Consider the following 57,149-nt stretch of genomic DNA (forward strand, 5'->3'; position numbering starts at 1 on the left):
GCGGGGGGGGCCGGGGGCCTCGGGGGCCCCCCCCCCCCCCCCCCCCCCCCGCCCCCCCCCCCCCCCCCCGCGCGGGGGGGGGGGGGGGCCGCCCCCCGCCCCCCCCCCCCCCACTCTCGTCGGCAGGGCTTTTACGCCTCGGGGCCCCCGGGTAAAGTTAGGTTAGCCTCACCGAAACGAAGATCGGGAAGGCGCACCGAACATCCTTCCGGGAGGTGAACCGCGTGTACGTCTGCTCTTGCTTCGGCATCACCGACAAGCAGGTCAAGGACCACGCGGCGAACGGCGCCTGCACCCCCCGCCAGATCGCCTCGGTGACCAAGGCCGGCACCGACTGCGGCTCCTGCGTCCGCACCATCCAGGGCCTCCTCGGCCGTGGCGCCTGCCCGCGCCGCGAGCTCGTGGAGAAGGGCGAGAAGAAGGCCGTGCTGGCGGCCGACCCGGTGCTCGCCGAGTCCCGCCCCGCCCTCGCCGAGTCCCGCCCGGCCCTCACCGAGTCCCGCCCGGCGCCCTCCGTGGCCCCGCTGGCCGAGGGTGTGCCCGAGGCCGAGCTGGCCGAGGCGGCCTGACCGGCCCGACGGGTCCGACGGGGCAGAGGGTCCCACCGGCCTCGCGGCCCGTCCGGGATGGTCAGCTCTCCGGCTGCTCGATCAGCTGTGCGATGTACAGCGGCTCGCCGAGGGACTCGATCAGCTCCAGCTGGGTGTCGAGGTAGTCGATGTGGTGCTCCTCGTCCGCCAGGATGTCCTCGAAGAGCCGCGCCGAGGTGATGTCCCCCTTCCCGCGCATGACCTCGATGCCCCGCTTGAGCCGGTCGATCGCCTCGACCTCGACCTGGCGGTCGGCCTGGAACATCTCCGTGACCGTCTGGCCGACGCGCACGTGGAAGAGCCTCTGGTAGTTCGGCAGGCCGTCCAGCATCAGGATGCGCTCGGTCAGCTTGTCCGCGTGCTTCATCTCATCGATGGACTCTTCACGCGTGTACTTGGCGAGTTTCGTCCAGCCCTTGTTGTCCTGGATGCGATAGTGCAGCCAGTACTGGTTGATGGCGGTCAGCTCGCCGGTCAGCTGCTCGTTGAGAAATTCGAGGACCTCGGGGTCGCCCTGCATCGCAGAGGCTCCTTCCAACGCGTGTGGCTGGGCTCGGGCCCCGCCCAGGCTTGCCTGGGGGAGTTGGGCGCATCCTTGCACCGCCACCGGGGGCCGTCCAGTAAGTGCCTCCTTAGTAGGAGTTGCCCGAATAGGCCTTCGCTGGTCATGACCACCCCGTCCCGTCTGTCACCATGGAGTTATGGGTCAGCCGGAACGCCGGGAATCTCCGGGAGCAGAGCACCTGGAGCTTCCTCCGGGGCAGCGCTTGCAGCGTGGCTGGCCGGTCACCCACTACGGTCCCGTGCCCAAGTTCAAGCCGGACCGCTGGGAATTCAGGGTCTTCGGGGCCACCGCGGACGGCGAGAAGCACTGCTGGAACCACGAGGAGTTCTCGGCCCTGCCGTTCGCCTCGGTCGTCGCGGACCTGCACTGCGTCACGAAGTTCAGCATGCAGGGGGCCGAATGGGGTGGGGTGCTCGCGCGCACCGTCCTGGAACTCGCCCCGCCCGCGCCCAACGTCACGCACGTGATGGTGTGGGCCGAGTACGGCTTCAGCTCCAACATGCGCCTCTCGGACTTCGCTTCGGAGCGCACGGTCTTCGCCACGCACCAGGGCGGTGAGCCCCTCACCGCCGAGCACGGCTTCCCGCTGCGGCTCGTCGTCCCGCACCTGTACGCCTGGAAGGGCCCCAAGTGGGTGCGCGGCGTGGAGTACATGACGGCGGACCGCCGCGGCTTCTGGGAGGAGCGCGGCTACCACAACATCGGCGATCCCTGGCGCGAGCAGCGGTACTCGTACCAGGAGGAACCAGGGGACGGCCCGGAGCTGTAGCTCCGGGCCGGCCGTTCCCCGGGCGGTGCGTGCCGCCCTCCGGTGTGGCGGTGCGTCAGTGGTGGTACTGGTGCACCACCGCGTGGCCCTTGCCGCGGCCGATCATCCACTTGTTGACCGGAGTGGTGACGACGAAGGCGATCAGCAGCGAGATCGCCAGGACGAACCAGAACAGCGGGTCGGCCAGGTGCGCGTCCATCGCGCCGGGCCACAGGGCGATCACGCTGTTGTCGATCAGCTCCATCACGGCGATCGAGAGGGTGTCGGCGGCCAGGGCCACCCGGACCGCGGCGCGGAAGCCGACGCCGGCCTTGAGGATGCCGCGCAGGGTGAGCGCGTACCCGAAGAAGAAGGCCAGGATGATCGCCAGGATCATCGTCGAAACGTTTCCCCAGCCCAGTGCGGTGCCGATCACCATGCCGAGGACCTCGCCGATGGCGCAGCCGGTGAGGCAGTGCAGGGTGGCCTTCGCTGCCATGGCCCAGCTGACCTTGCCGTGACCGGCGTGGTCCATGTGGCCGTGGCCGGCATGCTCCGCGTGTCCGGTGTGGTCCATGTGTCCAGCGTGACCCATGTGCTCGGTGTCGTGGTGCGCGTGCTCCATCGGAAACCCCCAAAGCCAGGTATACGGTCCTGCCGATGTGCAGAACCGTATACCCCCCGGGGGTATTCCTCAACCGGTCAGTGGATCTCGCGGAGCTCCTTCAGCCGGGCGACGTCCGCCGCGTGCCCCTCCTTGCCGCCCGGCGTCTCGATGACGAGCGGCACGCCCTCCGTCGCGGGGTGCGAGAACAGCTCGCGGAACGCGTCCTCCCCGATGTGGCCCGCGCCGATGTTCGCGTGCCGGTCCCGGTGCGCGCCCACGCCCTCCTTGGAGTCGTTGGCGTGGATCAGCTTCAGGCGGCCCTCGCCGACCGTGTCCACCAGCAGGTCCAGGGTCTCCTTCGTCCCGCCCGGCGCGGCCAGGTCGTGCCCGGCCGCGAAGATGTGGCAGGTGTCCAGGCAGACGCCCAGCTTCGGATGGGCGTCCAGCGCCTCGAAGTACGGGCCGAAGTCCCAGGTCCGCGAGCACAGCGAGAAGCCCTGCCCGGCCGTGGACTCCAGCAGCAGGAACGGGTCGTCGTCGTGGGTCAGCTCGTCGAGCAGCGGCAGCATGTGCTCCCTGACCTGTGCGAACGCCTCCTCCCGAGGCCGTCCGCCGGTCGCCGAGCCGGTGTGCACCACCACGCCGAGCGCGCCGATCTCCCGGCCGCGCCGGAGCGAGTGGCGCAGCGACTCCACGGACCGCTCGACCGTCGCGGGGGTGTGCGAGCCGAAGTTGATCAGGTACGGGGCGTGCACGTACGCCGGGATCCCCTCGTCGGCGCAGGCGGCGCGGAACGCCTCGTCCTGGGCCGGGTTGCCCGTGGGGGTGGCCCAGCCGCGCGGGTTGGCGACGAAGACCTGTACGGTCTCGGCCCCCATCTCCCGCGCGTAGGTCAGCCCGACGCGGTCGAGCCCGCCGGCGACGGGCACGTGCCCGCCCACTGGGTTGCGCAGTGCTGTCGTCACAGTCCCTTGATCCTGATGGTGATCGTGCTGCCCTCGGGTGCCGTCGTGCCGCCCTTGACCGACTGGCTCGCCACGTCGTCGCTGAAGGAGATGAACGGCTTCTCCACCTTCACCTCGAAGCCGGCCTCCTTCAGGGCCCGCTTGGCGTCCTCCACGTTCCGGCCCGTGACGTCCGGCACCGGGACCATCCGCGGCCCCTTCGAGACGGTCAGCACCACGGTGTCGCCGGTGGCGGCCTTGGCGCCCGCGGCCACCGACTGGTTGGCCACCGTGCCCTGCGGCTGCGGGGAGTTGATCTGCTCCGTGGCGACCTGCACCTTGAGGCCCAGGTCCTCCAGCGCGGAGCGGGCGTCGTCCAGCGGGGAGCCGACCACACCGGGCACGTCCACCGGGGCGCCCTTGCTGACGACGATCGCGACGGCCGTGTCCGGGGCCCGCTTCTCGCCGGCCTCGGGGTCGGTGCCGATGACCGAACCGCGCGGGATCGCCCCGCTGAACGCCTGGCTGACCATGCCGGGGGCCAGTCCCACCTTGGCCAGCTCGGCCTTGGCCCGCTCCAGCGGGAGGCCCTTCACCTTGGGCACGGTGACGATCTCCGGGCCGCGGGACAGCACGAGTGCCACCGAGCCGTTCCCCCGGATCTGCGCGCCGGGCGCGGGGTCGGTGCCGATCACCTTGCCGCGCTCGACGGTCTCGCTGAACTGCTGGCGTACGTCGCCCACGTCGAGCCCCGCCTCGGCGAGCCGGTCCCGGGCCTCCGCCTCGGTCTTGCCGAGCAGGCTGGGTACGCGGGTGAACTGCCCGGCGCCGATGTACCAGACGCCGGCGCCGAGTGCGAGCACCAACAGCGCCCCCACCAGGGCGATCAGCGTGCCGCGTGCGGGCCGCCGCGGGGACGGGCGGGACGGCGCCCCCGGCGGCAGGGGCGGCACCGGCGGGTGTTCGAAGCGGGTGGTGTGGCTCACGTCGTCCGCGGGTGCGGACGCGGCGACCGGCCGGGGGACGACGCCAGTGCGGTCCTCGGAGGTGCTGTGGGCCTCGGCGCGCGACTGCGGCGGCACCGCGTCGAGCTGCGCGTCGCTGAGGGCGGCGCGGGCCTCGCGCACCTGCGAGAGGAGCATCACGGCGTCGTACGGGCGCAGGTCGGGGTTGCGCGCGGTGGCGGTGGCGACCAGCTCGTCCAGTTCCACCGGCATGCCGGCCACCGCGGCCGAGGGCGGCGGCACGTCCTCGTTCAGGTGGCGGTACAGGACCTGGGCCGGGGTGTCGCCGGAGTGCGGCTTGCCGCCGGTGAGCATCTCGTACAGCACGACGCCGCAGGCGTAGACGTCCACGCGGGTGTCGGTGGTGCCGTTCTCGATCTGCTCGGGCGCGAGGTAGGAGACGGTGCCGAGCACCGCGCCGGTGGTGCTGGTGACCGAGTCCACGGCCCTGACCAGGCCGAAGTCGGCGACCTTGACCCGCCCGTCGTCGCCGATGAGGACGTTCTCCGGCTTCATGTCCCGGTGGACGAACCCGGCCCGGTGGGCGGCGCCGAGCGCGGCGAGCACCGGCTCCAGGACGTCCAGCGCGGCGCGCGGCTGGAGGGCGCCGCGCTCGCGCAGCAGGTCGCGCAGGGTGCAGCCGCTGACGTACTCCATGGCGAGGTAGACGTAGGGCCCGTCGGTGCCCTGGTCGAACACGGCCACCACGTTCGGGTGCGCCAGCCGGGCCACGGACTTCGCCTCGCGGATGAACCGCTCGACGAAGGCGCCGTCGGCGGCGAGCGCCGGGTGCATCACCTTGAGCGCGAGGACGCGGTCGAGCCGGGTGTCGACGGCCCGGTAGACGGTGGCCATGCCGCCGACGGCGATGCGGGCATCGACGCGGTAGCGGCCGTCGATCACGCGCCCGACGAGCGGGTCTTCCAGGGTCGTATCCACCAGGGAATTCTACGAGTGGCCCCTCGCCTCCCGGCCCGGGTCCCCGTGGCTTGCGGCACACCTGTGACGTGCCGTTGCCTGCCGGGGGCGCGGTACCGGTCCCGTGCCGTTGCCTGCCGGGGGCGCGGTGCCGGTCCCGTGCCGGGCGCGGTGCGGCTGCGCTCCGTTGCCGCTGCGCGGAGCCGTTCCCCCACCCCGCCCCTTCCCGAAACTGGGGGCGCTGCCCCCAGACCCCCGCGCCTCAAACGCCGGCGAGGCTGATTTCCAGCCCCTCCGGCGTTTGAGGAGCGGGGTCCGGGGCGGAGCCCCGGGAAACGGAGAAAGGGCGGGGCGGGGAGAAAGCCCCGCAGGGCAACGACCCGCACCCGCACACGGCCCGCACCGCACCCGGCACGGGACCCGCACCCGGCACGGGACCGGCACGGGACCCGCACCCGGCACGGGACCCGCACCGGGGCGGGGGCGGTCAGAAGGCCGGGCGTTCCGGGTCGAGGGCGGCGCGGCCCTCCACGGGGGACGACGCCTCGGCGAAGTGCCGGCGAGGGATCCGCCCCGCCCGGTACGCCAGCCGCCCGGCGGACACGGCGTCCCGCATCGCCCCGGCCATCAGCACCGGCTCCTGGGCCCGCGTCACGGCCGAGGCCAGCATCACCGCGGAGCACCCCAGCTCCATCGCCAGCGCCGCGTCCGACGCCGTGCCCGCCCCCGCGTCGAGGATCACGGGCACGCCGGCCCGCTCGGTGATCAGCTGGAAGTTGTGCGGGTTGCGGATGCCGAGCCCGGAGCCGATCGGCGAGCCCAGCGGCATGATCGCCGCGCACCCCGCGTCCTCCAGCTTCCGCGCGAGCACCGGGTCGTCGTTCGTGTACGGCAGGACGGTGAACCCGTCGTCCACCAGCACCTCGGCGGCGTCCAGCAGCTCGACCGGATCCGGCAGCAGGGTCCGCTCGTCGGCGACCACCTCCAGCTTGATCCAGTCGGTGCCCAGCGCCTCCCGGGCCAGCCGCGCGGTCAGCACCGCCTCGCCGGCCGTGAAGCACCCGGCGGTGTTCGGCAGCACCCGGATGCCCAGCTTGGACAGCACGGAGAGCACCGAGCCCTGCACCGTGGGGTCCAGGCGGCGCATCGCCACCGTGGTCAGCTCGGTGCCGGAGGCGACCAGGGCCCGCTCCAGTACGTCCAGGCTGGGTGCCCCGCCGGTGCCCATGATCAGGCGGGAGGAGAAGGTCCGGCCGCCGAGGGTGAAGAGGTCCGACATGCTCAGCCTCCCTGCACCGCGGTCAGCACCTCGACCCGGTCGCCGTCGCCCAGGGCCGTCGCCGGCCACTGGCCGCGCGGCACCACGGTCTCGTTGACGGCGGCGGCCACACCGGAGGGGGCCGAGGTCAGGGTGGCGACCAGCGCGTCCAGCGTGGTCCCGGCGGCGACCTCGCGGGGTTCGCCGTTCACGGACACGGTCATCGGGACTCCTTCGTGGATACCCCGGCCGTCAGGCCGGGGAGGAAGTGAAGCTCCCGCGGAGCGGGGCAGGGAAAGCCGGTTCGCCCCTTGGGCGGAGCGGAGTTGTCAGTGGCGGCCGGTAGGTTGCGCGCGTGCATCTGCGGTACTCCTTCCGGATCGAGCCGACCGCGGTTCAGCGTCTTGCGCTGGCCCGTACGTTCGGCTGCGCCCGGGTGGTCTTCAACGATGCGCTCGCCGCCCGAAAGGCCGCCTGGCAGGCGGACCGGTCGAAGATCCCGACCGGGGTTCTGGCGCGTCGGGTGATCACCGAGGCGAAGCGCACGCCCGAGCGGGCATGGCTGGCGGAGGTGTCCGTGGACGCGCTCCAGTCCGCCCTCCGTGACCTGGATGCGGCGTACGCGAACTTCTTCGCGTCGGTGTCGGGGAAGCGCCGCGGGCGTCGTGTGGGTCTGCCGGTGTTCAAGGCGAAGAAGGAGACGCGGCAGTCGGTCCGGTTCTCGGAGAACGGGTTCCGGCTGTGGGAGAACGGTCGGCTGAACCTCGCGAAGATCGGTGACGTTCGGGTCCGCTGGTCCCGGCCCCTGCCTTCCTCCCCGTCGTCGGTGACGGTGGTCAAGGACGGGGCGGGCCGGTACTACGCCAGCTTCGTCGTGGACGTCGACCCGCAGGAGCTGCCGCCGGTCGACGCCGAGGTCGGCATCGACCTGGGACTGACCCACTACGCCGTGCTCTCCGACGGGCACGTGATCGACAACCCGCGCTTCCTGCGCCGCGCCGAACGGCGCCTGCGCAAGGCCCAGCAGACCCTGAGCCGCAAGGCGAAGGGTTCGAAGAACCGGGCCAAGGCCCGGATCAAGGTCGCCCGCGCTCACGCGAGGGTGGCCGATGCGCGCAGGGACTGGTGCCACCAGACCGCTTCGAGGCTGCTCCGCGACAACCAAGCGGTCTACCTCGAAGACCTGGCGGTCTCCGCCCTGGCACGCACCCGCCTCGCCAAGTCCGTCCACGACGCCGCGTGGGGCATGTTCCGGCGCGTGCTGGAGGAGAAAGCCGCCCGCTGCGGCCGGCACGTGGGTGCGGTGGCGCGCTGGCTGCCCTCCTCCCAGACGTGTTCGGTGTGCTGGGTGGTGGACGGGAGGAAGCCGCTGCACGTGCGCACCTGGCGGTGCGAAGGCTGCGGTACCGAGCATGATCGTGACCTCAATGCGTCGCGTGTGATCCTCGCCGCCGGGCAGGCGGAGAGGCTAAACGCCCCTGGAGGGCCGGTAAGACCTGGAGTGGAAATCCCACGCCAGGCACGGCCCGACGAGCGGGGAACCCACCCGAAGGCCCAGCCGGTGACCACCGGCAGCCAGGCGGGAATCCCCGTCCTTCAGGGCGGGGAGGACGTCAAACGAGGGACTCCTCACGTACTGCTGCGGGGGAGAAGCGGCGGGGCGTGAACGCGCGGGCCACCTCCGGGAGTTCACCGGTGGCCAGCAGCTCCGCCATCACCTCGCCGGTGAGGGGGGTCAGCAGCACGCCGTTGCGGTAGTGCCCGGTGGCCAGGTGCAGGCCGGGCAGCTCCGTGGGGCCCAGCAGCGGGGCGTTGTCGGGGGAGGCGGGGCGCAGGCCGGCCCGGGTCTCGGTGAGCGGGAGTTCGGTCAGGCCGGGCACCAGCTCGTGGGCGTCGCGGAGGAGTTCGTACACCCCGCCCGCGGTGACGGTGGTGTCCCAGCCCAGTTCCTCGCTGGTGGCCCCGACGACCAGCTCGCCGTTCTCCCGGGGCACGAGGTAGACGTGGCTGCCGCGGACCACCGCGCGGACCGTGCGGGTCAGGAACGGCGCGTACGCCCCCGGCACCGTCAGCCGCAGCACCTGTCCCTTGACGGGCCGGACCGGCGGCACGACCTCCGGCGGCAGGCCTGCCAGCCGTCCGCTGTGGCTGCCCGCGGCCAGTACCACCTGGTCGGCGGAGAGTTCCTCGCCGGTGTCGAGCACGGCGCCCGTGGCGCGGTCGCCGGTGACGGTCAGCCGCTCCACGGAGGTCTGGTGGAAGAGCACGCCGGCCCGCTCGCAGGCCGCGACCAGGGCGGCGGCCAGCCGCCGCGGGTCCACCTGGTGGTCGCCGTCGACGCGCAGCCCGCCGCGCACCCCGGGTGCCAGCATCGGCTCCAGACGGCGGCACTCGCGGCCGGTCAGCCACTCCGACTCCAGCCCGCAGCGCCGCTGCAGCGCGTGCAGCTCGCGCAGGTGCGTACGGTCGTCCGCGTCCAGCGCCACGGCCAGCGTGCCGCAGGCGCGGTAGCCGATGTCCAGGCCGCCGCTCGCCTCGGTCAACTCCGCCTCGAACTCGGGGTAGCGGGCGGCGGAGGCGAGGTTGAGCCCGAGCAGGGTCTCCTCGCCGTAGTGGAGTTCGGTGACGGCGGCGAGCATGCCGGCCGCCACCTGGGCGGCGCCGCCGCCCGGCCGCGGGTCGGCGAGCGCGGTGCGCAGCCCGCGCCGTGCGGCCCGCCAGGCCGTGACCAGGCCGATGATCCCGCCCCCGATGACGAGGACGTCGGATCCCTTACGAGATGAGTGCATGGGCGTCCAGCCCCTCCCTTCGCCGGCATGACCCGGATCAGGTTCGTACGGTCGGAGGCCGGCCAGCCTCCCTCTCAGCCCGGTCCGCCCGGGCTCCCGCGATAGGTACGGTGGCCAGACTATCCCCCGGCCGCGAGCGCGGGTAAGGCCGCCCGCGAGCACGCCGCGAGCGCCGCTCCGCCCCGGAAGGACACCGACTTTCCTGACGGTCCGTCAGGTGGTTAGGGTGTGCGGCGTGAGCGATCAGCTGAGTCAGACCCAGGACACGGCGCACGGCGTCGTCATCGTCGGCGCGGGCATGGCGGGCGTGCAGACCGCCGTGGCCCTGCGCGAACAGGGCTGGACGGGACCGGTGACCCTGCTCGGCGCCGAACCCCACCAGCCGTACGACCGGCCGCCGCTCTCGAAGGCGGTGCTGCTCGGCAAGGCCGAGGACTCCGCCTTCGACGTCGACTTCCAGGGGCTCGGCATCGAGCTGCGCCTCGGCGTCGAGGTCACCGGGCTGCGCGCCGCCGACCACGAGGTGGACACCTCCGCGGGCCCGGTCCCGTACGCCACCCTGGTCCTCGCCACCGGGGCGGAGCCCCTCACCCTCCCCGGCACCGAGGGCGTGCCCGGCGTACACCTGCTGCGCACCCTCGACGACGCCGAGCGGCTGAAGCCCGTGATCACCGAGCGGCACGACATCGTCGTGGTCGGCGCCGGCTGGATCGGCGCCGAGTTCGCCACCGCCGCCCGCGAGGCCGGCTGCGCCGTCACCGTGGTCGAGGCGGCCCCCCGCCCGCTGGCCGGCGCGCTGCCGGCCGAGGTCGCCGAAGCGATGTCCGGCTGGTACGCCGAGGCCGGCGCCCGCCTGGTGACCGGTGCCCGGGTGGCCAAGGTGGCCCCCGGCGCCGTGGTGCTCGCCGACGGCACCGAGCTGCCCGCGGGCGCCGTGGTCGTGGGCATCGGCGCCCGGCCCGCCACCGGCTGGCTCGACGGCTCCGGCATCGAGCGCGGCGCGGACGGCTCCGTCACCGCCGACGACCGCCTGGCCACCTCGTTGGCCGACGTGTACGCGGTCGGCGACTGCGCCTCCTTCCCGTCGGCGCGCTACGGCGAGCGGCTCGTCGTCCACCACTGGGACAACGCCCTCCAGGGCCCCCGGGTGGTGGCCGCGAACATCCTGGCCGGGCCCGGCGGCGAGGCGCAGGCCTACGATCCGGTCCCGTACTTCTGGTCGGAGCAGTTCGGGCGCTTCGTGCAGTACGCGGGCCACCACGCCGAGGGCGACACGCTGGTCTGGCGCGGGGACCCGGCCGAGGCCGCCTGGTCCGCCTGCTGGCTGCGCGGCGAGGCCCTGGTGGCGGTGCTGGCCGTGGGCCGGCCCCGTGACCTGGCGCAGGGCCGCAAGCTCATCGAGAGCGGGGTCCCGGTGGACCCGGCCCGGGTGGCCGACGCCGCGGCCCCGCTGAAGTCCGCCGCCCGCTGACGGGTGGGGGTGCGGCTCGCCGTACCCCCTCCGGCACCGCCCGGGTACCGGCTGTCGGTCCGGGATGGCAGGCTTGTCCCGTGACCGAGATTGACGCAAAGATCGATGCTCTCGTCCCCGAGTGGCTCTACCTCCCCGACATCGCCGAAATGCTGGACGTTGAGGTGACGCGCATCCGCCAGCTGGTGAAGGAGGGCCAGCTGATCGCGGTGCGCCGCGGTGAGAACCGCGCCCTCCAGGTGCCGGCCGCCTTCATCGACGGCGACAAGGTGGTCAAGGGCCTCTCCGGAACCCTCACGCTGCTGCGGGACGACGGCTTCACCGACGAGGAGATGCTGGAGTGGCTCTTCACGGCGGACCCGACCCTGCCCGGCACCCCGGCCCAGGCCCTGAGTGAGAATCGCGGCACGGAAGTGAAGCGCCGCGCCCAGGCGCTCGCCGTCTGATCCGAACCGAACCACCACGCGGTGTGCGGGCCCGAGCGGCCCGTGCACCGCCCCACCCGGGGGGTACCTCCATGTCCGTCGACGCCCGCGCCGCCCTGTCCGACGCCCGGCTCTACCTGTGCACGGACGCGCGCAAGCGCCAGGGGGACCTCCCCGAGTTCCTCGACGCCGTCCTCGCGGGCGGGGTCGACATCGTGCAGCTGCGCGACAAGGGCATGGAGGCCGCCGAGGAACTGGAGCACCTCCAGGTCTTCGCCGAGGCCGCCCGCCGCCACGGCCGGCTGCTCGCGGTCAACGACCGCGCCGACGTCGCCCACGCCATCGGCTCCGACGTGCTGCACCTCGGCCAGGGGGACATCCCCGTCCCGGCCGCCCGCGCGATCCTGGGCGAAGGGGTGCTGATCGGCCGCTCGTGCCACGCGGAGTCCGAGGTCGCCGCGGCCGCCGCCGAGCCGGGCGTCGACTACTTCTGCACGGGCCCCTGCTGGCCCACCCCCACGAAGCCCGGCCGCCACGCCCCGGGCCTCGACCTGGTCCGGTACGCGGCCTCGCTCGGCCAGGACCGGCCGTGGTTCGCCATCGGCGGCATCGACGCCGGGAACCTGGACGAGGTGCTGGACGCCGGCGCCTCCCGGGTGGTCGTGGTCCGTGCGATCACCGAGGCCGACGACCCGGGTGCGGCCGCCGCCGACCTGGCCAAGCGGGTGCGGGCCCGACTCCTCTGAGCGACCGGAACCGTCGGTTCCTCCGGTTCGGACGGTGCTCAAGGGCCTCTGGTCCATCAAAGTGTCCAAAAACGTGTCCGAGGGGTGGACGCGCCTTGGGGTGATCATGGAGTTTGTCTAGCCTGCCCGTATGGCCCTTGGCACCGCTTCCACCAGAACCGACCGTGCACGCACGGTCCGCGACATGCTCGCGTCCGGTACGTCGTACTCGTTCGAGTTCTGGGCGCCCAAGACGGAGAAGGGCAACCGGAACCTCTGGAACGCCCTCCGCCGGGTCGAGGCGGTGGCCCCCAGCTTCGTGTCCGTGACCTACGGCGCGGGCGGCTCCACCCGGGGCGGCACGGTCAAGGCCACCCAGGAGATCGCCGCCGACACCACCCTGACCCCGGTCGCGCACCTCACCGCGGTCGACCACTCGGTGGCCGAGCTCCGGAACGTCATCGGCCAGTTCGCGGACGCGGGAATCCGCAACATGCTGGCGCTGCGCGGCGACCCGCCGGGCGACCCGATGGGCGAGTGGGTGCCGCACCCGGAGGGCGTGCACTACGCGGCGGACCTGGTCCGGCTGCTCAAGGAGTCCGGCGACTTCTGCGTCGGCGTCGCGGCCTTCCCCGACATGCACCCCCGGTCCTCCGACTGGGATTCAGACATCCGGCACTTCGTGGACAAGTGCCGCGCGGGTGCGGATTACGCGATCACCCAGATGTTCTTCGATCCGGAGAACTACCTGAGGCTGCGCGACCGCGTCGAGGCGGCCGGCTGCGAGACCCCGATCATCCCCGAGGTCATGCCAGTTGTCGGCATCAGGCAGCTCGACCGGCTGCCCCAACTGAGCAACGCACTCTTCCCGGAGGACGTGAAAGAGCGCATGCTCGCCGTCAAGGACGATCCGGCCGCTGTACGCTCCATTGGCATCGAGTTCGCCACGGAGTTCTGCGCGCGGCTGCTGTCCGAGGGAATCCCCGGACTGCACTTCATCACGCTCAACAACTCCACGGCGACTCTCGAGATCTACGAGAATCTGGGCCTGCACCAGCGGCCCTGACCGGCCGTACCCGCGCGGCCGTACCGAGAGGGGCCATGCATGGGCTGGACGGTCCTCTACATCGCGTTCGGCGTCGTCGCGTTGTGGCTGCTGGCCGAGGTGCTGCTGCAGTACAAGGCTCGGCTGCGCTGGCGCGTGCTCGCCTTCGCCGGGTTCCTCGGCGTCGTCGCGGGTGTACTGATCAACTCCGTGCTGGTCATCGGCGTGGGCGCGACGGCGTTCGCCGTCGGCCAGACCCTGGTCACCCTCTCCTTCCGGCGCGGCTTCGTGGCCGGCTGGGCCCTGAACGCCAAACGCGAGGCGGCCGAGCCCGAGCCCGGCCGCCGCGGCAGACGGCGCGGCGGCAGCGACGCGGGCCGCCGCGAGGAGCCCGCGCTGCGGGTCTCGGACCTGGAGTACGGGCCCGAGGGCGACGCCGACCCCTCGGAGCACCCGCACGGGGCCCCCGACGCGCCCGGCTTCACCGGGGCGTCCGACGAGGGCGCGTACGACGGCTCCTACGACGCCCCCCAGGACGCGACGGCCGTCTACGAGCCGGTGCCGGCCGACTCGGGCTACCCGTACGCGGGCACGGGCACCGACGGCGCCGGTACCGACTACGCGGGCGCCGGCGGATACGCGGCGGCCGGCGCGGACTACTCCGGCTACTACGACCCGCAGCAGGCCGCCCAGGACCCGTACGCGGGCGCCGGGACGGGCTACGCCGCATCCTTCCCGGGCCAGGACGGCTACGGCGGCGGCTACGACTACGGCGCCGGCGAGCAGCAGACGTACGCCGCGTACTCCGACCCGTACATCGGCACCGGGGGCGTCACGCCCCAGCCCGACCCGAGCGCCTACGCGGCCTACGACTACGGGTACGGGACGGGCGAGCAGATGTACCCCGCCTACCCGGACCCGTACACCGGCCAGCACCAGTACGCGACGGACACCCCGCCCGGGGGCGTCTGGGTCCCGCAGCAGCGCGACGTCGAGCAGCCGTACCCGGCCGACCAGCCCCCGACCTACCCCTATCAGGGCGCGCCCGGCGAGTACGAGCAGTACCGCTACTGAGCCGCGGGGCGGCGGCCCGCCGGGAGCCGCCCCGGACCGCGGCCGCTCACCGCGCGCCGCCCCCGCTCACTGCGAGCTGCGCCAGCTCACCGCGCGCCGCCCCCGCTCACTGCGAGCCGCGGAAGTCCGCGCCCTCCACGATCAGCCCGGACACCAGGGCGCCCGTCATCCCGGCGTGGGCCAGCCCGCCGCCCGGGTGCGCCCAGCCGCCCGCGAGGTACAGGCCGGGCAGCGCGGTCGTGTTGGCCGGGTACAGCAGCTCGGTGGCGCCGGCGAGGGCGGGCGCGGGCACCGCGCCCCCCAGGGCGCCGGTGTCCTCCGCCACGTGCTCCGGGGTGCGCAGCTCCTGCCAGATCAGCCGCTCGCGCAGCTCCGGGACGGCCCGCGCGGCCGCGTCGAGCAGCCCCTCCGCGGTACGGGCGGCCCATTCGGGCCCGCCGCCCTCCCCGGCGCCGGTGACGGCCGTGACGGTCACCGCCTCGTGCCCGGCGTCGGGCCGGTTCCGGCCGTCGTCCGGCCGCAGGACCGTCACCGCGGCGGAGCCGCCGGGGGAGTGGACCAGGGTGCGGTGCACGGTGCCCTCGGGGCGCGGGCCGCGCAGGGCGAGGAACAGGGTGGCCCGGCTCGGTGCGGGCCCGTGCGGGGTCCTGGCGCCGCCGGGCCACAGGTCGGTGCCCGGCAGCAGGCCGCCCAGGCGGCGCGGGTCGATCCCGCAGACCACCGTGTCCGCCTCGACCGCGGTCCCGTCGGCCAGCGTCAGGCCGGCGGCGCGGCCGTCCCGCTCGCGCACGGCGGTGACCTCGGCGCCGAACACGAACTCGGCCTTCCGCTCCAGGCAGCGCTCGTACACGGCCGTGGCCAGGGCCCGCATGCCGCCGCCCACGTACCAGCTGCCGAACGTCTGCTCCATGTACGGCAGCACCGCCGCGGCCGCGGGCGCGGTGCCGGGGTCCAGGCCGTACGTGCCCACCAGGCCCCGCAGCAGCCCCGCGGCCCCGCCGCCCAGCTCCCGTTCGGCCACCTCGGCCAGCGTCGGCGGGCGGCGGCGCAGGAGGCCGCTCCTGCGCAGCGCGGGGTAGGGGTCGCGGCCCAGGACCTGCCAGTCGGCCCGCAGCGGCTCCTCAAGCAGCGGCCGCCGGGTGGCGTCCCAGGCGTCGCGTGCCCGGTTCAGCAGGGCGGCCCAGCGCTCGCCGGTGCCCGCGCCGAAGGTCTCGTCGAGGGCGGCGGCCACCCCGCCGCGGGACACGGCCGGCAGCGTGACCTCCCGCCCGTCCGGCAGCAGGTGACGGACGGCCGGGTCCACCCGGACCATCTCGACGCAGTCCTCCAGGGGCCGCTTGCCGGTCTTCACGAACAGGTCGCGGTAGACGGCGGGCAGGTGCAGCAGCCCCGGCCCGGTGTCGAAGCCGAAACCGTCGCGCTCGTACCGGCCCACGGAGCCGCCGTACGTCGCCGCCCGCTCGTACACCGTCACCCGGTGCCCCGCCACGGCCAGCCGGGCGGCCGCCGCCATCGCGCCCATCCCGGCGCCGATCACCGCAATTCGTGCCATGCGGCCGACCTTATCGAGCCTGGTCAGGAGGGTGGGAGCCCGGCCCGTTCCAGCGCGGCCAGCCGCTTCTCCTCACGACGCTGGGCCCGTCGGCGCAGGAACCTGCGGATCCGGCTCCAGACGAAGACCAGGACGACCAGGCCGGCGAGCAGCAGCACCCCCGCGATCACCGCGGCGGCCACCGGCTGGAACATCGCGAAGGTGACGACGCCGGCCACGCCGAGGTCCTCGGCGGTGCTGGCGATGACGTTGCTGAAGGGCTCGGGCGAGGTGTTGATCGCCATCCGGGTGCCGGCCTTGACGAAATGGCTGGCCAGGGCCGTCGAGCCGCCCAGCGCGCCCGCCGCCAGGTCGGGCAGGGAACCGCTCTGCCCGGCCAGCAGGGCGCCGACCACGGCACCGGCGACGGGGCGGATCACCGTGTGGACGGCGTCCCAGGCCGAGTCCACGTAGGGGATCTTGTCGGCCACGGCCTCACACAGGAACAGCACCCCCGCCACCACGAGGACGTCCGTCCGCTGGAGGGACTCGGGCACCTCGTCGGTGAGTCCGGTCGCGCCGAAGAGGCCGAGCAGGAGGACCACGGCGTACGCGTTGATCCCGCTGGCCCAGCCGCTGGTGAAGACCAGGGGGAGCACACTCATCCGGACATCATGCCGTGACGCGCGTGAGGGCGCCCGCCATTCGGGCGGGCGCCCTCACGCGCACGTGTTGTCCGTCGCGGGGCTCAGTGCCCCTGCTCGTCGCGGCGCTTCTGCCACCGCTGCTCGATGCGGTCCATCATCGACCGCCGCTGCCGGTTGTGGCCGCGCCCATGGGACCCGGACGCGCCGGGGATGGGCTGCTCTCCGGGTTTGGGGGCCTTGCGCCAACCGGTGACCGCGAGGACCGCGCAACCCAGCATGACGAGGAATCCCACCACGCTGACCCAGAGCAGGTTCGGCGCGACCATTCCGGTCATGAGGAGCGCGATACCCACCAGAAAGCCTGCGACTGCCTGGTAGACCCGTCGTCGGGTGTACGTACGCAGCCCGCTTCCCTCAAGCGCTGTCGCGAACTTGGGATCTTCGGCGTACAGCGCTCGCTCCATCTGCTCGAGCATGCGCTGCTCGTGCTCCGAGAGCGGCACGGGAGTCCTCCTCATCCGTCGGTCGCGGGGGGTAGCGACCGGGGGTCCCCTTCAGGATAGGCAGGGAATCGCCCCCGTGAAACCCGCCCTCTACGCCACCTTTTCAAGCACTTCGAATACTGCACCTGTGCACAGACCGTACCGTCGCCCGGGCGGTCGCTGAGGCGCTTATTCCCCAACGGCTGCCCTGCCACACGGGACCGTGTCTCCCGATCATACGGTCAAGGGCGCCGGAGCGGAGGGTCTGTGGCGTACTCCATCCGCTCCTGCACCGCAGATCAGGGCGTCTTCAGGCGGCGGCCTCGGGCTTGGTGCCCAGTACGTGCAGCTGGGTGGCCACGGCGTGGAAGGCGGGCAGCTCGGCGGCGGCCTCCTCCAGCCTGAGGAGGGCCTCCACCGCGCCGGGCTCGGTGTCGACGAGGACGCCCGGGACCAGGTCCGCGAAGACGCGTACGCCGTGCACCGCGCCCACCTCCAGGCCCGCGCCGCCGACCAGCTCGGACAGCTGCTCGGCCGTGAAGCGCCGCGGCACCGGGTCGCCCGCGCCCCAGCGCCCGGCCGGGTCGGTCAGGGCGGTGCGGGCCTCGGTGAAGTGCCCGGCCAGGGCACGGGCCAGCACGGCACCGCCCAGGCCGGCGGCGAGCAGGCTGAGGGTGCCGCCGGGGCGCAGCGCGGCGACCGCGTTGGCCACGCCCTCCGCGGCGTCGTCCACGTACTCCAGTACTCCGTGGCAGAGCACGACGTCGTAGGTGCCGCGCTCCACCACGTCCAGCAGGCCCTGGGCGTCACCCTGCACACCGGTCACCAGGTCGGCGACGCCCTCCTCCGCCACCCGGCGCTCCAGTCCGAACAGTGCGTTCGGGCTGGGGTCGACGACCGTGACGCGGTGGCCGAGCCGGGCGACCGGCACCGCGAACTTGCCGGTGCCGCCGCCGGTGTCGAGCACGTCCAGGACATCCCGCCCGGTGGCCTTGGCGCGGTGGTCCAGGACCTCCTTGAGGAGCTCCCACACCACAGCGGTACGAAGGGAGGCGCGGGGGCGGGATGTGTCCGACACGGCTGATGACTCCTCGGCGCGGTACCGCCGCGTGCGGCGGGCTGGGATCGGTGAAGTGCGTGATCCACCCTATTGCCTCCGGGAGCCCCGCCGGTCATACCGCGTCCGCGCGCTCCCGCCGTGGCTCGGGCAGGGTCGGCGACAGGGCGAGCAGCCGCTCGACGATGCGCAGGAACATGGACGCCTCGCGGAGGAGGTCGTCCGCGTCGCGGCCGGTCGCCGCGTCGCGTATGCCCGCCTCGGCACGGGCGCGCCTGGCCGCCCCCGAGGCGAACAGGGCGCTCCACTCGGTCAGTTCCGGAGCGATCTCGGGGAGCAGCTCCCACGCGCTGCGGATGCGCTGCCGACGGCGTGGGCTGGGGGGTTCGGGCCGGGCCCGGGCCGCCAGGACGGCGGCCGCGGTGCGCAGCGCGGCGAGGTGGGCGGTGGCATACCGCTCGTTCGGCACGGCGAGCCCGGCGGCCTCTTCGAGGCCGCTGCGCGCCTTGGCGAGCAGGTCGAGGGCCGCGGGCGGTGCCGGGGCGCGGCGGAGGACGGGGTGGACATCGGCGGCTGGTGCGGTGACTCGGGTCGCCATGACGAACCTCCTGTCTTCACGGACGGGGAGGCCCCACGCGGGGCGCTCCGCATGGACCCATGGTGAAGCCACCCACTGACAATCAGCCTGACCTGCGGTTTTCCGTCGGATTCCGGGCGAATCGGGGGAGGCGGCACGGGGGTTCGGAAGGCGTGCTAGTTTTTGAACTGACCAGTCAGTTCAAAAGAGGGGGGACGGGGTGGACAGCCCGACAGGCGCGGCCGTCAAGGCCCAGGGCTTCGGACTGCAGGGCCCGCGCGGGTGGGTCTTCCAGGGAGTGGACGTCGACGCGGCGCCCGGCTCCCTGATCGCCGTCGAGGGACCGTCCGGCACGGGCCGCACCTGCCTGCTCCTCGCCCTGACCGGCCGGATGAAGCCGACCGCGGGCCACGCGGAGGTCGGCGGACTGCGGCTGCCGAAGAAGATGGCGGCCGTCCGCCGGATCAGCGCCCTGGGCCCGGTCCCGGGGGTCACCGACCTCGACCCGGCGCTGACCGTGGCCGAGCAGCTGCGCGAGCGCGCGCTGCTCCAGCGCCGCTACGACGGACCCGTACGGGCCCTGTTCCGGCCCCGGTCCGAGCGCGCCGCGCTCACTGCCGGCCGGATCGACGCGGCCCTGGACGCCGTGGGCCTGGACGTGGCGGCCCTGCCGAAGGGCGCCCGCACCTCGGTGCGGGAGCTGGAACGGCTGGAGGAGCTGCGGCTCTCCCTGGCGCTGGCCCTGATCTCCGGCCCGGGCCTGCTCGCGGTGGACGACACCGACCTCAAGCTCTCGGACGCCGAACGGGTCGAGGCCTGGGCGCTGCTCCGCTCCCTCGCCGCCCGCGGCACCACGGTCCTCGCGGTCTGCAGCGAGGCCCCCGAGGACGCGCTGGTCATCCGCACGACCGCCACGGGCACGCCCGGAGAGGGCGACCCGGCCCCGCAGGGCACGGCCGGCCGGCCCGGTGCCGCCCCCGCGGCCACCCCGGGCAAGCGCCCGAAGCGCAAGCGCCGCACGGCCACCGGTACGGCCGCCCGTCCCGCAGCCCCGGCCGCAGCCGAGGAGTCCGCCGGGGCGGACCAGGCCCAGGCCGGGCAGGCCGGGACGACCACGGCCCAGGAGACCGCGACCGCCGGGACCACCCCCGCGGCCGGTGTGCCGCAGGAGGCCGCGGCGGCGGACGCCGGGGCCACAGCCCAGGACGCCGCAACCGAGGCCCAGCCCGGCGCCGGGGCGGCGGAAGCCGGTGACGAGTCGCAGGAGACCCACTCGGCGGACGCCGGCCAGGACGCCGAGCCGGCCGGCACCGGCACCGGCACCGGCACCACCGGACCGGACGCGGACGCCGCGGGCACCGGAGCCGGCACCGGCGCCGAGGCCACCGACACCACCGAGGTCACCGAGGCCACCGACACCACCAAGACCACCAAGACCACCAAGACCACCGCACAGAAGGGGGCGGCCGATGCGCTCGCCGAAGCTGGCCGCGCTTGAGCTCAAGCGCTTCGGCAGGGGGAAGCTCCCGCGCGCCGCGCTCGTCGCGCTGCTCCTCCTCCCGCTGCTCTACGGAGCCCTGTACCTGTGCTCCTTCTGGGACCCGTACAGCCGCCTCGACAAGCTCCCGGTGGCCCTGGTCAACGAGGACAAGGGCGCCACGGTCGACGGCAAGGAGATCGCCGCGGGCGACGAGATCGCCCGAAAGCTGCACGACAGCAGGATCTTCGACTGGCGTGACGTGAGCGCCGACGAGGCGGCCGAGGGCGTCGAGGACGGCACGTACTACCTCTCCCTCACCATGCCGAAGGACTTCAGCACCCGGCTCGCCTCCAGCTCCGGCGACGCCCCCGAGACCGGCGCGCTCCAGGTCCGTACGAACGACGCCAACAACTACATCGTCGGCTCCATCTCCAAGACGGTGTTCTCCGAGGTCCGCGCCTCCGCGTCCAGCAGCACCTCCCGCGGCTTCCTCGACAAGATCTTCATCTCCTTCTCGGACCTCCACGACAAGACCCTGGAGGCGGCCGAGGGCGCCGACGACCTCAAGGACGGCATCGGCCGCGCCAAGAAGGGCGCCAACGACCTCGCCAACGGCCTGACCAGCGCCAAGAACGGCAGCAGCGACCTCGCCGGCGGCCTCGGCAAGCTCGACACGGCCGCGGGTCAGCTGGAGACCGGCAGCCGCCAGGTCGCCAACGGCACCCAGACCCTGGCCGACAAGGTCAACACGGCGGCCGACAAGGCCCGCCCGTTCCTGAAGAACAACGTCAGGACCATCGCCGACGCCGCAGAACTGGCCGCCGACAGCGCCAAGGTGGTCCGCAACCACCTCGACACCTTCGCCAAGGCCGCTCCCGGCGCCGCCCGCGCCGCCAACGCCGCCTCGGACGCCCTCGACGACGTGTACGGCGAGCTGTGCACCGGTGCCGAGACCCCCAGCCCCAAGTGCCCCAAGCTGAAGCGGGCGAAGGACGACGCCGCCGAGGCGGCCGAACTCGCCGGTGACGTCAACAACCTGGTCAGGAACTCCGGCGGCGACCTGGACAAGCTGCGTGCCCAGCTCAAGGACCTGGAGCAGAAGGCCCGCAAGGTCGTCGACGCCGCCCCGACCCTCGCCACCGACCTGGACGCCGCCGTCGGCCGCATCAACGCCCTGAACGACGGCGCCCACAAGGTCGCCACCGGCATGGACAAGCTGCACACCGGCATCACCGCCGCCCACACCGGCTCCGACGACCTCGACGCGGGCGTCGGCAAGCTCAAGAAGGGCGCCCACAGCCTCGACGGCGGCATGTACAAGCTCGTCGACGGCTCCGGCCAGCTCGCCGGCGGCCTCCACGAGGGCGCCGACCAGATCCCGGACTACGACGAGCAGCAGCGCGACCAGCGCACCGAGGTCATGGCCGACCCGGTCCAGCTCGCCGCCAAGTCCCTGCACAAGGCGCCCAATTACGGCACCGGCTTCGCCCCGTACTTCATCCCGCTCTCCCTCTGGGTCGGCGCGATGGTCGCCTACATGCTGATCCAGCCGATGAACCGGCGGGCCCTCGCCGCGGGCGCCTCCGCCTGGCGCGTCGCCTTCGCCGGCTGGCTCCCGGTCGCCGCCCTCGGCGTCCTCCAGGTGGCCGCGCTGATGTCCGTACTGCACTGGGGCCTCGGCCTGGAGATGGAGCGCGCGGCCGGCACGATCGGCTTCCTGGTCCTGGTCACCGGCTGCTTCGCGGCCATCGTCCAGTGGCTCAACGCCCGCTTCGGCGCCGCCGGACGCATCCTCGTCCTCGCGGTCCTGATGCTCCAGCTGACCTCGGCCGGCGGCACGTACCCCGTACAGACCAGCCCCGGGTTCTTCAACGCGATCCACCCGTACCTGCCGATGTCGTACGTCGTCGAGAGCCTGCGCCGCCTCATCACCGGCGGCCCGCTCGACCCCGTGTGGCAGGGCTGCGCGGTCCTGGCGGCCTTCACCGCGGGAGCCCTCGCGCTCACCGCCGTGGCCGCCCGCCGCAAGCAGGTGTGGACCATGGACCGTCTGCACCCGGAGCTCAGCCTGTGACAATCAGCGCCATGGACAGCAGCAGCACCAGACGGCAGGCCACCCGGCAGAAGCTCTACGAGGCGGCCGTCACCCTGATCGCAGAACAGGGCTTCTCCGCCACCACGGTGGACGAGATCGCCGAACGCGCCGGAGTGGCCAAGGGCACCGTCTACTACAACTTCGCGAGCAAGACGGTCCTCTTCGAGGAGTTGCTCCGGCACGGCGTCGGCCTGCTGACCGCCTCGCTCCGCGATGCGGCGGACGGGGTCAGGAGCCGCGGGGGCACGAGCGTCGAGGCGCTCGACGCGATGATCCGCGCGGGTCTCGTCTTCATCGACGCCTACCCCGCCTTCACCCAGCTGTACGTCGCCGAGCTGTGGCGCACCAACCGGGCCTGGCAGTCCACCCTCATGGTGGTCAGGGGCGAGGCGGTGGCCGTCGTCGAGTCGGTGCTCCGGGAGGGCGTCGAACGCGGCGAGCTGAGCGGCGAGATCGACGTGCCGCTCACGGCCGCCGCGCTGGTCGGCATGGTGCTCGTGGCGGCGCTGGACTGGCAGTCCTTCCAGAGCGAGCGGTCCATCGACGACGTCCACTCGGCCCTGTCACTGCTGCTGCGCGGGCGGGTCTCCGGCCACGCCGGCTGACACCCGGCCACCACCCCTTCGGGGGACGTGGGACAGACCCGGTCGGCGGTCGCACCGGGTGGGCGGTCCCACGTAGAACTGAGTATCCGTACCTAGACACAGAGATGAGTAGGTACGCGGATGGGCCCTCACCTGCACAGACGGGAGAGTGGACCCGACGGAAGGGGAGCCCGTCCCGCACCGCCGACACGGGGCGGCGGAGCGGGACGGGCCCCCGTCCGACGGCGTGGCCGGTCCGGGGGGACCGGCGCGTGGGAACGGGGGAACGGGTCCGGGGGGACCCGTACACGAAACCCGTGCGGCGGGGCTCTGGAGGAACGAGCCCCGCCGCACGGGTTTTCCTGTTCCACGAGGACCCGGCCGCCCCACGAGGACGGCCCGGGTCACGGGGACGGCCCGCGTCACGGGAACCCGGCCGCAGGACGGCCCGCCCCCGAGGACGGGCCCCCCACGAGGCCCTAGCCGCGCCCGCGCAGCGGGATCCGGACCGTCCGCAGCCGCCCGGCCACCGCCCCGCGCACCCGCACCCAGCGGTCCGACACCGCCCACCGCACGCGTACGGCCGACCGCGGCGCGACCAGCGCCCGCAGCCGGGACCACCGGCCGACCCCGGCCAGCAGCGCGGCACGCGCCCGCAGCACGTCCTCGGCGGCACCCGCCGCCCCGGCATCCCCGGGCCCGGCGGCCGGGGGAGCGTAGAGCGAGCGCTCCACCGCTCCGGCGAGCCGGAGCACCCCCTGCTCGGCCTCCCCGTCCAGCCGGCCCAGTGCGACGATCCGCCGCGCGGCCCCCCGCGGGGAGAGCGCCCCGTCGGGCTCGACCCCCACGTCCCACGCCGCGTCGCCCAGCTCGCGCCAGGCCTCCAGCGGGTCGCCCGAGGCCAGCCGGCGCCTGCGCACCCGGGACCGCCACAGCACCGGCAGCACCGGAATCGCCAGCATCAGCAGCGCCGCCCCGGACAGCAGGGCCACCTGGCCCCAGGTCGGACCGTCGTCGTCCGCACCGGCACCCGCCTGCGCCTGCCCGCACTCGCCCAGCCGCCGCATCTCCGGCGGGCAGGCGTCCGAGGCCGAGGACGACGGGGCGGGAGCGGGCGCGGCCGTGCGGCCCGGCACCTCGGGCGCCGGGTTCGACGGCCGGCCCGTGGGCGTCTCCGGCCGGGTGTAGTCCGGCGTGCTGCCCCGCGAGGGCGTGGGCTCGAAGCGCGTCCAGCCGACGCCCTCGAAGTACAGCTCGGGCCACGCGTGTGCATCCCGCAGGGTCACCGACCAGCTGCCGTCCGACTTCGCGGAACCGGCGGTGAAGCCCACCGCCACCCGCGCCGGGATCCGCAGCGTGCGCGCCATGGCCGCCATCGTGAAGGAGAAGTGGACGCAGAAGCCCCGCTTGTCCTCCAGGAACTTGGCGATGCCCGCCGTGCCCGTGCCCGAGTTGACGTGCGTGTCGTACGTGAAGCCGCCCGCGCTGGCGAACCAGTCCTGGAGCAGCACCGCCCGCTCGTAGTCGCTCTTCGCCTTCCGGGTGACCCGCAGCGCCGTCTCCTCCACGGCGGGCGGCAGACCCGCCGGCACGCGCGTGTACTCGGCCACCAGCGCCGGCGCCGGCTGCGGTGCCTTCGTCAGCTGCTCCGCCGTGGGCTGCAGCCGCAGGCCGCGCACCGTGTACTGGACGCCCCGGGTGTTCTGCCCCCGGTCGCCCACGAGGGTGCGCCCGACGGGCTCGAACCGCCACTTGCCGCCGATGTCCACCTGCGTGGCCGGGTACGGCATCGGCAGGTAGGTCTGGGCGTACCAGCCGGCCGCCGAGACGCTGGTGCGCACCTCCGTGGTGCGCACGGCGGGGCTCAGGCCCGGCGGGTCCGGCAGCCGCTCGGGGACGTCGGTGATGTGGCGCTCCGCCGTCTTCCAGGACTGGCCGTCGAACTCGTCGAGCGCCACGATCCGCAGGTACTGGTCCGAGGGGTTGCGGTGGTCGGTGCGGTAGCGCAGCACCTCCCGGTCCTCGGTGACGTTCAGGCTGTTCTGCAGCGACACCAGCGGGTTGACCGCCGAGATGGTGCCGCCCAGGCCCTCGCCGTCGCCGCTGCCCGTACCGCCGAGCAGCCCGCCCTCCAGGGCCGGCAGCCCCAGCGGCACCACCAGCGCGATGCCGAGCGCCAGCGCGCCCAGCCGGCGGCCGGTCCGTACGGGCGCCACCGCGCCCCCGCCGGTGAGCCCGGCGGCCGTACCCCGGTCCTTGCGCGGCGCGCCGCCGAAGACCCGGCCCCACTGGGACAGCCGGTCCCGGCCCTCGGCGAGCAGCAGCAGGAGGTAGCCGCAGCCGGCCAGCAGGAACCACAGCCAGTCGGAGCCGCCCTGGGACAGCCCCGCCGCCACCGAGTACAGGGCCAGCAGCGGCAGCCCGGCGGCCGCGGCGGTACGGAAGGTCACCGCGAGCGCGTCCACCATCAGCCCGATCAGCAGCACCCCGCTGAGCAGCAGCAGCCGGATCCCGTCCGTCAGCGGCGCGGGCATCGCGTAGTGCCCCACGTCCTGGACGCCCTGCGAGAACAGCGCCCCGAAGTCCCGGAGGGCACCCGGGCCGGGCAGCACTCCGCCCAGCGCCCGCTCCCCGACGAACAGCAGGGTCAGCAGCACGACGGACACGACCAGCTGGGCCAGTACGGTCAGCCAGCGCGCCAGCGGCACCCGCCGCGCACCCGCGCCCGTCGCGCTCTGGAGCGCGAGCAGCACCGCGGCCTGCGGCAGCCAGGTCGCCGGGTGCACCAGCGGCAGCATCGCGCACGCCGTCAGCAGCGTGGCCAGCAGCGCGCACAGCGTCAGTCTCGCCCGGCCGCTCATCCCCAACCCCCCGAAGTACCCCGGTCCGCGGGAGCGTTCCCCGCGTGCCGCCACAGCTCGGCGAAGGACACGCCCGGGGACGCGGCCACCGCCGTCCAGCCCGTCTCGCGCAGCCTGCGCAGCCGCTCCTCGTCCGGGCCGCCGGACGGGGCCCTGCCCTCGCCGGACCACTGCGCGGAGTCCAGGACGAAGGCCACGGCCGCGCCGGAGCGCTGCCGCATCTTCGCCGCCAGGTCCGCCTGGGCGTCGTCCAGATCACCGAAGAAGGCGATCAGCAGCCCCTCGTTGCCCCCGCGGACCGCGTCGCAGGCCCGGGAGAGCCCGGCGCCGTCGGAGTGCCCGACCACGGCGAGCGTGTCCATCATCAGACCGGCCGCCTCGGCGGACTCCGAGCCGCCGGACGAGTAGCCGCCCGACCCCTCGCCGCCCACCGTGTCGCCGGTGTCCGTCAGCAGCCGGACCGAGAAGCCGCGTTCCAGCAGGTGCACCAGGGTCGAGGCGGCCGCCGAGACGGCCCACTCGAAGGCGGAGTCCGGCCCCGCCCCGCGGAAGGCCACCCGCCGCGTGTCCAGCAGCACCGTGGCCCGGGAGCGCTGCGGCTGCTCCTCGCGCCGCACCATCAGCTCGCCGTAACGGGCGGTGGAGCGCCAGTGCACCCGGCGCAGGTCGTCGCCGTGCCGGTAGCCGCGCGGGATCACGTCGTCGTCGCCGGCCAGCGCCAGCGAGCGCTGCCGCCCGTCGCCGTACCCGGAGGACTCGCCGGTCAGCCGGACCGGCGGCAGCGGCTCGGTACGCGGGATCACGGTCAGGGTGTCGAAGTCCCGGAACGACCGGGTCAGCTCCACCAGCCCGAACGGGTCGGTCAGCCGCAGCTGGAGCGGGCCCAGCGGGTAGCGGCCGCGCAGGTCCGACCGCACCCGGTACGAGACCTCGCGTCGGCCGCCGGCCTCGACCCGGTCCAGCACGAACCGCGGCCGGGGCCCGAGCACGTACGGCACCCGGTCCTGCAGCATCAGGAGCCCCGTGGGCAGCCGGGACACGTTGTTCATGCGCAGCTGCACCCGGGCCTCGGCCCCCGCCGGCACCCGCACCGGGCTGAGCCGGCGGCTGCCGGTGACCCGGTCCTGGGTGCGGTGCAGGGCCACGGCGCAGATCAGCGGCAGCACCGCGAGCAGCAGCCCGACGCGCAGCAGGTCGCCCTGGCCCAGCACGTAGGCGCAGACGGCCGCGGCGATGCCGGCCGCCAGGAACGAGCGGCCGCGCGTGGTCAGCCCGGAGAACGCGGCGCGCAGCCCGTCCCGCCCGGACTCGGCGGACGGGCGCGTCGCGGCGGCCATCAGAAGCTCCGCGGGCCCGGGGGCTGCTCCCCGTACCCGTGCGGGGCGCCGCCGCGTACGGAGGCGGTGGGCACGGGGGTGCGCTGGAGGATGTCCGCGACCACCTGCTCGGCGGTCCGGCGGTTCAGCTGGGCCTGCGCGGTCGGCAGCAGGCGGTGCGCGAGCACCGGCGCGGCCAGGGCCTGCACGTCGTCCGGGAGCACGTAGTCGCGGCCGGACAGGGCCGCGGAGGCCTTCACGGCGCGCAGCAGGTGCAGGGTCGCCCGCGGGGAGGCGCCCAGCCGCAGGTCGGGGTGGTTGCGCGTGGCGGCGACGAGGTCGACGACGTACCGGCGGACCGGCTCGGCGACGTACACCTCGCGCACGGCCTCTATGAGCTTGACGATCTCGTGCGCGTGCGCGACCGGCTGGAAGTCGTCCAGCGGGGAGACGCCGCCGTGCACGTCGAGCATCTGGAGCTCGGCCTCGGGGCTCGGGTACCCGACGGACACCCGGGCCATGAAGCGGTCGCGCTGCGCCTCGGGGAGCGGGTACGTGCCCTCCATCTCCACCGGGTTCTGCGTGGCGACCACCATGAAGGGGGTCGGCAGCTCGTGCCGGGTGCCGTCGATGGTGACCTGGCGCTCCTCCATCGACTCCAGCAGCGCCGACTGGGTCTTCGGCGAGGCGCGGTTGATCTCGTCGCCGATGACGATCTGCGCGAAGATCGCGCCCGGCTTGAACTCGAACTCCCGGCGCTGCTGGTCGTAGATGCTCACGCCGGTGATGTCCGACGGCAGCAGGTCGGGCGTGAACTGGATGCGCTGCACGGAGCAGGCGATGGACTTCGCCAGCGTCTTGGCCAGCATCGTCTTGCCGACGCCGGGGACATCCTCGATCAGAAGATGTCCCTCGGCGAGCAGCACCACCAGCGAAAGCCGTACGACCTCGGGCTTGCCCTCGATCACGCTCTCGACCGACCGCCGCACACGATCCGCGGTGGTGGTCAGATCAGCGAGGCTCGCTCGATCGTCATAGGTCGTCACCCGGCCCTCCTCGGCCCTTTCACGGGCCGACGCCCATTGCGTAATCCCGGCCCACCCCAAACACACGGACGTCGACCGGAAGCGGTTCCCGGGCGGGCGTCACCCGAGCATTCTTGACGGCCTCACGCCGTTATGTCACTCACGAAGCCGGGTCGATCTCGCGCAGGAGGCCCGTGGTGACGTCGAAGACGAAGCCGCGGACGTCGTCGGTGTGGCGGAGGAACGGGGAGGTCCGCACCCGCTGCATCGACTGCCGGACGTCCTGGTCCACGTCCCGGAAGGCCTCGACGGCCCAGGAGGGACGCTGCCCGACCTCGTCCTCCAGCTCGTGGCGGAAGTCCTCGGTGAGGCTCTCCAGACCACAGCCGGTGTGGTGGATCAGGATCACGGATCGGGTGCCCAGCGCGCGCTGGCTGATCGTGAGCGACCGGATCGTGTCGTCCGTGACCACGCCGCCGGCGTTGCGGATCGTGTGGCAGTCGCCGAGCTGGAGGCCCAGGGCGGCGTGGAGGTCTATTCGCGCGTCCATGCACGCCACGACGGCGACCTGCAGGACGGGCCTGGCGTCCATACCCGGGTCGGTGAAGCTCTCGGCGTACCGCTGGTTCGCCTCGACGAGGCGGTCGATGACGGTGCCGGCCTCCGAGGGTGCGGACTCTGTGGGCAGCGATGCGGAAGTCGTCATGGGTACGACGTTAATGCTCACGCTCGAGCGCAGCAGGTGTGAGGGTGGACAAAGGGCGCCATTGATCCTTGTTGTGAGCTAACCCACAGGGGGCCGGTGCATGCGCCCGACCGGGTGATCCGCCGGTTTCGCCGGGTTGTCCGGAGCCCGCCGCACGGCACGCGGGCCGGTTCGTTGACCGGGGCGACCCGTGGACTAAAGTGACGCGAACCGGCCGGGCCCCGGTGTGATTCCGCCGCCCCGGCCCCGATGATCCCCCCGCGTGCGCGGCGCGTACGTCCATGTACCCGCAGGTCGCGCCGTTACCTGAGAGGGCGCATGAGCGAGACCCGACACGTCCCGGTGATGCTCCAGCGGTGCCTGGACATGTTGGCCCCCGCACTGGAGAGGCCCGGGGCCGTGGTCGTCGACTGCACCCTCGGCCTCGGCGGCCACAGCGAGGCCCTCCTGAAGCGGTTCCCCGAGGCGCGGCTGGTCGCCCTCGACCGGGACAAGGAGGCCCTGCGGCTCTCCGGCGAGCGGCTGGCCCCCTACGGCGAGCGCGCCACCCTGGTCCACGCCGTCTACGACGAGCTGCCCGACGTACTGGCCCGGCTCGGCATCCCCAAGGTCGACGGCGTCCTCTTCGACCTCGGCGTCTCCTCCATGCAGCTCGACGAGGCCGACCGCGGCTTCGCGTACGCGCAGGACGCCCCGCTCGACATGCGCATGGACCAGACGACCGGCATCAGCGCCGCCGAGGTCCTCAACACCTACCCGCCCGGCGAGCTGGTCCGGATCCTGCGGGCGTACGGCGAGGAGAAGCAGGCGAAGCGCATCGTCTCGGCCATCGTCCGCGAGCGCGAGAAGGAGCCCTTCAGCAACAGCGCCCGCCTGGTCGAGCTGATCCGCGACGCGCTCCCGCAGGCCGCCAAGCGCACCGGCGGCAACCCCGCCAAGCGCACCTTCCAGGCCCTGCGCATCGAGGTGAACGGCGAGCTGACCGTGCTGGAGCGGGCCGTCCCCGCCGCGGTCAAGGCCCTCGCCGTGGGCGGCCGGATCGCCGTCCTGTCGTACCACTCGCTGGAGGACCGCCTGGTCAAGACGGTCTTCGCGGCCGGGGCCGCCAGCACGGCCCCGCCCGGTCTGCCCGTCGTACCGGAGAAGTACCAGCCCAAGCTGAAGCTGCTGACGCGCGGCGCGGAGCTGCCGACCGAGGAGGAGGTCGCCGAGAACCGGCGCGCCGCCCCGGCCAGGCTCCGCGGCGCCCAGCGCATCCGCGAGGAGGATCTGTGACCGTCGCAGCACCTGCGGGCCGCACCCGGACCGCCGCGTCCGCGCCCTCCGCGGCCCGGACCGGGGAGCGGAGGAGCGCGTGACCGCGCGGGGCGGGCAGGCCGGCCGGACCGGCAGGCTCGGGAGGCTCAAGGGGTCCCCCGGCACGGGGGCCGCGCGCACCCCGTTCGTGCTGCTGGTCGTCGCCCTGCTCGGCGGCGGCCTGATCACGCTGCTGCTGCTCAACTCGGCCCTCAACCAGGGCTCGTTCCAGCTCAGCAAGCTCAAGCGGGACACCACCGCGCTCACCGACGAACAGCAGGCCCTCCAGCGCGACGTGGACGCCTACTCCGCGCCCGACGCCCTGGAGCGCCGCGCCCGCCGCCTCGGCATGGTTCCCGGCGGCAGCCCCGTCTTCCTCGGCGCCGACGGCAAGGTCAACGGCGTGCCCAGCACCGCCTCCGCGCCGCCCGCGCCCAGCCCCACCGCGGCCGCGCCCGCCCCGCAGGCGCCCGCCGCGAGCCCGGGCGCGCCCGCCGGCTCGCCCGCCCCCGCCGTCACGTCCGCCGCGCCCGGCCAGGGCGCCCCGTCCGCGAAGCCCTCACTGACCCCCGTTAGGTGACGTCGTGACCGCTCATGCCAGCCCCCGCCCGTCCGCGGCCCGAGGAGCGCGCCGATGAGCCCCAAGGAGCCTCCGCGCCGCCGCGTACCGGGACCCGGCCGGCCCAGGCCGGGGGAGCGCGGCCCGGGACGCCCGTCGGCCCGCCCGTCCGCCCGCCGCCCCCGCCCCGCCGCCTCCCGCGCCCCGCACACCATCCGGCTCGGCAGCCCGCGGCCCCGGCTGCGCCTGGTGAGCCTCGGCCTCACCCTGGTCATGGTCGCCTTCGTGGTCCGGCTCCTCCAGGTCCAGGCCGTCGACGCCGCCGAGTACTCCGCGCAGGCGCAGAAGAACCGGTACGCCAGCTACACCCTCGCCGCCGAGCGCGGCCGGATCACCGACCGCAAGGGCATCGCCCTGGCCACCAGCGTCGACGCGTACGACATCACGGCCGACCCCAAGATGTTCACGCCCGGGGAGAGCAAGGCCCCCGACGCGCCCCAGCAGGCCGCCGCGCTCCTCGCGCCCATCCTCGGCAAGGACGCCGAGGACCTCACGGCCCGTCTGAAGACCCCCAACACCCGGTACGTGGTCCTCGCCCGCCGGCAGACCCCGCAGGTCTGGAACCAGATCAAGGACCTCAAGCGCGTCTTCGCCGAGAAGGCCCAGGCCGACAAGCGCCGCAACGGCCCCGGCGCCAACGTCCTGGCCGGCGTCTTCCAGGAGCCGAGCAGCAAGCGCGTGTACCCCAACGGGAACCTGGCCGCCGGGATAATCGGCTACGTCAACGCCGAGGGCAAGGGAGCCGGAGGCCTGGAGTCCTCCCTCGACGAGAAGCTCGCGGGCAAGGACGGCGAGCTGCGCTACGCCCAGTCCGGCGGCCGCCGCGTGCCCACCGCCGGCTCGCGCGAGAAGCCCGCCGTGCCCGGTTCGGACATCGAGCTGACCATCGACCGCGACATCCAGTGGGCCGCCCAGAACGCCATCACCGAACAGGTGCGGGCCTCCGCGGCCGACCGCGGCTACGTCGTCGTCCAGGACACCCGGACCGGCGAGGTGCTGGCCATGGCGAACGCCCCCGGCTTCGACCCCAACGACCTCAGCAAGGCCCGCTCCGCCGCCATGGGCAACGCCGCCCTCCAGGACGTGTACGAGCCCGGCTCCACCGCCAAGGTCATCTCGATGGCCGCCGTGCTGGAGGAGAAGGCCGCCGGCCCCCTCACCCACGTCACCGTCCCCAACCGGCTGCACCGCGGCGACCGGCTGTTCAAGGACGACATCGACCACCCCACCTGGTACCTCACGCTCAACGGCGTCCTGGCCAAGTCCAGCAACATCGGGACCATCCTGGCCACCGGCCAGCTCGGCAAGACCCAGGCCGACGTGAACGAGACCCTCTACGGCTACCTCACGAAGTTCGGCATCGGCCAGCCCACCGGCCTCGGCTACCCCGGCGAGTCCCGTGGCCTGCTGGCCCGCCCGTCGGAGTGGTCCACCTCCCAGCAGTACACGATCCCTTTCGGCCAGGGACTCTCCCTCAACGCCATGCAGGCCGCCTCCGTCTACTCGACGGTCGCCAACGGCGGCGTCCGCATCGAGCCCACCCTGGTCCGCGGCACCAAGGGCCCCGACGGCCGGTTCACCCCCGCCCCCGCGCCCGAGACGCGCCGCGTGATCAGCGAGGCGACCGCCAAGACCCTCGCCGCGATGCTGGAGTCCGTCGTCGACGACCAGGAGGGCACCGGCACCAAGGCCCGCATCCCCGGCTACCGGGTCGGCGGCAAGACCGGCACCTCCAACCGGGTGGATCCGGCCACCGGGCGCTACAAGGGCTACACGGCCTCCTTCGCCGGGTTCGCCCCCGCGGACAAGCCCCGCATCACGGTCTACTGCGCCATCCAGAACCCCACCCGCGGCAGCTATTTCGGCGGCCAGATCTGCGGCCCCATCTACAAGAAGGTCATGGAGTTCGCCCTCAAGACCCTCCAGATCGCCCCCACCGGCACGGCTCCCGCCGGACTGCCGGTCACCTTCGGACCCGGCCGGTGAGAACCGGCCGGACGGCCCGGGCGGCAGCGCCCGGGCCCGAGGAGAGAAGCGCGAGGCACCACCAGTGACGACCATCACCCAGGATCCCGGGAACCAGAGCGCCGGAGGCCCCTCAATTCCCGGCGGGCCCGGTGCGCCCGGTACGCTCACCGCCGTGCCCCACGCTGATCAGCCCAGAACCACCCAGCAAGACGCCCCGGCAGCGCCGCCGGGAGCGCCCCGGCCCGCGAACGCCCGCCCGACCCCCCTGGGTGAGCTCGCCGCGCTGCTGGGCATCGGAGCCCCCGCACCGGCCGACGCGCCGATCACGGGCATCACCCACGACTCCCGCGCCGTGCGCCCGGGCGACGTCTACGCGGCCCTGCCGGGCGCCCGCCTGCACGGCGCCGACTTCGCCGCCCAGGCCGCCTCGCTGGGCGCCGCCGCAGTCCTGACGGATCCCGCCGGTGCCGAGCGCGCGGCCGCGACCGGCCTGCCGGTCCTCGCCGTCGAGGACCCGCGCGGCCGGATGGGCGAACTGGCCGCCGCGATCTACGGACATCCCGGCACCGGTCTGCTGCAGATCGGCATCACCGGCACGTCCGGCAAGACCACCACGGCGTACCTCGTCGAGGGCGGCCTGCGCGGCGCCGGCCACCACACCGGCCTGATCGGCACGGTGGAGATGCGCATCGGCGACGAACGCATCAAGTCCGAGCGCACCACCCCCGAGGCGACCGACCTCCAGGCGCTGTTCGCGGTGATGCGCGAACGCGGCGTCGGGTCCGTCGCCATGGAGGTCTCCAGCCACGCCCTCGTGCTGGGCCGGGTCGACGGCTGCGTCTTCGACGTCGCCGTCTTCAACAACCTCAGCCCCGAGCACATGGAGTTCCACTCCGGCATGGAGGACTACTTCCAGGCCAAGGCACAGCTCTTCACCGAGCGCCGCGCCCGCCTCGGAGTGGTCAACGTCGACGACGAGTACGGCCGCCGCCTGGCCAAGGAGGCCGCCATCCCGGTGGTGACCTTCTCCGCCGAGGGCGACGCGGGTGCCGACTGGCGGGCCGAGGACGTGGTCTCCGGCCCCGTCGGCAGCACCCTGACGATCGTCGGCCCGGGCGGTTTGCGCGTCCGCGCCGCCGCCCCGCTGCCCGGCCCGTTCAACGTCGCCAACACCCTGGCCGCCGTGGTCACCCTGGCCGCCGCCGGGATCGACCCGCAGACCGCCGCCGACGGCGTGGCCGCCGTCCCCGGCGTGCCGGGCCGCCTGGAGAAGGTCGACGCGGGCCAGCCGTACCTCGCCGTGGTCGACTACGCGCACAAGACGGACGCCGTCGAATCGGTCCTGCGCGCGCTGCGCAAGGTCACCGAGGGCAGGCTGCACCTCGTCCTCGGCTGCGGCGGCGACCGCGACCAGACCAAGCGCGCCCCCATGGGAGCCGCCGCCGCGCGCCTGGCCGACACCGCCGTGCTGACCTCCGACAACCCGCGCTCCGAGGACCCCCTCGCCATCCTGGCCGCGATGTTCGGGGGCGCCGTCTCCGTGCCCGCCGCCGAGCGCGGCGAGGTGCTCGTCGACGCCGACCGCGCCGCCGCCATCGCCGCGGCCGTCGCCCGGGCCCGGCCCGGCGACACGGTGCTCGTCGCCGGCAAGGGCCACGAGCAGGGCCAGGAGACCGCCGGAGTGGTACGCCCCTTCGACGACCGCGAGGTGCTCCGCGCCGCGATCGAGCAGTCCCAGCAACAGCAGGCCCGACAGGCCGAGGTGAAACAGTGATCGCCCTCTCCCTCGCCGAGATCGCCGACATCACCGGCGGGCGGACGCACGACATACCGGACGCCTCCCGCACGGTCACCGGCTCCGTCGTCATCGACTCCCGCCAGGTCGAACCCGGCGGGCTGTTCGCCGCGTTCGCCGGCGAGCACGTCGACGGACACGACTACGCCGAGCGGGCCGTCGCCGCGGGCGCGGTGGCCGTGCTGGCCGCCCGGCCCGTCGGCGTACCCGCGATCGTCGTCGACGACGTCGAGACGGCGCTCGGCGCCCTCGCGCGCGCCGTCGTCGGCCGGCTCGGCACCGACGTGGTGGCCCTGACGGGCTCCGCCGGCAAGACGTCCACGAAGGACCTGATCGCCCAGGTCCTCCAGCAGCACGCACCCACCGTGTGGACCCCGGGCTCGCTCAACAACGAGATCGGGCTGCCGCTGACCGCCCTCAAGGCGACCGCCGAAACCCAGCACCTCGTCCTGGAGATGGGCGCCCGCGGCATCGGCCACATCCGCTACCTCACCGGACTGACCCCGCCCCGCATCGGCCTCGTCCTGAACGTGGGCACCGCCCACATCGGCGAGTTCGGCGGCCGCGAGCAGATCGCCCAGGCCAAGGGCGAGCTGGTCGAGGCCCTGCCGGCCGAGAGCGAGGGCGGCGTGGCCGTGCTCAACGCCGACGACCCGCTGGTACGGGCCATGGCCGCCCGTACCAAGGCGCGCACCGTCTTCTTCGGCGAGGCCGAAGACGCCGACGTACGCGCGAGCGAGGTCCGCATGACGGACCGGGGACAGCCTTCCTTCACACTGCACACACCCACCGGGTGCAGCGACGTGACCTTGCGGCTGTACGGTGAGCACCACGTGTCGAACGCGCTCGCCGCGGCCGCCGTCGCCCACGTGCTGGGCATGTCCGTCGACGAGATCGCCACCGCGCTCTCCGGCGCGGGCACGCTCTCCCGTTGGCGGATGGAGGTCACCGAGCGCGCCGACGGCGTGACGGTCGTCAACGACGCCTACAACGCGAATCCCGAGTCCATGCGGGCCGCGCTCCGCGCGCTTGCCGCGATGGGCGACGCCGCCAAGGCGGCGGGGGGCCGCACGTGGGCGGTGCTCGGTCCGATGGCCGAGCTCGGTGACGAGTCGCTCGCCGAGCACGACGCGGTCGGGCGGCTCGCCGTCCGGCTCAACGTGAGCAGGCTCGTGGCGGTCGGGGGCAGGGAAGCCTCCTGGCTGCAACTGGGCGCATATAACGAGGGTTCGTGGGGTGAGGAGTCGGTGCTCGTGTCCGACGCGCAGGCGGCGGTCGACCTGTTGCGCAGGGAACTGCGGCCGGGGGACGTCGTGCTGGTGAAGGCTTCCAGGTCGATCGGTCTGGAGCGGATCGCGCAGGCGCTGCTTGAGGGCGAGGTCGCCGGCCGATGAGGCAGATCCTGTTCGCCGGTGTCATCGGCATGTTCCTCACCATCGTCGGCACCCCGCTGCTGATCAAGCTGCTGGCCCGCAAGGGCTACGGCCAGTTCATCCGGGACGACGGCCCCCGGGGCCACGCCGGCAAGAAGGGCACGCCCACCATGGGCGGCATCTCCTTCATCCTGGCCACGCTCGCCGCGTACGCCCTGACGAAGGTGATCACCTCCAGCCAGCCGACGTTCTCCGGCCTGCTGGTGCTCTTCCTGATGGCGGGCATGGGCCTGGTCGGCTTCCTCGACGACTACATCAAGATCGTCAAGCAGCGGTCGCTGGGCCTCCGGGCCAAGGCCAAGATGGCCGGTCAGCTGATCGTCGGCATCGCCTTCGCGGTGCTGGCGCTCCAGTTCTCCGACTCCCGCGGCCTGGCCCCGGCCTCCACCAAGCTCTCCTGGGTCTCGGACTTCGGCTGGTCGATCGGCCCGGTGCTGTTCGTGGTCTGGGCGCTGTTCATGATCCTGGCCATGTCCAACGGCGTGAACCTGACCGACGGTCTGGACGGCCTGGCCACCGGCGCGTCCGTCATGGTCTTCGGCGCCTACACCTTCATCGGCGTCTGGCAGTACCAGGAGTCCTGCGCCAACGCGGAGACCCTGACCAACCCGGCCGCCTGCTTCGAGGTGCGCGACCCGCTGGACCTCGCGATCGTCGCCTCCGCCCTCATGGGAGCCTGCTTCGGCTTCCTGTGGTGGAACACCTCCCCGGCCAAGATCTTCATGGGCGACACCGGCTCGCTGGCCCTCGGCGGCGCCCTCGCCGGCCTCGCCATCTGCTCGCGCACCGAGCTGCTGCTGGCGCTCCTGGGCGGCCTGTTCGTGCTCATCACCATGTCCGTGGTGATCCAGGTCGGCTCCTTCCGCCTCACCGGCAAGCGGGTCTTCCGGATGGCACCGCTCCAGCACCACTTCGAGCTCAAGGGCTGGTCGGAAGTGCTGGTCGTGGTCCGCTTCTGGATCATCCAGGGCATGTGCGTGATCGTGGGCCTCGGTCTCTTCTACGCGGGATGGGCAGCCGACAAGTGACGTCCTGGCAGGGCATGAACATCACCGTCGCCGGTCTCGGCGTGAGCGGCATCAGCGCCGCCCGCGCCCTGGCCGGCTTCGGCGCGCACGTGACGGTCGTCGACGGCGGCGACAGCGAGGTGCACCGCACCCGGGCCGCCGAGGTCGAGGGCCAGGGGATCGCCGTACGGCTCGGCGACGCCGAGACCCTCCCCGAGGGCACCGACCTGGTCGTCACCTCGCCCGGCTGGAAGCCCTCCAGCCCGCTCTTCGAGGCCGCCGAGGCGGCCGGGGTCGAGGTCATCGGGGACGTGGAGGTCGCCTGGCGGCTGCGCGGCCCCGGGGCGGCGCCCTGGCTGGCCGTCACCGGCACCAACGGCAAGACCACGACCACCCAGATGCTGGCCTCGATCCTGAAGGCCGCCGGCCTGCGCACCGCCGCGGTCGGCAACATCGGCACCCCGATCGTCGACGTGGTCCTCGGCGAGCAGGAGTACGACGTGCTCGCCGTCGAACTCTCCAGCTACCAGCTGCACTGGGCGCCCAGCGTGCGCGCCCACTCCGCGGCCGTCCTCAACCTCGCCCCCGACCACCTCGACTGGCACGGCTCCATGGAGGCGTACGCCGCCGACAAGGGCCGGATCTACGAGGGCAACACGGTGGCCTGCGTCTACAACGTGGCCGACAAGGCCACCGAGGACCTGGTCGTCGAGGCGGACGTGGAGGAGGGCTGCCGGGCCATCGGCTTCACCCTCGGCGCCCCGGCCCCCTCGATGCTCGGCGTCGTCGACGGCATCCTCGTCGACCGCGCCTTCGTCGAGAACCGGCAGAAGAACGCGCAGGAGCTGGCCGAGGTCTCGGACGTCAACCCGCCCGCCCCGCACAACATCGCCAACGCCCTGGCGGCGGCGGCCCTGGCCCGCGCCTTCGGCGTCGAGCCGCGCGCCGTGCGCGACGGACTCCGCAACTTCCGCCCCGACGCGCACCGGATCGCGCACGTGGCCGAGGTCGGCGGGGTCACGTACATCGACGACTCCAAGGCCACCAACACCCACGCCGCCGAAGCCTCCCTGGCCGCCTACGAATCCATCGTGTGGATCGCCGGCGGGCTGGCCAAGGGCGCGACCTTCGACGAGCTGGTGGCCACCTCCGCCAAGCGGCTCCGCGGCGCCGTGCTGATCGGCGCGGACCGGGAGCTGATCCGCGAAGCGCTCGCGCGACACGCGCCCGAGGTCCCGGTCGTCGACCTCGACCGGACCGACACTGGGGCGATGCTTGCGGCGGTCCGGGAAGCGGCCCGGCTCGCGCAGCCCGGCGACACGGTCCTGCTGGCCCCCGCCTGCGCCTCCATGGACATGTTCGTGAACTACGGCAAGCGCGGCGACGCCTTCGCCGACGCCGTGCGCGAACTGGCCGCGGAGAGCGCGTAGGTCCGGGGGCGGGTCCCTCCGGCCGGCTGCTCGTCCCGAGTGGAGGGGAACAGACAGATGCAGCGCGTGGCGGTGGGCGCGGGCAGGCGCCCGTCGGTGCCCAGGGCTCCCAGAACGCTGGGCCGCAAGCGGTCCGGACGGCCGCAGAAGCCGTCCGGGCGCGGCCCGTTCGAGCGGGTGCGGCGGACCTACCGGCAACTGCGCCGCACCTGGGACCGGCCGCTCACGGCGTATTACCTGATCTTCGGCAGCGCGCTGCTGATCACCGTCCTCGGACTGGTGATGGTCTACTCGGCCTCGATGATCACGGCTCTCCAGAAGGGCCTGTCCGCCTCGTACTTCTTCCAGAAGCAGCTCTTCGCCGCCCTGCTCGGCACCGGGCTGCTGCTGGTCGCCTCCCGGATGCCGGTGAAGCTGCACCGGGCGCTGTCCTACCCGGTGCTGGCCGGAACCGTGTTCCTCATGGTGCTCGTCCAGGTCCCCGGGATAGGGGTCTCGGTCGGCGGCAACCAGAACTGGATCTCCCTCGGCGGCCCCTTCATGCTCCAGCCCAGCGAGTTCGGCAAGCTGGCACTGATCCTCTGGGGCGCCGACCTGCTCGCCCGCAAGGGCGACCGGGGCCTGCTCACCCAGTGGAAGCACCTCCTGGTGCCGCTGATCCCGGTGGCCTTCCTGCTGCTGGGACTCATCATGCTCGGCGGCGACATGGGCACCGCGATGATCCTCACGGCGATCCTCTTCGGCCTGCTCTGGCTGGCCGGCGCCCCCACCCGGCTGTTCGTCGGCGTGCTCGCGCTCGCCGGCCTGATCGTCGCCGTCCTCATCAAGACCAGCCCGCACCGCATGGACCGGCTCGCCTGCCTCGGCGCCACCGACCCCGGCAAGGGGGACCTGTGCTGGCAGGCCGTGCACGGGATCTATGCTCTGGCCTCGGGCGGATGGTTCGGTTCCGGCCTCGGCGCCAGTGTGGAAAAATGGGGACAACTGCCCGAAGCCCACACCGACTTCATCTTCGCCGTCACCGGGGAGGAACTGGGGCTGGCGGGGACGCTGTCGGTGCTGGCCCTGTTCGCGGCTCTAGGCTATGCGGGTATCCGCGTGGCCGGACGCACGGAGGACCCCTTCGTCAGGTATGCCGCGGGAGGCGTGACCACCTGGATCACGGCCCAGGCCGTGATCAACATCGGTGCGGTGCTCGGTCTGCTGCCGATCGCCGGAGTCCCGCTCCCGCTGTTCTCCTACGGGGGGTCGGCCCTGCTGCCGACCATGTTCGCCATCGGGCTGCTCATCGCGTTCGCGCGTGAGGAGCCGGCGGCACGCGCGGCGCTCGCCATGCGCCAGCCGAGGTTCGGCTGGAAGCGGGCCGGGCTGAGATGGAAGTCGATGAGACGGCGCGTCAAGAAGCGTCCGTCCGGAGAGCGGTGAATTTCGGTGCATGTCGTACTCGCCGGTGGGGGGACCGCCGGCCACATCGAGCCGGCGCTCGCCCTCGCGGACGCCCTGCGCAGGCAGGACCCGAGCGTGGGCATCACTGCCCTCGGCACGGAGCGCGGACTCGAGACCCGTCTGGTGCCCGAGCGCGGTTACGAGCTGGGGCTCATCCCCGCCGTGCCGCTGCCCCGCAAGCCCACACCCGAGCTGATCACCGTCCCGGGTCGGCTGCGCGGCACCATCAAGGCCGCCGAGCAGATCCTGGAGCGGACCAAGGCCGACTGCGTCGTCGGCTTCGGCGGGTACGTGGCCCTGCCGGGCTACCTGGCCGCCAAGCGGCTCGGCGTACCGATCGTGGTCCACGAGGCCAACGCCCGGCCCGGCCTGGCCAACAAGATCGGCTCCCGGTACGCGGACGGCGTCGCGGTCTCCACGCCCGACAGCAAGCTCCGCAACGCCCGCTACATCGGCATCCCGCTGCGCCGCTCCATCGCCACCCTCGACCGCGCCGCGGCCCGCCCCGAGGCCCGCGCCGCGTTCGGCCTGGACCCGAACCTGCCGACCCTGCTGGTCTCCGGCGGCTCGCAGGGCGCCCGGCGCCTCAACGAGGTCGTCCAGGGCATCGCGCCGACCCTCCAGCGCTCCGGCATCCAGATCCTCCACGCGGTCGGCCCGAAGAACGAACTGCCGCGCGTGGACAACATGCCCGGGATGCCGCCCTACGTGCCGGTACCGTACGTGGACCGGATGGACCTCGCGTACGCCGCCGCCGACATGATGCTGTGCCGCGCGGGCGCGATGACCGTCGCCGAGCTCTCCGCCGTCGGGCTCCCCGCCGCGTACGTCCCGCTGCCGATCGGCAACGGCGAGCAGCGGCTCAACGCCCAGCCGGTGGTCAAGGCCGGCGGCGGCCTGCTCGTCGACGACGCGGACCTGACCCCGGAGTGGATCCAGAGCCAGGTCCTGCCCGTGCTCGCCGATCCGCACCGGCTGTACGAGATGTCCCGCGCCGCGGCCGAGTTCGGCCGCCGGGACGCCGACGAGCTGCTGGTCGGCATGGTGTACGAGGCGATCGCAGCCCACAGGAACCGCTGACGCAGGAGGCGAGCAGGAGTGGCCGGACCGACGACCGCGGAACGCGGTGGACCGAAGGCGTCGAAGCCCACAGGGGCGGCGAAGTCCTCAGAACCGTCCGCGTCCGGCCCCTCCGGCACCCCCCGCGGCCCCTGGTTCCGCCGGGGGCCCGTGCTGCTCGGCCTGGCCGCCGCCGTGCTCCTCGCCGGCGGCGGCACCTGGGCCCTCTACGGCTCCTCCTGGCTGCGCGTCGAGAAGGTCGGCATCACCGGCACCGAGGTGCTCACCCCCGAACAGGTCCGGGCCGCGGCGGCCGTGCCGCTCGGCGCCCCGATGGCCGCGGTGGACACCGACGAGATCGAGGCCCGGCTGCGCGGCCGGCTCCCGCGGATCGATTCGGTCGACGTGGTGCGCGCCTGGCCGCACGGAATCGGTCTCAAAGTGACCGAGCGCAAACCCGTCCTGCTCATTGAAAAGGGCGCCAAGTTCGTGGAAGTGGACGCTTCGGGCGTCCGGTTCGCCACGGTGCCGAAAGCCCCCAAGGGCGTACCCGTACTGGAATTGACGGCGAAACGGTCACCGAGCCTGCGCCGCTTCGACGAGGAGCGGCTGCTGCACGAGGCGGTGGGCGTCGCCGTCGACCTCCCGGCGGCCGTGGCCAGGGACACCAGGGTGGTCCGCGTGCGCTCGTACGACGCCGTCGTACTGGAGTTGACCGGCGGCCGGACCGTCATGTGGGGGAGCCCCGAGCAGGGGGCCGCGAAGGGTCGTGCGCTGGCCGCCCTGATGAAAGCCGCCGGCTCCGCACTGCACTTCGACGTGAGCGCCCCCACGGCCCCGGCGGTCTCCGGGAGTTGACGCGGGGTCGAACAGGGAAGCACCCTGGTTGGCCAGGGATATGGGTGATCACATAGGGTGAAAAGAAAAACGGGAGGTTCGGCGTGTTCGTTGAACGCGCGCCACTTGTCGACTTAGTGTCCTGTCCGGAAGAGTCCAAGGAACAGACACACTGTTAACCCTAAACTTCAGGGTTAGGGTTCGGGTCGGCGAGTCAGGCTGGTCGGGCCGTCCCATTTTTCGGCATCAGTCGTCGCACCGCAGGCCCGCGAGGCGGCGACACGTAACTCGAGGCGAGAGGCCTTCGACGTGGCAGCACCGCAGAACTACCTCGCAGTCATCAAGGTCATCGGTGTCGGCGGCGGTGGTGTCAATGCCATCAACCGAATGATCGAGGTCGGCCTCAAGGGCGTCGAGTTCATCGCCATCAACACCGACGCCCAGGCGCTGTTGATGAGCGACGCCGACGTCAAGCTCGACGTCGGCCGCGAACTGACCCGCGGCCTCGGCGCCGGCGCCAACCCGGCAGTCGGCCGCAAGGCGGCAGAGGACCACCGCGAGGAGATCGAGGAGGTCCTCAAGGGGGCCGACATGGTCTTCGTCACCGCCGGAGAGGGCGGTGGCACCGGCACCGGCGGCGCCCCGGTCGTCGCCAACATCGCGCGCTCGCTGGGCGCCCTCACGATCGGCGTGGTCACCCGCCCGTTCACCTTCGAGGGCCGCCGCCGCGCGAACCAGGCGGAGGACGGCATCGCCGAGCTCCGCGAAGAGGTCGACACCCTCATCGTCATCCCGAACGACCGGCTGCTGTCCATCTCGGACCGCCAGGTCAGCGTGCTCGACGCGTTCAAGTCCGCCGACCAGGTGCTGCTCTCCGGCGTCCAGGGCATCACCGACCTGATCACCACCCCGGGTCTGATCAACCTCGACTTCGCCGACGTGAAGTCCGTGATGTCCGAGGCCGGCTCGGCCCTCATGGGCATCGGCTCCGCCCGCGGCGACGACCGCGCCGTGGCCGCGGCCGAGATGGCGATCTCCTCGCCGCTGCTGGAGGCGTCCATCGACGGCGCCCGTGGCGTGCTGCTCTCCATCTCCGGCGGCTCCGACCTCGGTCTCTTCGAGATCAACGAGGCGGCCCAGCTGGTCAGCGAGGCGGCCCACCCGGAGGCGAACATCATCTTCGGCGCCGTCATCGACGACGCCCTGGGCGACGAGGTGCGGGTCACCGTGATCGCGGCCGGCTTCGACGGGGGCCAGCCCCCGGCCCGCCGGGACAACGTGATCGGCGCCGCGTCCACCAAGCGCGAGGAGCCCCCGGCCCCGGTCCGCCCGGCCGAGCCGGTCCGCCCCGCCTTCGGCGGCCTGGGTTCGGTGACCCCGCGTGAGGAGCCCCCGGCCCCGGTCGAGGCGGCTCCGGTCGCCGAGGTCCCGGTCGCCCCGACCGTCACCGCGCCCCAGGTCCCGACGGCCCGCCCCTACCAGGACAGCCCCGCCGAAGAGCTGGATGTCCCGGACTTCTTGAAGTGATAAGCGAGCGGCACCACGCGAGCGGCGCGCACTTCGCCTTCACCGACAGGTGGGGCGGGGTGAGCGCCGTTCCGTACGAGGAGCTCAACCTCGGCGGCGCGGTCGGCGACGACCCGGCGGCCGTCGGGTCCAACCGGGCGCTCGCCGCCGGGGCCCTGGGCGTCGCGCCGGACCGGGTGGTCTGGATGAACCAGGTGCACGGCCGCGACGTGGCGGTGGTCGACGCCCCCTGGGGCGACACCCCGCCGCCGGCCGTCGACGCGGTGGTCACCTCCCGGCGCGGGCTCGCCCTCGCCGTGCTGACCGCCGACTGCACCCCGGTCCTGCTGGCCGACCCCGTCGCCGGGGTCGCGGCCGCGGCCCACGCGGGCAGACCCGGCCTGGTCGCCGGGGTGGTGCCCGCCGCGGTCGAGGCGATGGTGCGGCTCGGCGCGGAACCCTCCCGGATCACGGCCCGCACGGGCCCGGCGGTCTGCGGGCGCTGCTACGAGGTGCCCGCGGCGATGCGCGAGGACGTCGCCGCCGTGGTGCCCGAGGCCCACGCCACCACCAGCTGGGGCACCCCGGCCGTCGACGTGGTGGCCGGGGTGCACGCGCAGCTGGCGGCGCTCGGGGTGACCGACCTGGAGCGGTCTCCGGTCTGCACCCTCGAATCCCTCGACCACTTCTCGTACCGCCGTGACCGGATCACCGGGCGGCTCGCCGGATATGTCTGGTTGGACTGATCGATGACGGACCGTAAGGCGGAGCTCGCCGCCAACCTCGCGCGGGTGGAGGAACGCATTTCCACGGCCTGCGCGGGCGCGGGGCGCAAGAGGGAAGAGGTGACCCTCATCGTGGTCACCAAGACCTACCCCGCGAGCGACGTACGGCTGCTGGCGGAGCTCGGCGTCCGTCACGTGGCGGAGAACCGCGACCAGGACGCCGCCCCGAAGGCCGCGGCCTGTGCGGATCTGCCCCTCACGTGGCACTTCGTCGGCCAGTTGCAGACGAACAAAGTCCGTTCGGTGGCCGGTTACGCGCACGTCGTGCAGTCGGTCGACCGCCCCCGGCTCGTCACCGCCCTCTCGGCGGCGGCGGAGAAGGCCGGCCGCGAGCTCGGCTGTCTGGTGCAGGTGGCGCTCGACGCCGAGGAGGGCGGCCGCGGCGAGCGCGGGGGAGTGGCCCCCGACGGCGTGGCCGAGCTGGCGGAACTGGTCGCGGCGGCCCCCGGACTGCGGATCGGCGGACTGATGACCGTCGCTCCGCTGACCGGTCCGTACGCGGGACGCGAACGCGCCGCGTTCGAGCGGCTGGTGGAATTGTCATCCCGCCTGCGCGCCGACCATCCGGCTGCCACGATGGTCTCGGCCGGTATGAGCGGGGACCTGGAAGAGGCCGTGGCGGCGGGAGCGACACACGTACGCGTCGGCACCGCGGTACTCGGAAGCCGACCCCGGCTCGGGTAACGTCGCGAAGCAAGTCGGACCACAGCAGAAAATATGGTCATTCCCGCCGATGGGCGGACAGGCCACGTGGATCGCGGGCGGTTGGAGCCCAGCGCCATCGGTGACGAGGGCGATCCACCACAGAGCGGAGGACTCAGAGAATGGCCGGCGCGATGCGCAAGATGGCGGTCTACCTCGGCCTCGTGGAGGACGATGGGTACGACGGCCCGGGGTTCGACCCCGACGACGAGTTCGAGCCCGAGCCCGAGCCGGAGCGGGACCGTCGGCGGCACGAGCCTCCGCACCAGGCCCCGGTTCGGGACGAACCGGTACGAGCCGTACAGCCTCCGGCGCAGCGTGAGCCCGCTCCGCTGCCCGTCGAAAGCGGACGTCCGGCGCGAATCGCCCCCGTGGCATCCATCACACCCGAACGCCCGAGCCAGGAGAAGAACGCACCGGTGATCATGCCCAAGGTCGTGTCCGAGCGGGAGCCGTACCGCATCACGACGCTCCACCCCCGGACCTACAACGAGGCCCGTACCATCGGGGAACACTTCCGCGAGGGCACCCCGGTGATCATGAACCTCACGGAGATGGACGACACGGACGCGAAGCGTCTCGTGGACTTCGCCGCCGGTCTGGTGTTCGGTCTGCACGGCAGCATTGAACGCGTGACACAGAAGGTGTTTCTGCTCTCGCCTGCTAACGTCGATGTCACGGCGGAGGACAAGGCCCGCATCGCAGAGGGCGGGTTCTTCAACCAAAGCTAGACCGATTGAGTAACACGACACCGGGATACGGGGCCCGGCCGATCGGCCGGACAGTGGGAGCAAGGGGAGAGGGAAGTACGGGATGGGCGTGGCACTGCAGGTGATCTACATCGCGCTGATGTGCTTCCTCATCGTGCTGATCTTCCGGTTGGTCATGGACTACGTCTTCCAGTTCGCCCGCTCCTGGGAACCTGGCAAGGCGATGGTGGTGGTCCTGGAGGCCACCTACACTGTCACCGATCCACCGCTCAAGCTTCTGCGGCGGTTCATTCCGCCGCTGCGTCTCGGGGGCGTGGCACTCGACCTGTCCTTCTTCGTGCTGATGATCATCGTTTACATCCTGATCAGCATCGTGAGCAACGTTGCGAGAAGCGTGTGAACGATCCGGTCTTGCCGACTGCCGACGACTACGTAGAGGTGAAGAAGAGATGCCGCTGACCCCCGAGGACGTGCGGAACAAGCAGTTCACGACCGTCCGCCTCCGAGAAGGCTATGACGAGGACGAGGTCGATGCCTTCCTCGACGAGGTCGAGGCCGAACTGACGCGCCTGCTGCGCGAGAACGAGGACCTGCGCGCGAAGCTGGCCGCCGCCACGCGTGCCGCCGCGCAGAACCAGCAGCAGCAGAACATGCGCAAGCCGGAGCCCCAGGACCAGCGCGGCCCGGGCGCCCCCGTGCCCGCCGCCATATCCGGCCCGCCGGTCCAGCAGGGCCCCCCGCAGATGGGCCCGCCGCAGCTGCCGGGCGGCGCTCCGCAGCTCCCGCCGGGCCCCGGCGCGATGCAGCAGGGCCCCGGTCCGATGCAGCAGGGTCCCGGTCCGATGCAGCAGGGCCCCATGGGCGGCCCGATGCAGCCCCCGCACACCATGGGTGGCCAGAACCCGATGGGCCAGCCGATGGGCCAGCCGCCCATGGGCCAGCCGATGGGCCACCAGCCGCCGCAGCTGCCGCAGCCCGGCCAGGGCCCCGGTGGCGACAGCGCCGCCCGCGTCCTCTCCCTGGCGCAGCAGACCGCCGACCAGGCGATCGCGGAGGCCCGTTCCGAGGCCAACAAGATCGTCGGCGAGGCCCGTTCGCGCGCCGAGGGCCTGGAGCGCGACGCCCGTGCCAAGGCCGACGCCCTGGAGCGGGACGCGCAGGAGAAGCACCGCGTCGCGATGGGCTCCCTGGAGTCCGCCCGTGCCACGCTGGAGCGCAAGGTCGAGGACCTGCGGGGCTTCGAGCGCGAGTACCGCACGCGTCTGAAGTCGTACCTGGAGTCGCAGCTGCGCCAGCTGGAGACCCAGGCGGACGACTCCCTCGCCCCGCCGCGCACCCCGGCCACCGCCTCGCTGCCGCCGTCGCCGGCGCCGTCGATGGCTCCGGCCGGTGCGATGGGTCACACCATGGGTGGCGCTCCGTCGCCGATGGGTGCCCCGTCCTACGGCGGTCAGCAGCAGATGTCCCCGGCCATGACGCAGCCGATGGCGCCGGTGCGGCCGGCTGCGCCGCAGCCGATGCAGCAGGCTCCGTCTCCCATGCGGGGCTTCCTGATCGACGAGGACGACAACTGAGGACGGCACTGACGTAGCCGTCGGCGTCGGCAGTCTTTACGGGCCGGGCCCGGACCCCTTCGGGGAGTCCGGGCCCGGCCCGTTTGCGTCGGGGTTCGGTGGTGGGTGTGGGTGTGGGTGTGGGTGTGGGGGCTGGTGCGGGTGCGGGTGCGGGTGCTGGTGTGGTGCGGGTGCCGGGGGCGGGCCGCCGGCCCGTGGTGTGCGGGTCCCCTCGCCGCTTGACGCGTCGTGGCCTGCAGGCCCTACGGCAGGCCCACCCCTGGGGCTTTGGGGCTTCGCCCTGGCCTTCGGCCACCCCAGGCCCGGGCCTGCCTCCGGACCAGCCTGCCACGACGCGTCAAGCGGCTCCCCCGCACACCACGGGCCGGCTGCCGGTGGCTTCGTGAGCCGGCTGCCGGTGGCTTCGTGAGGTGGGGGTCTCCGGTTTCGGGGGAGGGGACATGGGTGTGGCCCGGACCCAGGGGGCGGGGGCCGGGCCACAGTCGGGCGGTGTTACGCCTTGCGGAGGCGGAAGGTGAGGCCGAGGGCCTCGTCCTCGAAGGCGGCGCCGTACGAGTCGTCGGCCGCGCCGGACGCGAAGTCCGTGGCCAGGACCTCGTCCGCGATCAGGGCGGCGTGGTCCGTGAGGGCCGTGGTCAGCTCGGGGTCGGACGCGGACCAGCGGAGCGCGATGCGGTCGGCCACGTCGAGGCCGGAGTTCTTCCGGGCCTCCTGGATCAGCCGGATCGCGTCACGCGCCAGACCCGCCAGCTTCAGCTCGGGCGTGATCTCCAGGTCCAGTGCCACCGTCGCACCGGAGTCCGACGCGACGGACCAGCCCTCGCGCGGGGTCTCGGTGATGATGACCTCCTCCGGGGAGAGGGTCACGGTCTCGCCGTTGACCTCGACCGTGGCCTCGCCCGAGCGCAGGGCCAGCGACAGCGCGGCGGCGTCGGCGGCCGCGACCGCCTTGGCCACGTCCTGCACGCCCTTGCCGAAGCGCTTGCCGAGGGCCCGGAAGTTCGCCTTGGCGGTGGTGTCCACCAGCGAGCCGCCCACCTCGGACAGGGAGGCCAGCGAGGAGACGTTCAGCTCCTCGGTGATCTGCGCGTGGAGCTCGGTCGAGAGGGCCTCGAAGCCGGCCGCCGCGACCAGCGCACGCGAGAGCGGCTGGCGGGTCTTGACGCCGGACTCGGCGCGGGTGGCGCGGCCCAGCTCGACGAGCCGGCGCACGAGCACCATCTGCTGGGACAGGGTGGTGTCGACGGCAGCGGCGTCCGCCTCCGGCCAGGAGGACAGGTGCACCGACTCCGGGGCGCCCGGCGTGACGGGGACGATCATGTCCTGCCACACGCGCTCGGTGATGAACGGCGTCAGCGGGGCCATCAGGCGCGTGACGGTCTCCACCACGTCGTGCAGGGTGCGCAGCGCCGCCTTGTCGCCCTGCCAGAACCGGCGCCGCGACCGGCGCACGTACCAGTTCGACAGGTCGTCGACGAAGGCGGACAGCAGCTTGCCGGCGCGCTGGGTGTCGTACGCCTCCATGGCCTCGGTGACCTGGCCGGTCAGCTGGTGCAGTTCGGAGAGCAGCCAGCGGTCGAGGACGGTGCGGTCGGCCGGGGCCGGGTCCGCGGCGGAGGGCGCCCAGTCCGACGTACGGGCGTACAGCGCCTGGAAGGCCACCGTGTTCCAGTACGTGAGGAGGGTCTTGCGGACCACTTCCTGGATGGTGCCGTGGCCGACGCGGCGGGCCGCCCAGGGGGAGCCGCCGGCCGCCATGAACCAGCGGACCGCGTCGGCGCCGTGCTGGTCCATGAGCGGGATGGGCTGGAGGATGTTGCCCAGGTGCTTGGACATCTTGCGGCCGTCCTCGGCGAGGATGTGGCCCAGGCAGACCACGTTCTCGTAGGACGACTTGTCGAAGACCAGGGTGCCGACCGCCATCAGCGTGTAGAACCAGCCGCGGGTCTGGTCGATCGCCTCCGAGATGAACTGCGCCGGGTAGCGCCTCTCGAAGATCTCCTTGTTCTTGTACGGGTAGCCCCACTGCGCGAACGGCATCGAGCCCGAGTCGTACCAGGCGTCGATGACCTCCGGCACGCGGACCGCTTCGAGGGAGCAGCCCTCGTGCGTGCAGGTGAAGGTCACGTCGTCGATGTACGGGCGGTGCGGGTCCAGCGCGGAGTGGTCCTGCCCGGACAGCTCGGACAGCTCGGCGCGCGAGCCGACGCAGGTGAGGTGGTTCTCCTCGCAGCGCCAGATCGGCAGCGGGGTGCCCCAGTAGCGGTTCCGGGAGAGCGCCCAGTCGATGTTGTTGTTCAGCCAGTCGCCGAAGCGGCCCTGCTTGACCGACTCGGGGAACCAGTTGGTCTTCTCGTTCTCCCGCAGCATCGCGTCCTTGACGGCGGTGGTGCGGATGTACCACGACGGCTGCGCGTAGTAGAGCAGCGCGGTGTGGCAGCGCCAGCAGTGCGGGTAGCTGTGCTCGTAGGCGATGTGCTTGAAGAGCAGGCCGCGGGCGTCCAGGTCGGCGGTCAGCTGCTCGTCGGCCTTCTTGAAGAAGACGCCGCCGACCAGCGGGACCTCCTCGCCGAAGGTGCCGTCGGGGCGGACCGGGTTGACCACGGGCAGGCCGTACGCGCGGCAGACCGCGAGGTCGTCGGCGCCGAAGGCCGGGGCCTGGTGGACCAGACCGGTGCCGTCCTCGGTGGTGACGTACTCGGCGTTGACCACGAAGTGGGCGGGCGCGTCGAAGGGCACCAGCTCGAAGGGGCGCTGGTAGTTCCAGCGCTCCATCTCCTTGCCGGTGAAGGTCTGGCCGGTGGCCTCCCAGCCCTCGCCGAGGGCCTTCTCCAGCAGCGGCTGGGCGACGACCAGCTGCTCCTCGCCGTTGGTGGCCACGACGTAGGTGACGTCGGGGTGGGCCGCCACGGCGGTGTTGGAGACCAGGGTCCAGGGAGTGGTGGTCCAGACGACCAGCGAGGCCTGGCCGGCGAGCGGGCCCGAGGTCAGCGGGAAGCGGACGTAGACCGAGGGGTCGACCACGGTCTCGTAGCCCTGGGCCAGCTCGTGGTCGGAGAGGCCGGTGCCGCAGCGGGGGCACCAGGGGGCCACGCGGTGGTCCTGGACCAGCAGGCCCTTGTTGAAGATCTCCTTCAGCGACCACCAGACGGACTCGACGTACTCGGGGTCCATCGTGCGGTACGCGTCGTCGAGGTCCACCCAGTAGCCCATGCGGGTGGTGAGGTCGGCGAAGGCGTCCGTGTGGCGGGTCACCGACTCGCGGCACTTGGCGTTGAACTCGGCGATGCCGTACGCCTCGATGTCCTGCTTGCCGTTGAAGCCCAGCTCCTTCTCCACGGCGAGCTCGACCGGCAGGCCGTGGCAGTCCCAGCCGGCCTTGCGGGCCACGTGGTAGCCGCGCATGGTCCGGAAGCGGGGGAACACGTCCTTGAAGACGCGGGCCTCGATGTGGTGCGCGCCGGGCATGCCGTTCGCGGTCGGCGGGCCCTCGTAGAAGACCCACTCGGGGCGGCCCTCGGACTGCTCCAGCGTCTTGGCGAAGGTCTTGTTCTCGCGCCAGAAGTCGAGGACGGCGTGCTCCAGGGCGGGCAGGTCGACCTGGGCGGGCACCGGGCGGTACTGCGACGGTGTGGGCTGCTGGCTCTGCGTACTCATCGGGTGTGCTCTTCCTCCAACGGCGGGTCCATCTCCGTCGGAGGGACGAGAGCCTCGGCTCCCGCGGTACCACCCTCCTTGACCCCCGGAGCGCCCTGGCGCGCCGGCGGCCCCCTCATTAGGGGCGCGGTCCGGTTCTACTGACCCGGGGCCCTGCGGGCGCCCTGGGCGTTCTTCCGGCGGCTCCGGGGTGATCCTTCACGTTGCGCTCGCCCCCGGGCTCACACCGTCCCCGGGTCGCTCCTGGCTGCGTACGACGCTACTCGTCCCCATCCATGCCTTCCGCTCGGCCCAGTGTAAGGGCCGGGGGGCGGGTCGGCAGACCGGTTTGTGCGGCGTCGGCGGGGCGCCCGGCTGCGCTGCTGCCGGGCGCCCCGGGGGCGGCGCCCGGGTTGACCCGAACGGCCGACGCGCCCCTGCCGCGCCCCTCGCGGTCCCGGCACCGGATTACCCGGCCCTGAGCTGGGCACAACGGATGCAGGTCGGCCTCGGAGGACGTGCGCCCCGTTGCCGCGGGGTATGAGCCGATTTATCGTCCCAGCACGATTCGCGTGCAGATCACAATATGTGAAGGGGCCGCGGCCATGGTGGCGAAGAAGACCGCCGCGAAGAAGACGGCGTCCGCTGGGAAGAAGTCCACGGCCACGAAGGCGGCACCTTCGGAGGCCGTCTCCGGGAGCGCGCACGCGGCCAAGTCCGCGGCACGGGCGCCGACGGACAGGGCCGCCGATCTGCCGGAGGTGACCGACCGGGCGGTGACGGGGGCGAGGGCGGCCAGGAAGACGCTGCCGGCCGGGGCGCCCGTGCCGAAGGCGGCACCGAAGAAGAGCATGGCCAAGGCCGTGGAGGCGGCGCACGGCAAGGCGGGCTCGTCCGGGACCGCGGTGAAGAGCACCTCGGCGAGCATCGTGCCGAAGGGCGCGTCGAAGGCGGCGCCGAGGAAGACCGCCAAGGGGGAGGCCATCCCCTCGGAGGCCGTCTCCGGGAGCGCGCACGCGGCGAAGTCCGCGGCACGGGCGCCGACGGACAGGGCCGCCGACCTGCCGGAGGTGACCGACCGGGCGGTGACGGGGGCGAAGGCGGCCAGGAAGACCCTGCCGGCCGGGGCGCCGGCACCGGTGGAGGAGCCGGCCGGGGACCGTTCGTCTGCAGGTGCGGCCGTGGGGACCACCTCCGCGAAGAAGGCGACGGCCGCCAGGACCAGGGCCGCCAAGGCCACGGGCACGAAGGCCGGGACCACCCGGACCGCGGCGGCGGACGGCTCCGCCGCGCACGGCGCCGCCACGAAGACCAGGGGCGCGAAGGGCGTGGCGGCGGACGGCACTGCCGCGAAGACCCGCGGGAAGAAGGCCGCGGCGAAGAACGGCGCGGCGAAGAACGGCGCGACCAGGGAGGCCGCCGGCGGGGCGGCCGTGAAGAAGGCCCCGGCCAGGACGGCCGCGGCCTCGGGGGCGGCACCGACCGCCGAAGAGACGGGAGCCGGGACAGTGGTTGCCAAGAAGAGCAGCGGCACGGGCAGGGCCTCGACGGCCAGGAAGACGGCCCTGGCCGCCACCAGCGGACTCCCGAAGGCCGGGGCCACCGCCGTGGCCCCCGGCGAGCTGGCGGTCCGGCCGGGCGAGGACCCGTGGACCCCCGCGGAGGTCGCCGAGGCCAGGGCCGAGCTGATGAGCGAGATCCTGCGGCTGCGCGAGGAGCTGCACCACTCCGAGGAGGCGATCACCGGCCTGATGCGCGACTCCGGCGACGGCGCGGGCGACGACCAGGCCGACACCGGTACGAAGAACATCACGCGGGAGCACGAGCTGGCCCTGGCCTCGAACGCCCGGGAGATGCTGGAGCAGACCGAGCGCGCCCTGGAGCGCCTGGACGCGGGCACGTACGGCGTGTGCGAGAACTGCGGCAACCCCATCGGCAAGGCGCGCATGCAGGCCTTCCCGCGCGCCACCCTGTGCGTGGAGTGCAAGCAGAAGCAGGAACGCCGGCACTGAGGGCGGCCCCGGCCGTGTCGTCCGGGTCACGCCGGCCCGCGGTCCCGCCACCTCGCGGCGGCCGTGACGTACCCTCGTGTTCTGATCGGGCACCTTCTGGCGGCCCCGAGGACCTGAATTCGAGGGATTCACGTGGCAGAGGCGGAGGGCGTCATCGGTACGCCGGACATCGGGGAAGCCCAGCCTGAGGCGGACCGGCCCAAGGGGCGGCGCCGGATCGCCGCGCTGCTCGTGGTCGCCCTGGTCGTGTACCTGCTCGACCTCGGCAGCAAGATGCTCGTGGTGGCGAAGCTGGAGCACCAGGCGCCGATCGAGATCATCGGCGACCTCCTGAAGTTCGAGGCGGTCCGCAACCCCGGTGCCGCCTTCGGGTTCGGCGAGGCCTTCACGATCATCTTCACGCTGATCGCGGCGACCGTGATCGTCGTCATCGTGCGGATCTCGCGCAAGCTCTACAGCCTGCCGTGGGCCATTGCGCTGGGCGGGCTCCTCGGCGGCGCGCTCGGCAACCTCACCGACCGGATCTTCCGCTCGCCGGGCGTCTTCCGCGGCGCTGTGGTGGATTTCATCGCACCGGCCCACTTCGCCGTCTTCAACCTCGCGGACTCCGCCATCGTCTGCGGCGGAATCCTGATCGTCCTGCTCTCCTTCAAGGGTCTGGACCCGGACGGAACGATCCACAAGGACTGAGCGCGTCCGGGTGTGTCGGCGGAGTCCGGCATACTCGACGGGTGAGTACGATTCCCGAGATCCGCACCCTGCCCGTCCCCGATGGCCTCGAAGGCGAGCGCGTGGACGCCGCCATCGCCCGTATGTTCGGTTTTTCCCGGACCAAGGCGGCCGAGCTGGCCGCGGCGGGGAAGGTCGCGGTCGACGGCAGCGTCGTCGGGAAGTCCGAGCGCGTGCACGGCGGTGCCTGGCTGGAGGTCGAGATGCCGGGCGCGCCCCGGCCGGTCGAGATCGTGGCCGAGCCCGTCGAGGGCATGGAGATCGTGCACGACGACGACGACATCGTCGTGATCATGAAGCCCGTGGGCGTCGCGGCCCACCCCAGCCCCGGCTGGACCGGCACCACCGTCATCGGCGGCCTCGCCGCCGCCGGCTACCGCATCTCCACCTCCGGTGCCGCCGAGCGCCAGGGCATCGTGCACCGCCTCGACGTCGGCACCTCGGGCCTGATGGTCGTCGCCAAGTCCGAGCGCGCCTACACCTCGCTGAAGAACCAGTTCCGCGAGCGGGTCGTCGACAAGCGCTACCACGCCCTGGTCCAGGGCCACCCGGATCCGATGAGCGGCACCATCGACGCCCCCATCGGCCGGCACCCCAGCGCCGACTACAAGTGGGCCGTGACCTCCGAGGGCAAGCCCTCCGTCACGCACTACGACCTCATCGAGGCCTTCCGCGCCGCCTCCCTGCTCGACATCAAGCTGGAGACCGGCCGCACGCACCAGATCCGCGTGCACATGTCCGCCCACCGGCACCCCTGCGTGGGCGACCTCACCTACGGCGCCGACCCGACGATCGCCAAGCGGCTGGGCCTGACCCGCCAGTGGCTGCACGCCATGCGCCTGGGCTTCGAGCACCCCTCCGACGGCGGCTGGGTCGAGTTCGAGAGCGCCTACCCCGCCGACCTCCAGCACGCGCTGGACGTCATCCGGGCGGAGAGCGAGTGACCTACGACGTCCGCGTCGCGACGACGGACGCCGACCGCGAGGCCTGCTTCGCGGTCCGCGCGGCCGTCTTCGTCGTCGAGCAGCGCGTGCCCCGGGAGATCGAGTACGACGCCCACGACGCGGACGCGGTGCACGTGCTGGCCACCGGCGCCGACGGCCCGCTCGGCACCGGGCGCCTGCTGACCGGCCGCGCGGAACCCGGCGTCGGCTCCCTGGGCCGGCTCGCCGTCACCCGGGCCGCCCGCGGCCTGGGCGTGGGCGCGGCACTGGTCCGTGCCATCGAGGCCGAGGCGGCCCGGCGCGGCCTCACCGCCGTCGACCTGCACGCCCAGACCCACGCCCTCGGCTTCTACGAGCGGCTGGGCTACGCGCCGTACGGGCCCGAGTTCGACGACGCGGGCATGCCCCACCGCGCCATGCGGCGGACGCTGGGCTGAGCAGGCCTCCGGCGCGCCCGCTCCGGTGCCTGCTCCGGCCGCCCGCTCCGCCGCGCCCGCTCCGGCGCGCCGAGGCCGGTCGTCCGCCCCGGGCCCCTCCCGGGCGCCGGGCCGTGCGACCCGCCGTGTGTGACGGGCGCGCTGCCCGCCGCAATGCCCCGGATCGCCCCGCCCGGCTGCGAGGCTGGGCGGTGTGGATCAGCTCGCCCTCCTCTTCGTGCTGCTGCTCGGGGCCGTCGTCACGGTGCCCCTCGGGGACCGGCTCGGGCTGCCCGCCCCGGTGCTGATGACCCTCGGCGGCATCGTGCTCGCCCTGCTGCCCTTCGTACCGGACGTCGAGGTCCCGCCCGAGTACATCCTCCCGCTGGTCCTGCCGCCCCTGCTGTACGCCTCCGTGCAGCGCACCTCCTGGCGCCAGTTCGCCGCCAACGTCCGCCCCATCCTGCTGCTCGCCGTGGCCCTGGTCTTCGTCACCACCGCCGCCGTGGGATGGGTCGCGAACGCCGTCGTGCCCGGTCTGCCGGTCGCCGCCGCGCTGGCCCTCGGTGCACTGGTCGCCCCGCCCGACCCGGTCGCCGCCACCGCCGTCGCCGGCTCCCTCGGCCTGCCCCGGCGCATGGTGTCGATCCTGGAGGGCGAGGGCCTGTTCAACGACGTCACCGCCATCGTGCTCTACCACGTGGCCATCGCGGCCGCGGTCGGCGGCGCGTTCTCCTGGTCCGGTGCCGTCGGCGAGTTCGTGCTCTCGGCAGCCGTCGCGGTCGCCGTCGGCCTGGCCCTCGGCTGGGCCGCGAACCGGCTGATGGGCCGCCTCGGCGACGCGACCCTCCAGATCGGCCTCACCCTCCTCGTCCCCTTCGTCGCCTACGTGCTGGCCGAGGAGCTCCGCGGCTCCGGCGTGCTGGCCGTGCTCACCTGCGCCCTGTTCCTGGCCGAGTACGCCACCGACGCCGACGACGTGCTGGGCCGGCTGGCCGGGCACACCTTCTGGGAGGTCGTCGACATGCTGGTCACCGGCGTCGCGTTCGGCCTCATCGGACTGGAGCTGCACCAGGTCTTCGGGGTCACCGAGGGCCGCGCCTGGGAGATGGCGGGGTGGGCGGCGGCCGTCGTCGGCACCGTGGTCCTCGTACGGCTCCTCTGGCTGCTCCCCGCGGCCTGGGCGGCCCGCCGCCTGCACCAGCGGCTGCACGGCGAGGACGACGACATCCCGGTCGACTGGCGGGAGAGCGTGGTCATGTGGTGGGCCGGGATGCGCGGGGTCGCCTCCGTGGCCCTCGCCCTCGCCATCCCGCTCAGGACCGACTCCGGCGCGCCCTTCCCGATGCGCGACGAGATCATCTACATCGCCTTCGCCGTCATCATGGTGACCCTCGTCGTCCAGGGGCTCACCCTGCCCCGGCTCGTACGGTTCCTCGGCGTCCGGGCCGACACCGACGCCGCGCGCGAGTTCGAGCGCCGCCTCGCCGTCCGCGCCGCCAAGGCCGCCAAGCGCCGGCTGCGCGAGATCGAGGACGTCGAGGAGATCCCCGAGGAACTCGTCGAGCAACTCCTGCGCCGCGCCTACGACGTGGGCGCCCGCATCAGCCCCGACATGGTGGAGGAGGAGCGCCGCGAGGCCTACGCGCAGCGCGTCGCCCGGCTCCGTACGGTCCAGCGCATCCAGCGCGAGATGATGTCCGCCGCCCGCCACGAGGTGCTCGCCGCCCGCAGCGAGCCCGGCGCCGACCCGGAGGTCGTGGACCGGGTGCTGCGGCACCTCGACGTCAGGAGCCTGCGCCCGTGACGGGGGCGCCCCCGTCACCCGTGACCGGTGTGCTGCCCGTGCCGCCGGCCGGGGGGAGCGCCGCGGGGCCGGTGCTGACCCGCGGCAGGGCGTACGGGTGCTCCGCGCACAGCCAGGCGATCAGCCGCTCCCGCACCTCGCAGCGCACCGTCCACAGGTCGTCGCCGTCCTTGGCCGTGACCACCGCCCTGACCTGCATCGTGGTGGGCGTGGAGTCCGTGACGACCAGGCTCGACGACCGGCCGTCCCAGGCCGGGCAGGCGGCCAGGATCTCCTGCAGCCGGGCCCGCATCAGGCCGACCGGCGCCGTGTGGTCCACGTGCAGGAACACCGTGCCGGTGACTTCGGCGCCGCCGCGCGACCAGTTCTCGAACGGCTTGCCGGTGAAGTACGAGACCGGCATGGTCAGCCGGCGCTCGTCCCAGGTCCGCACGACCAGGAAGGTCAGCGTGATCTCCTCGACCCTGCCCCACTCGCCGTCCACCACCACGGTGTCGCCGATCCTGACGGTGTCACCGAAGGCGATCTGCAGTCCGGCGAAAAGGTTGCCCAGCGTGGACTGCGCGGCGATGCCCGCCACGATGCCGATGATGCCGGCGGAGGCCAGCACGGAGGCGCCGACGGTCCGCATCGCCGGGAAGGTCAGCAGCATCGCGGCGACCGCCACCACCACGACCACCGCGGTCACCACCCGGTGGATGAGCGTGACCTGCGTACGGATCCGGCGCATCCGGGCGGACTCCTCCGCGCCGGCGGCGTAGCGCGCGTACGCCGAGTCCACGACGGCGGTGGCGATCCGCACCAGCAGCCAGGCCGCCGCCCCGATCAGCACCAGCGTGAGCGCGCGGGCCACGCCGACGGAATGGTCCTCCAGGAGCCCGGCCCGGCGGTGGAAGCCTCTCAGCAGGGCGGCC

General features: G+C 73.2%; 51 protein-coding genes and 1 riboswitch (1 of these 52 only partly in view). Of the genes, 32 read left to right on the forward strand and 19 right to left on the reverse strand.

Translation table 11 applies throughout. The features are described from left to right. Positions 1-215 precede the first annotated feature (215 nt). The gene (locus tag ACIQUQ_RS07360; protein ID WP_403972298.1) at positions 216-569 is read left to right on the forward strand and encodes a bacterioferritin-associated ferredoxin; all 354 of its coding nucleotides are present in this window, start codon (positions 216-218) and stop codon (positions 567-569) included. 61 nt (positions 570-630) lie between these two features. On the opposite strand, the gene bfr is transcribed toward ACIQUQ_RS07360, so the two are convergent. After that, positions 631-1,110, reverse strand: a complete 480-nt coding sequence (bfr, locus tag ACIQUQ_RS07365; RefSeq protein ID WP_399939725.1) for a bacterioferritin — start codon at positions 1,108-1,110, stop codon at positions 631-633. A 181-nt stretch (positions 1,111-1,291) separates the two neighbouring features. Between bfr and ACIQUQ_RS07370 the strand changes: the two genes are divergently transcribed. Continuing rightward, on the forward strand, positions 1,292-1,924 hold the full coding sequence (locus tag ACIQUQ_RS07370) for a sulfite oxidase-like oxidoreductase (protein ID WP_403972299.1): 633 nt from the start codon (positions 1,292-1,294) through the stop codon (positions 1,922-1,924). A gap of 55 nt (positions 1,925-1,979) precedes the next feature. Here the strand turns inward: ACIQUQ_RS07370 and ACIQUQ_RS07375 are convergent, their stop codons facing one another. The 5 genes from ACIQUQ_RS07375 to thiS all read right to left on the reverse strand — a co-directional run bounded on the left by ACIQUQ_RS07375 (position 1,980) and on the right by thiS (position 6,858). Beyond that, positions 1,980-2,528, reverse strand: coding sequence for a DUF4396 domain-containing protein (locus ACIQUQ_RS07375; protein WP_403972300.1), 549 nt, complete (start codon positions 2,526-2,528; stop codon positions 1,980-1,982). Positions 2,529-2,605: 77 nt separating this feature from the next. Further along, positions 2,606-3,463, reverse strand: coding sequence for a deoxyribonuclease IV (locus ACIQUQ_RS07380; RefSeq protein WP_403972889.1), 858 nt, complete (start codon positions 3,461-3,463; stop codon positions 2,606-2,608). 8 nt (positions 3,464-3,471) lie between these two features. Further along, positions 3,472-5,397 (reverse strand): Stk1 family PASTA domain-containing Ser/Thr kinase, encoded by a 1,926-nt coding sequence (gene pknB / locus ACIQUQ_RS07385; RefSeq protein WP_403972301.1) that lies wholly within the window; start codon positions 5,395-5,397, stop codon positions 3,472-3,474. Positions 5,398-5,863: 466 nt separating this feature from the next. Continuing rightward, on the reverse strand, positions 5,864-6,655 hold the full coding sequence (locus ACIQUQ_RS07390; protein ID WP_403972303.1) for a thiazole synthase: 792 nt from the start codon (positions 6,653-6,655) through the stop codon (positions 5,864-5,866). 2 nt (positions 6,656-6,657) lie between these two features. Then, complete coding sequence (gene thiS / locus ACIQUQ_RS07395) at positions 6,658-6,858, reverse strand: sulfur carrier protein ThiS (protein WP_403972305.1); 201 nt, start codon at positions 6,856-6,858, stop codon at positions 6,658-6,660. A gap of 131 nt (positions 6,859-6,989) precedes the next feature. Here thiS and ACIQUQ_RS07400 point away from each other — a divergent pair, with 131 nt between their 5' ends. After that, positions 6,990-8,300 (forward strand): RNA-guided endonuclease InsQ/TnpB family protein, encoded by a 1,311-nt coding sequence (locus ACIQUQ_RS07400; RefSeq protein WP_403972307.1) that lies wholly within the window; start codon positions 6,990-6,992, stop codon positions 8,298-8,300. On the opposite strand, the gene thiO is transcribed toward ACIQUQ_RS07400, so the two are convergent. Beyond that, positions 8,248-9,423, reverse strand: a complete 1,176-nt coding sequence (thiO, locus tag ACIQUQ_RS07405) for a glycine oxidase ThiO (protein WP_403972309.1) — start codon at positions 9,421-9,423, stop codon at positions 8,248-8,250. The genes ACIQUQ_RS07400 and thiO overlap by 53 nt on opposite strands. Next, a riboswitch (TPP riboswitch) is annotated at positions 9,421-9,533 on the reverse strand. Its footprint overlaps the gene before it by 3 nt. Positions 9,534-9,721: 188 nt before the next feature. On the opposite strand from thiO, the gene ACIQUQ_RS07410 reads away from it, so the two are divergent. From ACIQUQ_RS07410 to ACIQUQ_RS07430, 5 genes are all read left to right on the forward strand, one after another. Continuing rightward, on the forward strand, positions 9,722-10,894 hold the full coding sequence (locus ACIQUQ_RS07410) for an NAD(P)/FAD-dependent oxidoreductase (RefSeq protein WP_403972891.1): 1,173 nt from the start codon (positions 9,722-9,724) through the stop codon (positions 10,892-10,894). An 80-nt stretch (positions 10,895-10,974) separates the two neighbouring features. Next, positions 10,975-11,340, forward strand: a complete 366-nt coding sequence (locus tag ACIQUQ_RS07415) for an Rv2175c family DNA-binding protein (RefSeq protein ID WP_399939741.1) — start codon at positions 10,975-10,977, stop codon at positions 11,338-11,340. 71 nt (positions 11,341-11,411) lie between these two features. Then, positions 11,412-12,065 carry a thiamine phosphate synthase gene (gene thiE, locus ACIQUQ_RS07420; RefSeq protein WP_403972311.1) on the forward strand — a complete coding sequence of 218 codons (654 nt, stop codon included), beginning with the start codon at positions 11,412-11,414 and terminating at the stop codon, positions 12,063-12,065. A 130-nt stretch (positions 12,066-12,195) separates the two neighbouring features. Beyond that, on the forward strand, positions 12,196-13,110 hold the full coding sequence (metF, locus tag ACIQUQ_RS07425; protein ID WP_403972313.1) for a methylenetetrahydrofolate reductase [NAD(P)H]: 915 nt from the start codon (positions 12,196-12,198) through the stop codon (positions 13,108-13,110). A 39-nt stretch (positions 13,111-13,149) separates the two neighbouring features. Further along, positions 13,150-14,163 carry a hypothetical protein gene (locus tag ACIQUQ_RS07430; protein WP_403972315.1) on the forward strand — a complete coding sequence of 338 codons (1,014 nt, stop codon included), beginning with the start codon at positions 13,150-13,152 and terminating at the stop codon, positions 14,161-14,163. A gap of 106 nt (positions 14,164-14,269) precedes the next feature. Here the strand turns inward: ACIQUQ_RS07430 and ACIQUQ_RS07435 are convergent, their stop codons facing one another. From ACIQUQ_RS07435 to ACIQUQ_RS07455, 5 genes are all read right to left on the reverse strand, one after another. Further along, positions 14,270-15,715 carry a phytoene desaturase family protein gene (locus ACIQUQ_RS07435; RefSeq protein WP_403972317.1) on the reverse strand — a complete coding sequence of 482 codons (1,446 nt, stop codon included), beginning with the start codon at positions 15,713-15,715 and terminating at the stop codon, positions 14,270-14,272. A 23-nt stretch (positions 15,716-15,738) separates the two neighbouring features. Continuing rightward, complete coding sequence (locus tag ACIQUQ_RS07440) at positions 15,739-16,359, reverse strand: DUF4126 domain-containing protein (RefSeq protein ID WP_403972318.1); 621 nt, start codon at positions 16,357-16,359, stop codon at positions 15,739-15,741. 83 nt (positions 16,360-16,442) lie between these two features. Further along, positions 16,443-16,844: a DUF3040 domain-containing protein gene (locus tag ACIQUQ_RS07445; RefSeq protein ID WP_403972320.1), complete on the reverse strand. Its 402-nt coding sequence runs from the start codon at positions 16,842-16,844 to the stop codon at positions 16,443-16,445. Between the two features lie 289 nt (positions 16,845-17,133). Next, positions 17,134-17,901: a methyltransferase gene (locus tag ACIQUQ_RS07450; RefSeq protein WP_403972322.1), complete on the reverse strand. Its 768-nt coding sequence runs from the start codon at positions 17,899-17,901 to the stop codon at positions 17,134-17,136. 94 nt (positions 17,902-17,995) lie between these two features. After that, positions 17,996-18,478 (reverse strand): SAV_6107 family HEPN domain-containing protein, encoded by a 483-nt coding sequence (locus ACIQUQ_RS07455; protein WP_403660609.1) that lies wholly within the window; start codon positions 18,476-18,478, stop codon positions 17,996-17,998. 199 nt (positions 18,479-18,677) lie between these two features. Between ACIQUQ_RS07455 and ACIQUQ_RS07460 the strand changes: the two genes are divergently transcribed. The 3 genes from ACIQUQ_RS07460 to ACIQUQ_RS07470 are packed head-to-tail and all read left to right on the forward strand — an operon-like array spanning position 18,678 to position 22,637. Continuing rightward, positions 18,678-19,955: an ATP-binding cassette domain-containing protein gene (locus ACIQUQ_RS07460; RefSeq protein WP_403972324.1), complete on the forward strand. Its 1,278-nt coding sequence runs from the start codon at positions 18,678-18,680 to the stop codon at positions 19,953-19,955. After that, a complete protein-coding gene (locus ACIQUQ_RS07465) occupies positions 19,927-22,011 on the forward strand; it encodes a YhgE/Pip family protein (protein ID WP_403972326.1) in 2,085 nt (694 codons plus the stop codon). The genes ACIQUQ_RS07460 and ACIQUQ_RS07465 overlap by 29 nt, the downstream gene beginning before the upstream one ends. Before the next feature lie 11 nt (positions 22,012-22,022). Further along, complete coding sequence (locus ACIQUQ_RS07470) at positions 22,023-22,637, forward strand: TetR/AcrR family transcriptional regulator (protein WP_403972328.1); 615 nt, start codon at positions 22,023-22,025, stop codon at positions 22,635-22,637. Positions 22,638-23,095: 458 nt separating this feature from the next. Here ACIQUQ_RS07470 and ACIQUQ_RS07475 read toward each other — a convergent pair whose 3' ends face one another. The 4 genes from ACIQUQ_RS07475 to ACIQUQ_RS07490 all read right to left on the reverse strand — a co-directional run bounded on the left by ACIQUQ_RS07475 (position 23,096) and on the right by ACIQUQ_RS07490 (position 28,524). Further along, positions 23,096-25,477: a transglutaminaseTgpA domain-containing protein gene (locus ACIQUQ_RS07475; RefSeq protein ID WP_403972330.1), complete on the reverse strand. Its 2,382-nt coding sequence runs from the start codon at positions 25,475-25,477 to the stop codon at positions 23,096-23,098. Beyond that, positions 25,474-26,814, reverse strand: coding sequence for a DUF58 domain-containing protein (locus ACIQUQ_RS07480; protein ID WP_403972332.1), 1,341 nt, complete (start codon positions 26,812-26,814; stop codon positions 25,474-25,476). Before ACIQUQ_RS07480 ends, ACIQUQ_RS07475 begins: the two co-directional genes overlap by 4 nt. Beyond that, a complete protein-coding gene (locus ACIQUQ_RS07485; protein WP_403972334.1) occupies positions 26,814-27,839 on the reverse strand; it encodes an AAA family ATPase in 1,026 nt (341 codons plus the stop codon). The genes ACIQUQ_RS07480 and ACIQUQ_RS07485 overlap by 1 nt, the downstream gene beginning before the upstream one ends. Positions 27,840-27,978: 139 nt before the next feature. After that, complete coding sequence (locus ACIQUQ_RS07490) at positions 27,979-28,524, reverse strand: beta-class carbonic anhydrase (protein WP_403972336.1); 546 nt, start codon at positions 28,522-28,524, stop codon at positions 27,979-27,981. Positions 28,525-28,842: 318 nt separating this feature from the next. Here ACIQUQ_RS07490 and rsmH point away from each other — a divergent pair, with 318 nt between their 5' ends. The 16 genes from rsmH (at position 28,843) to ACIQUQ_RS07570 (ending at position 46,691) form a co-directional block, all read left to right on the forward strand. Then, positions 28,843-29,799 (forward strand): 16S rRNA (cytosine(1402)-N(4))-methyltransferase RsmH, encoded by a 957-nt coding sequence (rsmH, locus tag ACIQUQ_RS07495; RefSeq protein ID WP_403972338.1) that lies wholly within the window; start codon positions 28,843-28,845, stop codon positions 29,797-29,799. A 79-nt stretch (positions 29,800-29,878) separates the two neighbouring features. Then, positions 29,879-30,400, forward strand: a complete 522-nt coding sequence (locus ACIQUQ_RS07500) for a septum formation initiator family protein (protein WP_403972340.1) — start codon at positions 29,879-29,881, stop codon at positions 30,398-30,400. Between the two features lie 54 nt (positions 30,401-30,454). Then, positions 30,455-32,425: a peptidoglycan D,D-transpeptidase FtsI family protein gene (locus ACIQUQ_RS07505; protein WP_403972342.1), complete on the forward strand. Its 1,971-nt coding sequence runs from the start codon at positions 30,455-30,457 to the stop codon at positions 32,423-32,425. A gap of 64 nt (positions 32,426-32,489) precedes the next feature. Continuing rightward, entirely contained in the window at positions 32,490-34,181 is a 1,692-nt protein-coding gene (locus tag ACIQUQ_RS07510; RefSeq protein WP_403972344.1) for a UDP-N-acetylmuramoyl-L-alanyl-D-glutamate--2,6-diaminopimelate ligase, read from the forward strand. Further along, entirely contained in the window at positions 34,178-35,596 is a 1,419-nt protein-coding gene (gene murF / locus ACIQUQ_RS07515) for a UDP-N-acetylmuramoyl-tripeptide--D-alanyl-D-alanine ligase (RefSeq protein WP_403972346.1), read from the forward strand. The genes ACIQUQ_RS07510 and murF overlap by 4 nt, the downstream gene beginning before the upstream one ends. Continuing rightward, entirely contained in the window at positions 35,593-36,663 is a 1,071-nt protein-coding gene (mraY, locus tag ACIQUQ_RS07520; protein WP_403972348.1) for a phospho-N-acetylmuramoyl-pentapeptide-transferase, read from the forward strand. The genes murF and mraY overlap by 4 nt, the downstream gene beginning before the upstream one ends. Further along, positions 36,645-38,072, forward strand: coding sequence for a UDP-N-acetylmuramoyl-L-alanine--D-glutamate ligase (gene murD / locus ACIQUQ_RS07525; protein WP_403972350.1), 1,428 nt, complete (start codon positions 36,645-36,647; stop codon positions 38,070-38,072). Before mraY ends, murD begins: the two co-directional genes overlap by 19 nt. A 57-nt stretch (positions 38,073-38,129) precedes the next feature. Beyond that, positions 38,130-39,497, forward strand: a complete 1,368-nt coding sequence (gene ftsW, locus ACIQUQ_RS07530; RefSeq protein WP_403972352.1) for a putative lipid II flippase FtsW — start codon at positions 38,130-38,132, stop codon at positions 39,495-39,497. A gap of 6 nt (positions 39,498-39,503) precedes the next feature. Next, entirely contained in the window at positions 39,504-40,598 is a 1,095-nt protein-coding gene (gene murG / locus ACIQUQ_RS07535) for an undecaprenyldiphospho-muramoylpentapeptide beta-N-acetylglucosaminyltransferase (RefSeq protein WP_403972354.1), read from the forward strand. An 18-nt stretch (positions 40,599-40,616) separates the two neighbouring features. After that, positions 40,617-41,435 carry a cell division protein FtsQ/DivIB gene (locus ACIQUQ_RS07540; protein WP_403972355.1) on the forward strand — a complete coding sequence of 273 codons (819 nt, stop codon included), beginning with the start codon at positions 40,617-40,619 and terminating at the stop codon, positions 41,433-41,435. 288 nt (positions 41,436-41,723) lie between these two features. Next, on the forward strand, positions 41,724-42,941 hold the full coding sequence (gene ftsZ, locus ACIQUQ_RS07545) for a cell division protein FtsZ (RefSeq protein WP_403972357.1): 1,218 nt from the start codon (positions 41,724-41,726) through the stop codon (positions 42,939-42,941). Next, positions 42,938-43,666 (forward strand): peptidoglycan editing factor PgeF, encoded by a 729-nt coding sequence (gene pgeF / locus ACIQUQ_RS07550; RefSeq protein WP_403972359.1) that lies wholly within the window; start codon positions 42,938-42,940, stop codon positions 43,664-43,666. The genes ftsZ and pgeF overlap by 4 nt, the downstream gene beginning before the upstream one ends. Positions 43,667-43,669: 3 nt before the next feature. Continuing rightward, on the forward strand, positions 43,670-44,389 hold the full coding sequence (locus ACIQUQ_RS07555; protein WP_403972361.1) for a YggS family pyridoxal phosphate-dependent enzyme: 720 nt from the start codon (positions 43,670-43,672) through the stop codon (positions 44,387-44,389). Positions 44,390-44,529: 140 nt separating this feature from the next. After that, on the forward strand, positions 44,530-45,138 hold the full coding sequence (locus tag ACIQUQ_RS07560) for a cell division protein SepF (protein ID WP_399939808.1): 609 nt from the start codon (positions 44,530-44,532) through the stop codon (positions 45,136-45,138). Between the two features lie 82 nt (positions 45,139-45,220). Then, a complete protein-coding gene (locus tag ACIQUQ_RS07565) occupies positions 45,221-45,517 on the forward strand; it encodes a YggT family protein (RefSeq protein ID WP_399939810.1) in 297 nt (98 codons plus the stop codon). A 49-nt stretch (positions 45,518-45,566) separates the two neighbouring features. Beyond that, positions 45,567-46,691: a DivIVA domain-containing protein gene (locus ACIQUQ_RS07570; RefSeq protein ID WP_403972363.1), complete on the forward strand. Its 1,125-nt coding sequence runs from the start codon at positions 45,567-45,569 to the stop codon at positions 46,689-46,691. Between the two features lie 492 nt (positions 46,692-47,183). Here ACIQUQ_RS07570 and ileS read toward each other — a convergent pair whose 3' ends face one another. Together ileS and ACIQUQ_RS07580 are read right to left on the reverse strand one after the other, a co-directional pair. After that, on the reverse strand, positions 47,184-50,348 hold the full coding sequence (gene ileS, locus ACIQUQ_RS07575) for an isoleucine--tRNA ligase (RefSeq protein WP_403972365.1): 3,165 nt from the start codon (positions 50,346-50,348) through the stop codon (positions 47,184-47,186). A 529-nt stretch (positions 50,349-50,877) separates the two neighbouring features. After that, a complete protein-coding gene (locus tag ACIQUQ_RS07580) occupies positions 50,878-51,846 on the reverse strand; it encodes a hypothetical protein (protein ID WP_403972367.1) in 969 nt (322 codons plus the stop codon). Between ACIQUQ_RS07580 and ACIQUQ_RS07585 the strand changes: the two genes are divergently transcribed. From ACIQUQ_RS07585 to ACIQUQ_RS07605, 5 genes are all read left to right on the forward strand, one after another. Continuing rightward, on the forward strand, positions 51,836-52,339 hold the full coding sequence (locus ACIQUQ_RS07585; RefSeq protein WP_403972369.1) for a TraR/DksA family transcriptional regulator: 504 nt from the start codon (positions 51,836-51,838) through the stop codon (positions 52,337-52,339). The two genes, ACIQUQ_RS07580 and ACIQUQ_RS07585, sit on opposite strands and share 11 nt — an antisense overlap. 132 nt (positions 52,340-52,471) lie before the next feature. Beyond that, positions 52,472-53,029 (forward strand): signal peptidase II, encoded by a 558-nt coding sequence (gene lspA, locus ACIQUQ_RS07590; protein WP_399939823.1) that lies wholly within the window; start codon positions 52,472-52,474, stop codon positions 53,027-53,029. A gap of 41 nt (positions 53,030-53,070) precedes the next feature. Beyond that, positions 53,071-54,012 carry an RluA family pseudouridine synthase gene (locus ACIQUQ_RS07595; protein ID WP_403972372.1) on the forward strand — a complete coding sequence of 314 codons (942 nt, stop codon included), beginning with the start codon at positions 53,071-53,073 and terminating at the stop codon, positions 54,010-54,012. Next, positions 54,009-54,449: a GNAT family N-acetyltransferase gene (locus ACIQUQ_RS07600; protein WP_403972374.1), complete on the forward strand. Its 441-nt coding sequence runs from the start codon at positions 54,009-54,011 to the stop codon at positions 54,447-54,449. Before ACIQUQ_RS07595 ends, ACIQUQ_RS07600 begins: the two co-directional genes overlap by 4 nt. Before the next feature lie 193 nt (positions 54,450-54,642). Then, on the forward strand, positions 54,643-56,235 hold the full coding sequence (locus ACIQUQ_RS07605) for a Na+/H+ antiporter (RefSeq protein ID WP_403972376.1): 1,593 nt from the start codon (positions 54,643-54,645) through the stop codon (positions 56,233-56,235). On the opposite strand, the gene ACIQUQ_RS07610 is transcribed toward ACIQUQ_RS07605, so the two are convergent. Beyond that, positions 56,216-57,149, reverse strand: the 3' portion of a protein-coding gene (locus tag ACIQUQ_RS07610) for a mechanosensitive ion channel family protein (protein ID WP_403972378.1). Its footprint extends 170 nt past the window's final position; 934 of the gene's 1,104 nt are visible here — the last part of the coding sequence; the start codon falls outside the window, past its right edge; the stop codon is at positions 56,216-56,218. The two genes, ACIQUQ_RS07605 and ACIQUQ_RS07610, sit on opposite strands and share 20 nt — an antisense overlap.

Origin of the sequence: Streptomyces sp. NPDC101118 (assembly GCF_044759445.1) — a bacterium.
Lineage (GTDB): Bacteria > Actinomycetota > Actinomycetes > Streptomycetales > Streptomycetaceae > Streptomyces.

Bases quoted from the DNA above. Each gene is read 5' to 3' on its own strand.
- ACIQUQ_RS07475 (WP_403972330.1), bottom strand. From the start codon at position 25,477: ATGAGCGGCCGGGCGAGACTGACGCTGTGCGCGCTGCTGGCCACGCTG.
- metF (WP_403972313.1), top strand. From the start codon at position 12,196: ATGGCCCTTGGCACCGCTTCCACCAGAACCGACCGTGCACGCACGGTC.
- thiE (WP_403972311.1), top strand. From the start codon at position 11,412: ATGTCCGTCGACGCCCGCGCCGCCCTGTCCGACGCCCGGCTCTACCTG.
- murD (WP_403972350.1), top strand. From the start codon at position 36,645: ATGGGCAGCCGACAAGTGACGTCCTGGCAGGGCATGAACATCACCGTC.
- ACIQUQ_RS07375 (WP_403972300.1), bottom strand. From the start codon at position 2,528: ATGGAGCACGCGCACCACGACACCGAGCACATGGGTCACGCTGGACAC.
- ACIQUQ_RS07490 (WP_403972336.1), bottom strand. From the start codon at position 28,524: ATGACGACTTCCGCATCGCTGCCCACAGAGTCCGCACCCTCGGAGGCC.
- ACIQUQ_RS07570 (WP_403972363.1), top strand. From the start codon at position 45,567: ATGCCGCTGACCCCCGAGGACGTGCGGAACAAGCAGTTCACGACCGTC.
- thiO (WP_403972309.1), bottom strand. From the start codon at position 9,423: ATGCACTCATCTCGTAAGGGATCCGACGTCCTCGTCATCGGGGGCGGG.
- ACIQUQ_RS07465 (WP_403972326.1), top strand. From the start codon at position 19,927: ATGCGCTCGCCGAAGCTGGCCGCGCTTGAGCTCAAGCGCTTCGGCAGG.
- thiS (WP_403972305.1), bottom strand. From the start codon at position 6,858: ATGACCGTGTCCGTGAACGGCGAACCCCGCGAGGTCGCCGCCGGGACC.
- ACIQUQ_RS07505 (WP_403972342.1), top strand. From the start codon at position 30,455: ATGAGCCCCAAGGAGCCTCCGCGCCGCCGCGTACCGGGACCCGGCCGG.
- mraY (WP_403972348.1), top strand. From the start codon at position 35,593: ATGAGGCAGATCCTGTTCGCCGGTGTCATCGGCATGTTCCTCACCATC.
- ACIQUQ_RS07410 (WP_403972891.1), top strand. From the start codon at position 9,722: ATGGCGGGCGTGCAGACCGCCGTGGCCCTGCGCGAACAGGGCTGGACG.
- ACIQUQ_RS07455 (WP_403660609.1), bottom strand. From the start codon at position 18,478: ATGGCGACCCGAGTCACCGCACCAGCCGCCGATGTCCACCCCGTCCTC.
- ACIQUQ_RS07470 (WP_403972328.1), top strand. From the start codon at position 22,023: ATGGACAGCAGCAGCACCAGACGGCAGGCCACCCGGCAGAAGCTCTAC.
- ACIQUQ_RS07435 (WP_403972317.1), bottom strand. From the start codon at position 15,715: ATGGCACGAATTGCGGTGATCGGCGCCGGGATGGGCGCGATGGCGGCG.
- ACIQUQ_RS07480 (WP_403972332.1), bottom strand. From the start codon at position 26,814: ATGGCCGCCGCGACGCGCCCGTCCGCCGAGTCCGGGCGGGACGGGCTG.
- ACIQUQ_RS07560 (WP_399939808.1), top strand. From the start codon at position 44,530: ATGGCCGGCGCGATGCGCAAGATGGCGGTCTACCTCGGCCTCGTGGAG.
- ACIQUQ_RS07555 (WP_403972361.1), top strand. From the start codon at position 43,670: ATGACGGACCGTAAGGCGGAGCTCGCCGCCAACCTCGCGCGGGTGGAG.
- ACIQUQ_RS07440 (WP_403972318.1), bottom strand. From the start codon at position 16,359: ATGAGTGTGCTCCCCCTGGTCTTCACCAGCGGCTGGGCCAGCGGGATC.
- ACIQUQ_RS07565 (WP_399939810.1), top strand. From the start codon at position 45,221: ATGGGCGTGGCACTGCAGGTGATCTACATCGCGCTGATGTGCTTCCTC.
- ACIQUQ_RS07370 (WP_403972299.1), top strand. From the start codon at position 1,292: ATGGGTCAGCCGGAACGCCGGGAATCTCCGGGAGCAGAGCACCTGGAG.
- ACIQUQ_RS07390 (WP_403972303.1), bottom strand. From the start codon at position 6,655: ATGTCGGACCTCTTCACCCTCGGCGGCCGGACCTTCTCCTCCCGCCTG.
- ileS (WP_403972365.1), bottom strand. From the start codon at position 50,348: ATGAGTACGCAGAGCCAGCAGCCCACACCGTCGCAGTACCGCCCGGTG.
- ftsW (WP_403972352.1), top strand. From the start codon at position 38,130: ATGCAGCGCGTGGCGGTGGGCGCGGGCAGGCGCCCGTCGGTGCCCAGG.
- bfr (WP_399939725.1), bottom strand. From the start codon at position 1,110: ATGCAGGGCGACCCCGAGGTCCTCGAATTTCTCAACGAGCAGCTGACC.
- ACIQUQ_RS07430 (WP_403972315.1), top strand. From the start codon at position 13,150: ATGGGCTGGACGGTCCTCTACATCGCGTTCGGCGTCGTCGCGTTGTGG.
- rsmH (WP_403972338.1), top strand. From the start codon at position 28,843: ATGAGCGAGACCCGACACGTCCCGGTGATGCTCCAGCGGTGCCTGGAC.